55 protein-coding genes and 1 tRNA gene (1 of these 56 cut by a window edge) are annotated in these 55417 nt (G+C 65.7%); 24 read left to right on the top strand and 32 right to left on the bottom strand.

The window, feature by feature from the left end:
- The 7 genes from LDN95_RS17715 to LDN95_RS17685 form a co-directional block, all read right to left on the bottom strand.
- Nucleotides 1-269, bottom strand: partial view of an integrase arm-type DNA-binding domain-containing protein gene (locus tag LDN95_RS17715; protein WP_226018892.1) — the 5' end (the start) only. It extends 970 nt beyond the left edge of the window; 269 of the gene's 1239 nt are visible here — the first part of the coding sequence; it begins with the start codon at nt 267-269; the stop codon falls past the left edge of the window.
- A gap of 182 nt (nt 270-451) precedes the next feature.
- Nucleotides 452-527, bottom strand: a tRNA-Thr gene (locus LDN95_RS17710).
- A 185-nt stretch (nt 528-712) separates the two neighbouring features.
- Entirely contained in the window at nt 713-2365 is a 1653-nt protein-coding gene (locus tag LDN95_RS17705; protein WP_226018891.1) for a M20/M25/M40 family metallo-hydrolase, read from the bottom strand.
- A 104-nt stretch (nt 2366-2469) separates the two neighbouring features.
- Nucleotides 2470-2796, bottom strand: coding sequence for a hypothetical protein (locus LDN95_RS17700; RefSeq protein ID WP_226018890.1), 327 nt, complete (start codon nt 2794-2796; stop codon nt 2470-2472).
- Between the two features lie 18 nt (nt 2797-2814).
- Entirely contained in the window at nt 2815-3234 is a 420-nt protein-coding gene (locus tag LDN95_RS17695; protein ID WP_226018889.1) for an OsmC family protein, read from the bottom strand.
- 13 nt (nt 3235-3247) lie between these two features.
- Entirely contained in the window at nt 3248-4165 is a 918-nt protein-coding gene (locus LDN95_RS17690; protein WP_226018888.1) for a pirin family protein, read from the bottom strand.
- Between the two features lie 65 nt (nt 4166-4230).
- Nucleotides 4231-4929, bottom strand: a complete 699-nt coding sequence (locus LDN95_RS17685; RefSeq protein WP_226018887.1) for a pirin family protein — start codon at nt 4927-4929, stop codon at nt 4231-4233.
- A 123-nt stretch (nt 4930-5052) separates the two neighbouring features.
- On the opposite strand from LDN95_RS17685, the gene LDN95_RS17680 reads away from it, so the two are divergent.
- The 3 genes from LDN95_RS17680 to LDN95_RS17670 all read left to right on the top strand — a co-directional run bounded on the left by LDN95_RS17680 (nt 5053) and on the right by LDN95_RS17670 (nt 10573).
- A complete protein-coding gene (locus LDN95_RS17680; RefSeq protein ID WP_226018886.1) occupies nt 5053-5982 on the top strand; it encodes a LysR family transcriptional regulator in 930 nt (309 codons plus the stop codon).
- A gap of 117 nt (nt 5983-6099) precedes the next feature.
- Nucleotides 6100-8616, top strand: coding sequence for a TonB-dependent receptor (locus tag LDN95_RS17675; RefSeq protein WP_226018885.1), 2517 nt, complete (start codon nt 6100-6102; stop codon nt 8614-8616).
- 40 nt (nt 8617-8656) lie between these two features.
- Nucleotides 8657-10573 (top strand): methyl-accepting chemotaxis protein, encoded by a 1917-nt coding sequence (locus tag LDN95_RS17670; protein WP_226018884.1) that lies wholly within the window; start codon nt 8657-8659, stop codon nt 10571-10573.
- 123 nt (nt 10574-10696) lie between these two features.
- Here LDN95_RS17670 and LDN95_RS17665 read toward each other — a convergent pair whose 3' ends face one another.
- From LDN95_RS17665 to LDN95_RS17655, 3 genes are all read right to left on the bottom strand, one after another.
- A complete protein-coding gene (locus LDN95_RS17665) occupies nt 10697-11791 on the bottom strand; it encodes a DUF2332 domain-containing protein (protein WP_226018883.1) in 1095 nt (364 codons plus the stop codon).
- Nucleotides 11792-11989: 198 nt separating this feature from the next.
- Nucleotides 11990-12766: a class II aldolase/adducin family protein gene (locus LDN95_RS17660; RefSeq protein WP_226018882.1), complete on the bottom strand. Its 777-nt coding sequence runs from the start codon at nt 12764-12766 to the stop codon at nt 11990-11992.
- Nucleotides 12763-13911 carry a TauD/TfdA family dioxygenase gene (locus LDN95_RS17655; RefSeq protein WP_226018881.1) on the bottom strand — a complete coding sequence of 383 codons (1149 nt, stop codon included), beginning with the start codon at nt 13909-13911 and terminating at the stop codon, nt 12763-12765. Before LDN95_RS17655 ends, LDN95_RS17660 begins: the two co-directional genes overlap by 4 nt.
- 99 nt (nt 13912-14010) lie before the next feature.
- Here LDN95_RS17655 and LDN95_RS17650 point away from each other — a divergent pair, with 99 nt between their 5' ends.
- Nucleotides 14011-14919 carry a LysR substrate-binding domain-containing protein gene (locus LDN95_RS17650; protein WP_226018880.1) on the top strand — a complete coding sequence of 303 codons (909 nt, stop codon included), beginning with the start codon at nt 14011-14013 and terminating at the stop codon, nt 14917-14919.
- A gap of 7 nt (nt 14920-14926) precedes the next feature.
- Here the strand turns inward: LDN95_RS17650 and LDN95_RS17645 are convergent, their stop codons facing one another.
- From LDN95_RS17645 to LDN95_RS17635, 3 genes are read right to left on the bottom strand one after another with little or no spacing between them, the layout of a single operon-like run.
- The gene (locus LDN95_RS17645; RefSeq protein WP_226018879.1) at nt 14927-15835 is read right to left on the bottom strand and encodes an alpha/beta fold hydrolase; all 909 of its coding nucleotides are present in this window, start codon (nt 15833-15835) and stop codon (nt 14927-14929) included.
- Nucleotides 15832-17124: an MFS transporter gene (locus LDN95_RS17640; RefSeq protein ID WP_226018878.1), complete on the bottom strand. Its 1293-nt coding sequence runs from the start codon at nt 17122-17124 to the stop codon at nt 15832-15834. Before LDN95_RS17640 ends, LDN95_RS17645 begins: the two co-directional genes overlap by 4 nt.
- The gene (locus LDN95_RS17635; protein WP_226018877.1) at nt 17121-17258 is read right to left on the bottom strand and encodes a hypothetical protein; all 138 of its coding nucleotides are present in this window, start codon (nt 17256-17258) and stop codon (nt 17121-17123) included. The genes LDN95_RS17640 and LDN95_RS17635 overlap by 4 nt, the downstream gene beginning before the upstream one ends.
- A gap of 123 nt (nt 17259-17381) precedes the next feature.
- On the opposite strand from LDN95_RS17635, the gene LDN95_RS17630 reads away from it, so the two are divergent.
- The 6 genes from LDN95_RS17630 to LDN95_RS17605 all read left to right on the top strand — a co-directional run bounded on the left by LDN95_RS17630 (nt 17382) and on the right by LDN95_RS17605 (nt 22955).
- Nucleotides 17382-18290 (top strand): LysR family transcriptional regulator, encoded by a 909-nt coding sequence (locus tag LDN95_RS17630; RefSeq protein WP_226018876.1) that lies wholly within the window; start codon nt 17382-17384, stop codon nt 18288-18290.
- A gap of 112 nt (nt 18291-18402) precedes the next feature.
- Entirely contained in the window at nt 18403-19530 is a 1128-nt protein-coding gene (locus LDN95_RS17625; protein WP_370631711.1) for an FAD-dependent oxidoreductase, read from the top strand.
- Nucleotides 19531-19594: 64 nt separating this feature from the next.
- Complete coding sequence (locus LDN95_RS17620) at nt 19595-20497, top strand: VOC family protein (RefSeq protein WP_226018875.1); 903 nt, start codon at nt 19595-19597, stop codon at nt 20495-20497.
- Entirely contained in the window at nt 20494-20991 is a 498-nt protein-coding gene (locus tag LDN95_RS17615; RefSeq protein ID WP_226018874.1) for a nuclear transport factor 2 family protein, read from the top strand. Before LDN95_RS17620 ends, LDN95_RS17615 begins: the two co-directional genes overlap by 4 nt.
- A 15-nt stretch (nt 20992-21006) precedes the next feature.
- A complete protein-coding gene (locus LDN95_RS17610; protein ID WP_226018873.1) occupies nt 21007-22164 on the top strand; it encodes an alpha/beta hydrolase in 1158 nt (385 codons plus the stop codon).
- An 11-nt stretch (nt 22165-22175) separates the two neighbouring features.
- A complete protein-coding gene (locus LDN95_RS17605; protein WP_226018872.1) occupies nt 22176-22955 on the top strand; it encodes a cyclase family protein in 780 nt (259 codons plus the stop codon).
- A gap of 11 nt (nt 22956-22966) precedes the next feature.
- Here LDN95_RS17605 and LDN95_RS17600 read toward each other — a convergent pair whose 3' ends face one another.
- The 6 genes from LDN95_RS17600 to LDN95_RS17575 all read right to left on the bottom strand — a co-directional run bounded on the left by LDN95_RS17600 (nt 22967) and on the right by LDN95_RS17575 (nt 28882).
- Nucleotides 22967-23338 carry a 4Fe-4S dicluster domain-containing protein gene (locus LDN95_RS17600; RefSeq protein ID WP_226018871.1) on the bottom strand — a complete coding sequence of 124 codons (372 nt, stop codon included), beginning with the start codon at nt 23336-23338 and terminating at the stop codon, nt 22967-22969.
- Nucleotides 23335-24954, bottom strand: a complete 1620-nt coding sequence (locus LDN95_RS17595; RefSeq protein ID WP_226018870.1) for an FAD-binding protein — start codon at nt 24952-24954, stop codon at nt 23335-23337. The genes LDN95_RS17600 and LDN95_RS17595 overlap by 4 nt, the downstream gene beginning before the upstream one ends.
- On the bottom strand, nt 24951-26336 hold the full coding sequence (locus tag LDN95_RS17590; protein ID WP_226018869.1) for an LLM class flavin-dependent oxidoreductase: 1386 nt from the start codon (nt 26334-26336) through the stop codon (nt 24951-24953). The genes LDN95_RS17595 and LDN95_RS17590 overlap by 4 nt, the downstream gene beginning before the upstream one ends.
- A gap of 95 nt (nt 26337-26431) precedes the next feature.
- Nucleotides 26432-27028 (bottom strand): glutathione S-transferase N-terminal domain-containing protein, encoded by a 597-nt coding sequence (locus tag LDN95_RS17585; RefSeq protein WP_226018868.1) that lies wholly within the window; start codon nt 27026-27028, stop codon nt 26432-26434.
- A 98-nt stretch (nt 27029-27126) separates the two neighbouring features.
- Nucleotides 27127-28155, bottom strand: a complete 1029-nt coding sequence (locus tag LDN95_RS17580; RefSeq protein ID WP_226018867.1) for an MBL fold metallo-hydrolase — start codon at nt 28153-28155, stop codon at nt 27127-27129.
- A gap of 25 nt (nt 28156-28180) precedes the next feature.
- Nucleotides 28181-28882, bottom strand: a complete 702-nt coding sequence (locus LDN95_RS17575) for an SDR family NAD(P)-dependent oxidoreductase (RefSeq protein WP_226018866.1) — start codon at nt 28880-28882, stop codon at nt 28181-28183.
- A 259-nt stretch (nt 28883-29141) separates the two neighbouring features.
- Here LDN95_RS17575 and LDN95_RS17570 point away from each other — a divergent pair, with 259 nt between their 5' ends.
- Nucleotides 29142-30155: an ABC transporter substrate-binding protein gene (locus tag LDN95_RS17570; RefSeq protein ID WP_226018865.1), complete on the top strand. Its 1014-nt coding sequence runs from the start codon at nt 29142-29144 to the stop codon at nt 30153-30155.
- 18 nt (nt 30156-30173) lie between these two features.
- On the opposite strand, the gene LDN95_RS17565 is transcribed toward LDN95_RS17570, so the two are convergent.
- Complete coding sequence (locus tag LDN95_RS17565; protein ID WP_226018864.1) at nt 30174-32213, bottom strand: TonB-dependent receptor; 2040 nt, start codon at nt 32211-32213, stop codon at nt 30174-30176.
- Between the two features lie 339 nt (nt 32214-32552).
- Here LDN95_RS17565 and LDN95_RS17560 point away from each other — a divergent pair, with 339 nt between their 5' ends.
- The 4 genes from LDN95_RS17560 (at nt 32553) to LDN95_RS17545 (ending at nt 37492) form a co-directional block, all read left to right on the top strand.
- Nucleotides 32553-34085 (top strand): amidohydrolase family protein, encoded by a 1533-nt coding sequence (locus LDN95_RS17560; protein WP_226018863.1) that lies wholly within the window; start codon nt 32553-32555, stop codon nt 34083-34085.
- Nucleotides 34085-35383: an alanine racemase gene (gene alr / locus LDN95_RS17555; RefSeq protein ID WP_226018862.1), complete on the top strand. Its 1299-nt coding sequence runs from the start codon at nt 34085-34087 to the stop codon at nt 35381-35383. Before LDN95_RS17560 ends, alr begins: the two co-directional genes overlap by 1 nt.
- 209 nt (nt 35384-35592) lie before the next feature.
- Nucleotides 35593-36786 carry an MFS transporter gene (locus tag LDN95_RS17550; RefSeq protein ID WP_226018861.1) on the top strand — a complete coding sequence of 398 codons (1194 nt, stop codon included), beginning with the start codon at nt 35593-35595 and terminating at the stop codon, nt 36784-36786.
- Entirely contained in the window at nt 36779-37492 is a 714-nt protein-coding gene (locus LDN95_RS17545) for an SDR family NAD(P)-dependent oxidoreductase (protein WP_226018860.1), read from the top strand. The genes LDN95_RS17550 and LDN95_RS17545 overlap by 8 nt, the downstream gene beginning before the upstream one ends.
- A gap of 10 nt (nt 37493-37502) precedes the next feature.
- Here LDN95_RS17545 and LDN95_RS17540 read toward each other — a convergent pair whose 3' ends face one another.
- Nucleotides 37503-37946 (bottom strand): helix-turn-helix domain-containing protein, encoded by a 444-nt coding sequence (locus LDN95_RS17540; RefSeq protein WP_226018859.1) that lies wholly within the window; start codon nt 37944-37946, stop codon nt 37503-37505.
- A 103-nt stretch (nt 37947-38049) separates the two neighbouring features.
- On the opposite strand from LDN95_RS17540, the gene LDN95_RS17535 reads away from it, so the two are divergent.
- From LDN95_RS17535 to LDN95_RS17520, 4 genes are all read left to right on the top strand, one after another.
- Entirely contained in the window at nt 38050-38862 is an 813-nt protein-coding gene (locus LDN95_RS17535; protein WP_226018858.1) for an SDR family NAD(P)-dependent oxidoreductase, read from the top strand.
- Entirely contained in the window at nt 38859-40445 is a 1587-nt protein-coding gene (locus tag LDN95_RS17530; RefSeq protein ID WP_255630977.1) for an NAD(P)/FAD-dependent oxidoreductase, read from the top strand. The genes LDN95_RS17535 and LDN95_RS17530 overlap by 4 nt, the downstream gene beginning before the upstream one ends.
- A complete protein-coding gene (locus tag LDN95_RS17525) occupies nt 40445-40675 on the top strand; it encodes a hypothetical protein (RefSeq protein WP_226018857.1) in 231 nt (76 codons plus the stop codon). Before LDN95_RS17530 ends, LDN95_RS17525 begins: the two co-directional genes overlap by 1 nt.
- A 109-nt stretch (nt 40676-40784) precedes the next feature.
- Nucleotides 40785-41855 (top strand): VOC family protein, encoded by a 1071-nt coding sequence (locus LDN95_RS17520; RefSeq protein ID WP_226018856.1) that lies wholly within the window; start codon nt 40785-40787, stop codon nt 41853-41855.
- A 133-nt stretch (nt 41856-41988) separates the two neighbouring features.
- Here LDN95_RS17520 and LDN95_RS17515 read toward each other — a convergent pair whose 3' ends face one another.
- From LDN95_RS17515 to hisD, 4 genes are read right to left on the bottom strand one after another with little or no spacing between them, the layout of a single operon-like run.
- Entirely contained in the window at nt 41989-42396 is a 408-nt protein-coding gene (locus LDN95_RS17515) for a VOC family protein (RefSeq protein ID WP_226018855.1), read from the bottom strand.
- Between the two features lie 6 nt (nt 42397-42402).
- On the bottom strand, nt 42403-43554 hold the full coding sequence (locus LDN95_RS17510) for an alpha/beta hydrolase (RefSeq protein ID WP_226018854.1): 1152 nt from the start codon (nt 43552-43554) through the stop codon (nt 42403-42405).
- Nucleotides 43555-43566: 12 nt separating this feature from the next.
- Entirely contained in the window at nt 43567-44331 is a 765-nt protein-coding gene (locus tag LDN95_RS17505) for an SDR family NAD(P)-dependent oxidoreductase (protein WP_226018853.1), read from the bottom strand.
- Between the two features lie 10 nt (nt 44332-44341).
- Complete coding sequence (gene hisD, locus LDN95_RS17500) at nt 44342-45673, bottom strand: histidinol dehydrogenase (protein WP_226018852.1); 1332 nt, start codon at nt 45671-45673, stop codon at nt 44342-44344.
- A 166-nt stretch (nt 45674-45839) separates the two neighbouring features.
- On the opposite strand from hisD, the gene LDN95_RS17495 reads away from it, so the two are divergent.
- The 4 genes from LDN95_RS17495 to LDN95_RS17480 all read left to right on the top strand — a co-directional run bounded on the left by LDN95_RS17495 (nt 45840) and on the right by LDN95_RS17480 (nt 48877).
- The gene (locus LDN95_RS17495; protein WP_226018851.1) at nt 45840-46784 is read left to right on the top strand and encodes a fumarylacetoacetate hydrolase family protein; all 945 of its coding nucleotides are present in this window, start codon (nt 45840-45842) and stop codon (nt 46782-46784) included.
- The gene (locus LDN95_RS17490) at nt 46781-47296 is read left to right on the top strand and encodes a cupin domain-containing protein (RefSeq protein ID WP_226018850.1); all 516 of its coding nucleotides are present in this window, start codon (nt 46781-46783) and stop codon (nt 47294-47296) included. Before LDN95_RS17495 ends, LDN95_RS17490 begins: the two co-directional genes overlap by 4 nt.
- On the top strand, nt 47293-48048 hold the full coding sequence (locus LDN95_RS17485) for an SDR family NAD(P)-dependent oxidoreductase (protein ID WP_226018849.1): 756 nt from the start codon (nt 47293-47295) through the stop codon (nt 48046-48048). Before LDN95_RS17490 ends, LDN95_RS17485 begins: the two co-directional genes overlap by 4 nt.
- Nucleotides 48049-48211: 163 nt before the next feature.
- Nucleotides 48212-48877 (top strand): GntR family transcriptional regulator, encoded by a 666-nt coding sequence (locus LDN95_RS17480; RefSeq protein ID WP_226018848.1) that lies wholly within the window; start codon nt 48212-48214, stop codon nt 48875-48877.
- A gap of 162 nt (nt 48878-49039) precedes the next feature.
- Here LDN95_RS17480 and LDN95_RS17475 read toward each other — a convergent pair whose 3' ends face one another.
- The 7 genes from LDN95_RS17475 to LDN95_RS17445 form a co-directional block, all read right to left on the bottom strand.
- On the bottom strand, nt 49040-49504 hold the full coding sequence (locus tag LDN95_RS17475) for a hypothetical protein (protein WP_226018847.1): 465 nt from the start codon (nt 49502-49504) through the stop codon (nt 49040-49042).
- Entirely contained in the window at nt 49504-49749 is a 246-nt protein-coding gene (locus LDN95_RS17470) for a hypothetical protein (RefSeq protein ID WP_226018846.1), read from the bottom strand. Before LDN95_RS17470 ends, LDN95_RS17475 begins: the two co-directional genes overlap by 1 nt.
- A gap of 227 nt (nt 49750-49976) precedes the next feature.
- Entirely contained in the window at nt 49977-51437 is a 1461-nt protein-coding gene (locus tag LDN95_RS17465) for a hypothetical protein (protein WP_226018845.1), read from the bottom strand.
- 95 nt (nt 51438-51532) lie between these two features.
- Nucleotides 51533-52084 carry a hypothetical protein gene (locus LDN95_RS17460; protein ID WP_226018844.1) on the bottom strand — a complete coding sequence of 184 codons (552 nt, stop codon included), beginning with the start codon at nt 52082-52084 and terminating at the stop codon, nt 51533-51535.
- Nucleotides 52077-52529 (bottom strand): hypothetical protein, encoded by a 453-nt coding sequence (locus LDN95_RS17455; RefSeq protein ID WP_226018843.1) that lies wholly within the window; start codon nt 52527-52529, stop codon nt 52077-52079. The genes LDN95_RS17460 and LDN95_RS17455 overlap by 8 nt, the downstream gene beginning before the upstream one ends.
- Nucleotides 52526-52726 carry a hypothetical protein gene (locus tag LDN95_RS17450; protein WP_226018842.1) on the bottom strand — a complete coding sequence of 67 codons (201 nt, stop codon included), beginning with the start codon at nt 52724-52726 and terminating at the stop codon, nt 52526-52528. Before LDN95_RS17450 ends, LDN95_RS17455 begins: the two co-directional genes overlap by 4 nt.
- On the bottom strand, nt 52723-53289 hold the full coding sequence (locus tag LDN95_RS17445; protein ID WP_226018841.1) for a recombinase family protein: 567 nt from the start codon (nt 53287-53289) through the stop codon (nt 52723-52725). Before LDN95_RS17445 ends, LDN95_RS17450 begins: the two co-directional genes overlap by 4 nt.
- Nucleotides 53290-53748: 459 nt before the next feature.
- Between LDN95_RS17445 and LDN95_RS17440 the strand changes: the two genes are divergently transcribed.
- Nucleotides 53749-55101: a DNA cytosine methyltransferase gene (locus tag LDN95_RS17440; protein WP_226018840.1), complete on the top strand. Its 1353-nt coding sequence runs from the start codon at nt 53749-53751 to the stop codon at nt 55099-55101.
- Nucleotides 55102-55417 lie beyond the last annotated feature (316 nt).

The following is a 55417-nucleotide window of genomic DNA, read 5'->3' as shown; positions in this document are numbered from 1 at the left end:
CTGACCTTCGCAGCGATCTTGTCCATCTTGCGCAGATGTAGAGGATCGCTGCCGTCTTGGGCCGTTTTGCGGGCCGCGTCGCGGCGTTCGCGTGCCTCGGCGAGCGACACATCGGGCCATGCGCCAAGTCCGATTCGCTTCTCGGCGCCCTGATGGCGGTATTTGAAAAACCACAGCTTGGACCCGTTTGGGCGGACCTCAAGATAGAGGCCCTTTTCATCGGTTTTGCGGTAGGTCTTTTTGAGGAGAGGAAAAGCCTTAACTTCCATGGCCTTGAGGGGAATTTGGGGGCACCTTGCTGATCGCTGGGCGACCAGTGCCCCCATCAGTGCCCCCAAATCATACGGATTGTGGGGACACGATCTGAGACATCGAGCGCCATGTGGACATAGCAAGCCCTAGCAAATCCTAGGCTTTTTGGAATGTGTGGGAATTTCCTGATACAAGGAAATGGTGCCGCTTAGGTGATTCGAACACCTGACCCCATCATTACGAATGATGTGCTCTACCGACTGAGCTAAAGCGGCGTGTTGCCGAGGCAGGGGTGGCCTCTAGCGGCGGGGCGGGGGGTTGGCAATCCCATATTGCCGGGTTCGATCCAAGTTTACGGGCTTCGGCTCCACATCTCGGTTGCGGGGGGGGGGGGTGGGGGGTGTGGTGGGCGGGCCGGCCTCTGTCCCCCGCCCCCCGGCCCCCCCCCCCACGACACTGCTTATTGAGCCGGGTCGCGGACCTTGAACGGGTCGGTCGGCGTTGGCTGGGTGGGCAGCACGGCGCGCGGCAGTTCCTTGTCGCTGTTGGCAGCCTGCCACAGCATCCCGGCCATGATCACCGCCGCCTGACGCATGTCATCGGCGCGCATGTGGTCGAGAGTGTCGAGATTGCTGTGGTGGACGCGCGTCTCATAATCGAGCGGATCCTGGATGAACTGGTAGCCGGGCAGGCCGATGGCTTGCAGGAACACGTGGTCGGTGCCGCCGGTCTTGCTGGCCACCAGCTTGTTGGCGCCCAGCATGGCAAACGGCGCGAGCCATTCGCCCAGCAGCTTGCCCGCGCCAAGGTTGCCTTCGGTATAAATGCCGCGGAACCGGCCCGAACCGTTGTCCATGTTGAAGTAGGCCTTCAACTGGTTGTATTCGGGCTTGGGTGCGATCGGGAAGGCGTTGCGCCATGCCGCATACGCGTCGATGCCCTTGAGCGCAGGGTCGATCGGGCGGCTGGCAAGGTGTTGTTCGATATAGGCGCGGCTACCCAGCAGGCCCTGTTCCTCGCCGCTCCACAGCGCGAAACGGATGGTGCGCTTCGGCTTGATCCCCAGCTTTGCCAGCAGGCGCGCGGCCTCGATCACGGTGACGCTGCCTGCGCCGTTGTCGTTGGCACCGTCGCCCGCGATCCAGCTGTCGAAGTGCGCCCCGGCCATCACGTAGCCGGCGCCCGGATCGCTGCCGGGGATCTCGGCAATGACGTTTTCGGCGCGCAAGTTGGTGCTGTCGAACCGGGCGGCGATGGAGATCGCCAATTCGGGCGCAGCGCCCGTCCTGGCCAGCCGGACAAGCCGCCGGTAATCTTCCTGCGCGAGTTCGACGGCGGGCACCGCAAGCGTCTGCCCCGGTTGGAAATCATAGCCTTCGCCGTGGATCAGCTTGCCGTCGCGGTAGCTGATCTTGACCAGCGCCAGCGCGCCTTCGGCCTTGAGGAAGGCGGCCAGCTTGCGCTGGAAGCTGCGATTGCGCACCATCAAACCCGGCGCTTCGGGATCGAATGCGGGTTTGGTATAGCTGTCGAGCTCGGCGATCTGGGCATCGCTATAGCGTTCGAATACGCCGTCCTTGCTCTCGCTGGTCTGGCCGGGGAGCGAGACGAGCACGATCTTGCCCGCCAGCTTGCCCTTCCATTCGGCGAAGTGTTCCTCGCGGCTCATCGGTGCGATCACCACCTGCCCGCGCAACTCGCTCGCGGTCGGCGGCGACCATGCGACCGGGATCGCGGTAAGCGCCAGCGGACGCGGCGCGGTCATCGTCACCGCATAGCCATCGAGGTTCCAGCCGAGCCCGAAATCGAACGGTTCGGCGTGGACGTTGACCAGGCCCTGCTTGCGCAACTGCTCCATCGCCCAGCTTTCCGCCTTGCGGTGGTTTTCCGAATTGGTGAGGCGCGGCCCGATGCGATCCATCAGCGCCGAGGCGGTGGTCATCGCCTCGCTGCGGTTCATGCCTTCATCGATGATCCGGGCGATGGCGACGTCGGTCGAGCCGGTGGCTGCGGGCGGGGCGGCGAGCGCAGGTGCAGCGGCAAGCAGGGGAATGGCGGCAAACAGGCAGGTTGAAAGACGCAAGGCAGCGCGAGGCGCAGGTTTGAACGGCATGAAGGGAAGGCTCCTGAAACGAATGCGGTCACAGTTGCAACGGAATGGCCGCTTGCCAAGAGCCTATCTGCGCCTTGTTGGACCGATGTCAGGCCGTTCCCGGGTCAGGTCAGCAGACTGGCCAGTTCCGCCAAACGTTGTGGCTGCACTCCGCGGGTCTGCAACTGGCTGATCAGCACGGTGCCCGGCTGATGGCCGGCGCGGGTGGCACACACGAAGCGGCGGATCGCTTCCAGCCGGGGATTGGCAAGCGCAAGCGGGCGATCGCGCGGCTCGCCGAACAGCCACAGCAGTGTGCGCGCCGAGCGGCTCAATTCGTGGCGCGGCGCAGCCGGTTCGCGGCAATCGCAGGAGCGCGCGTCGTCGGCGCTGATCCGGGCGGCAACGTGATCAAGCGCGGAAAGGTCGGAGAAGGGGGTGGGCGTGGTCATGGCATACCTCTGATGGTTTCAGGCCCCGGCCAGTGCGGTGGCGACATTGCTTCCGGCGACCAGCGTGTTGTGCACCGGGCAGCGGTTGGCGATGCCCAGCAAGGCTTCGCGGGTGGCTTGATCGAGCGTCGGGGACAGCGTGACCGTGCGTTCGAAGCGGTCGGCCGGTGAAAGCGCGGGATCGCGGTGATGGGTGACATGGGTGCTGACCTCACCGATGTCCCACCCCTTGCGATTGGCATAGAACCGCAACGTCATGGTGGTGCAGGTGGCCAGCGCAGCGCACAGCAGGTCATAGGGGTTGGGGCCGGTGTCGAGCCCGCCCAGCGCAAGCGGTTCATCGGCGATCAGCGGGGTACCCGCGATGTCGAGCGCGCTTTGGAACAGGCCTTCGCCAGTGGTGGTGGCGGTGGCGTTAGGGGTGTGCTGGCTGGCCATGGCGGGCGCTTTCCTACTTGAGCTTCACGCCCGGCACGTCGGCGGGCAGGGGGATGAATTCGGACTCGGCGGGAACGTGGGGGAAGCGGTCGGCCCGCCAGTCGTCCTTGGCCTGTTCGATGCGGTCGGCACGGCTGGAAACGAAGTTCCAGTAGATCAGGCGCTTTTCGGGCAGCGGTTCGCCGCCAACCAGCATCAGGCGGGTGGCCTCGTCGCTGGTCAGCACGATTTGCGCGCCCGGCTTGAGCACGACCAGTTGCGACGGACCGAAGGCGCCCTCCTGCCCGACCACCCGCAAGCTGCCGGAAACGACATAGACCGCGCGCTCCACGTGCTCTGCGGCAAAGGCGTAACGCGCGCCCGGTGCGAGCACGAGGTCGCCGTAGATCATGTCCGAGAACGTCTGCACCGGCGAAGTCAGGCCGTCGGCGCTGCCCGCGATCAGCGTCAGTCGCACGCCGGCATCTTCGGCCACGGGGATGGCGTCGGCCTTGTAATGGCTGAACGAGGGGGCGGTTTCCTCGTGCGCGGTAGGCAGCGCCACCCAGGTCTGCAGCCCCGCCAGCCGGTCGCCGATGCCGCGCCTTGCGGTGGGCGTCCGTTCGGAATGGACGATGCCTTCGCCAGCGGTCATCCAGTTGACCTCACCCGGCAGGATCGACTGCACGCTGCCGAGCGAATCGCGGTGCATGATCTCGCCTTCGAGCAGATAAGTCACCGTGGCGAGGCCGATGTGCGGGTGCGGCCGTACGTCGAGCGCCTGATCGCCGGTGAAAGCGGCGGGGCCCATCTGGTCGAAGAAGATGAACGGGCCGACCATCCGGCGCTGCGCGCTGGGCAGGGCGCGGCGGACGGAGAAGCCATCGCCCAGATCGCGCACCGGGGGCAGGATGACGGATTCGACAGGCGTTTCGGCAGATGACTGGGTCATGGCATGGTCCTTTTCAGGAAAGCCGGAGCGGGTGGCCGGATCGACTCGCCCGCCCCGGCAAAGTATCACAGCGTATCGACGAGAACGATTTCGGCGTCTTCCAGCGCGGTTACCGTGATGGTGTCCACATCGGCAATGGCCAGTCCGTCGCGGGCATTGGCGACAACGCCGTTGACCTCGATCCGGCCGGTAGCGGGCACGAGGTAGCCCTTGCGTTCGGCGCCCAGCTGGTAGTCGACGCTTTCGCCGGCGCGGATCGTTCCGCCGACCAGCCGTGCCTCGGTGCGGATCGGCAGCGCGTCCTTGTCCTCGGCATAGCCGCTGGCAAGCACGACGAGCTGGCCCGAACGGTCACCCTTGGGAAACTGCTTGGCGCCCCAGCTTGGCTGCTCGCCGGTGCGGCTCGGCACGATCCAGATCTGGAACAGCGTGGTCGTCTCGTCCTCAAGATTGTATTCGGCGTGGGTCACGCCGGTGCCCGCGCTCATCACCTGTACGTCGCCCGCTTCGGTGCGGCCCTGATTGCCAAGGCTGTCGCGGTGCGTGATCGCGCCGGTGCGGACATACGTGATGATTTCCATGTCGCGGTGCGGGTGCGGCGGAAACCCGTTCTTGGCGGCGATGGTATCATCGTTCCACACGCGCAGGTTGCCCCAGTGCATGCGGGCCGGGTCGTAGTAGTCGGCGAAAGAGAAGTGGTGCGCGGCGTCAAGCCAGCCGTGGTTGGCGCGGCCGATACCGGCAAAGGGGCGAAGTTCGATCATGGCGATTTCTCCGGGGGGATCAGGCGGCGGGATTGGTCCGCCTGTCCGTTGCCGCCAATCTAGGTTTTCTTGGCGCCAAGAAAATGGCAATGATGGAAAAGCATCGGTGAAGGAATTTGATTGATGGCGCTGCCAGACCTTGAGGCATGGGCGATCTTTGCCAAAGTCGTCGATACCGGATCGTTCGCCGCGGCGGCAGACGCACTGGGCTTGTCCAAACCCACCGTGTCCAAGGCGCTGACCCGGCTGGAGGCGCGGCTGGGGGTGCCGTTGCTGCACCGGACATCGCGCAGGCTGGCGCTGACGGAAAGCGGGCGCGGGGTGCTTGAACGGGCGCGCCGCATCCTTGCCGATGGCGAGGCGGCCGAAGCGCAGGCGGGGGCTGAGGGCGATGTCCCGCGCGGGCTGGTCCGGCTGGCCGTGCCGATGAGCTTCGGCCTGCGTCATGTCGCGCCGCTGCTGCCCGATTTCCTGAGGCACTACCCGCAAGTCGGCCTCGATCTCGACCTGTCGGACGCGCTGGTCGATGTGGTCGGCGGCGGGCACGATGTGGTGCTGCGGATCGCCGGGCTTGAGGACAGCAGCCTGCGGGCGCGGCGGTTGTGCACGGTCCGGCGGCCACTGGTGGCGAGCCCGGACTACCTTGCGGCGCACGGCATGCCGCTGCACCCGCGTGACCTTTCGGGCCATGCCGCGCTGCTCTACACCAATCTCGATTCGCCGGGTGTCTGGCGGTTCAGCCATGCGCAGCAGGGCGATTACATCGTTACCGTGACCGGACGGCTGGGGGCCAACAATGCCGACGCGCTGACCCCGGCGCTGCTGGCGGGGCAAGGACTGGCGCTGCAGCCCGACTTCATGGTGTGGGAGCATCTGGCCAGTGGCGCGCTGGTGGAAGTGATGCCCGACTGGCGGCTGCCCGATATCGCGCTGCATCTGGTCACACCGCCCGGATCGCAGCGCCCGGCGCGGGTGCGCGCGCTGATCGATTTTCTGGCCAAGCGGTTGAGCGCGGTGCCATGGGCGCAACAGAATGCGCCCGATCCGGGTTGATGTCATCAGCCAGAACGCCGCGAAGAACACTTACGCAAGACTACGCAAGGCTCGTTCGGTCCTCCCCTAACCGTGATTGGCTAATCAGGCCGTCGTGAATTCACGAAAGGGCCATCAATGTCTCTGCGTACCGTGCTTCTTGCTACCGCTGCCTGCCTCGTCTCCGCTCCGGCATTGGCTGACTCGGCCGAAACCGCAACCAGCGAGAAGCATTCGGCGGCGAAATCCACCCCTGCCGCCAAGCCTGCCGCGTTCAACACCGGTGTCGCCAAGGGCCGCGACCTGCTGGATACCGCGATTTCGGCAAGCACGCTGGACGAGGCCGATCTGGCCAAGCTGGGCACCACCGCGGTCGCCGGCATCATCGGCAACCTGCCGGGCATTCGCGCCGAAACCTCGGGGATCGACGGATTTTCGTCGCTGACCGTGCGCGGGCTGCCGCTGGCCGCCGACGGCTCCAAGTTCATGCAGATCGAGGAAGATGGCCTGCCGGTCATGGAATTCGGCGACATCCACTTCACATCCGCCGATCAGTTCGTGCGTGCCGATATCGGCCTTTCCCAGGTGCAGGCGATCCGGGGCGGTTCGGCCTCGACGTTTGCCTCGAACTCGCCGGGCGGGGTGATCAACCTGATCTCCAAGACCGGCGAAGAGGAAGGTGGCGCGATCCAGCTTGCCGCCGGGCTCGACCACGATCTCAAGCGCGTCGACTTCGAATACGGCGCACCGCTGGGCGGTGGCTGGCGCTTTCATGTCGGCGGGTTCTATCGCGATGGCGAAGGCCCGCGTCATGTCGGCTACAGCGCGTTTCGCGGCGGCCAGTTGAAGTTCAACGTCACCCGCCAGTTCGCCAACGGCTTCGTCCGGATCTATGGCAAGTATCTGGACGACCGCCAGCCGAACTATTCGTTCTTCCCGGTCGCGATCGGCGGCACCAACGCTTCCCCCACCTTTGCCAGCGTGCCGGGTACCGATGTGCTCAAGGATGGCGCGCAGTCGCAATATACCTCGTCCTACCCCGGCGTGGATCAGGCCAACCGTCCCGACCTGGTGAACGGGCGCGAGGGCATTCGCGGTATCGTGAAGTCGATCGGCGTCGAAGCGCAGTTCGATGTGGGTGAGTGGACGATCAGCGACAAGTTCCGCTTTTCCTCGATTGGCGGCGGGTACAACGAGGCCATCCCCTTCATCACGGCTCCGGCTGGCGCCCTGTCGGTCATGATCGGTGGGCCCGGTGCCGTCCTGCGTTATGCCAGCGGCCCCAACACCGGACAGGTCATCACCAGCCCTTCGACCCTGAGCGGAAACGGCCTGCTCAACGTCGGCCTGCACATCAACACCACCGTGAACAACGCCGACAATGTCACCAACGATGCCCGTGCAAGCCGGGTCTGGCCGCTGGGCAATGGCAAGCTGACGACGACCGCCGGTATCTATACCTCGTCGCAGAATCTGGACACGTTCTGGCGCTTCACTCAGGATCTCGAGACGGTGGCCAGCGGCGGTTCGGCCACGCGGGTCGACCTCATCACCGCAGGCGGTGTGCCGGTGACCGACGGCGGGCTGCTGGCCTATGGCTTCGGGATCGCGGTGCCGCTGACCTCGTACCATCGCCGTTATGATCTCCAATACCGGGTCACGGCGCCCTATGCTTCTGCCAACTATCAGGTGGGCAAGCTTTCGATCGGTGGCAGCCTGCGGTTCGATCATGGCAACGTGAAAGGTCAGTTGTTCGGCGTCGATCTGGACGGAGGCCGGGTCGGCACCGGTACGCTTGATCTGAACGGCAACGGGGCGATCAGCCTTGCCGAAACCAAGGTTGCGCTGCTGCCGCTCTCGCAGCCGGGCAACGTCGATTACAGCTACAACTACACCTCGTACTCGGTGGGCGCCAACTATCGCGTGGCCGAACCCTTCTCGGTGTTCGCGCGCTATAGCCGTGGCGGCCGGGCCGGGGCCGAGCGACTGCTGTTCGGACCGGCGCTCAACTCGTCCAGCGGCAAGCTGAATGACCCGTCGGTGGCGTACAGCCCGGTCAAGCAGGCCGAAGTGGGCCTCAAGTTCCGGAGCAACGGTCTGACCGCCTATGTCACCGGGTTCTGGGCCTCGACCAAGGACAAGAACTTCCAGATCGGCGCGGACGCCACCGGACAAGTGATCGTCATCAACGTCGACCGCACTTACAGCGCCAAGGGTGTGGAACTGGAAGCCGACTATCAGCACGGCCCGTTCAGCCTCGCGCTCGGCGCGACTTATGCCAAGTCGAAGATCGACAAGGACACCAACGACCCCACGCTGGACGGCAACACCCCGCGCCACCAGCCGTCGTTGTTCTTCACCGCGCGCCCGCAATACGAACAGGATCTGTTCACGGTTGGCGCCACGATCAACGGCACGACCAGCACTTATGCGCAGGACAGCGATATCCTCAAGCAGCCGGGCTACGTGCTGGTCAGCCCGTACTTGTTCGTGCGGCCGGTGCCGCGTGTGCAGCTTGGGCTCACCGCCTTCAACGTGTTCAACAAGCTGGCGTTCGTGAACCTTTCGTCAGCGGCCATTCCGGCCAGCGGCATCATCAACGCGCAGACGCTGAATGGGCGGACCATCTCCGCCTCGCTGCGCTTCACGTTCTGATGCGCATGGCTTGCGGATTGAAAAACAAGGGTATTGCGTGATGCTTGAACGCTACAGTCTGCCGCGCAAGCTCGGCTTTTCGTTCATGGCTGTGACGTTGTCGGCGGCCGCGATGATGCTGGTTTTCGGGTACAATATCATCGAGATCAGCGCATCGACCGCCAACAACGACTTCAGCCAGTCGATCCATTCCGATGCCCTGGAACTGGAAACCGCGCTGTTGCGGCAGAACAGCCAGATGCGCGGCTATCTGGTCACCAACGATGAATCCTACCTCAAGTCCTATTACGAAGGACGCGATGCCTACGACAAGACTTCGGCAAAGCTGGAAGGCAAGCTGACCGATCCGGCGCTCAAGGATCTGGTGGTCAAGTCGCGCGAGGAAACGCTCGACTGGCGGCGCGACTGGGGTGACAAGGCCATCGCGATGGTCAAGCAGGGGCAGCGCGATGCCGCCCTGACGACGGTGCGCGATGCCGGCAAGGCCGTGCTGGTGACCGATGCGGTTCTGCCGCTGCGCAAGCTGCGCGATGCCGAAAAGGCCCAAATGGCGCGCTTTTCGGCCAATCAGGCGCAGGCCATCCTGATCGCGTGGATCACGCTGGTGCTTGGAGGCGCTGGGTTGATCACGCTGTCGGTGCGGCTGGCGCGCATCCTCAGCCGCTTGATCGCCACCCCGGTGGTCGATCTGACCCGGATCATGAGCCAGCTCGCTGCGGGCAACAACGACGTTACCATCCCCGATGTCGAACGGACCGACGAACTGGGCGACATGGCACGCGCGGTCGAGGTGTTCCGCGATGCGGCGCGGGCGCGGGTGGTGGCGGTGCAGGATCGCGAACGGGCCATGGCCGAAATCGGCGAGGGCTTGCACGCCATCGCGCAGGCCGACCTGTCGGTGCGGCTGCACGATCTTCCGGACGCATTTGCCGGCGTTGCCGAGGACTACAACGTCGCGCTGGAGCGGTTGTGCACGGCGATGAACTCGGTTCAGGGCAGCATCACCGCGATCAACAACACCTCGGTGGAAATTCGCCAGGCCACGCTCGATCTGTCCAAGCGCAGCGAGCATCAGGCCGCCAATCTGCAGTCGTCGGCCAACGCCATGTCGGACATGACCACCAAGGTCGTGGAATATGCCGAAATCGCATCGGGCGCCAACCGCTCGATGGATGAAGCGCGCGAGGAAGCCGAAAAGGGCGGCGCGGTGGTAAGCCGTGCAATCGCCGCGATGCAGGGCGTCGATCAGGCCAGCAGCGAGATCGCCGACATCGTCAGCCTGATCGATGGCATCGCCTTCCAGACCAACCTGCTGGCGCTCAACGCCGGGGTAGAGGCCGCGCGCGCGGGTGAATCGGGCAAGGGCTTTGCGGTCGTCGCCAACGAAGTGCGCGCGCTTGCCCAGCGCGCTGCCGATGCCGCGCGCGATATCCGCACAAGGGTCGATGCGGTCACCACCCACGTGCGCTCTGGCGCCGGGCTGGTCAACGATACCGGCGTGGCGCTGCAGCGGATCATCGAGCGCGTCACCAAAGTCGGCGACGCGGTTGCCAGCATTGCCGAAACGGCATCGCAGCAGTCCATCGGGCTTGGTCAGGTCAACAGCTCGATCGGCGAGATGGACCGGATGACCCAGCAGAACACCGCGATGGTCGAGGAAACCACGGCCGCAACGCAAAGCCTTGCGCGCGAAGTCGAACAATTGGCCAAGGCGTTCTCCAGCTTCAGGATCTCGCAAGGTCAGGGTCAGGGCCAGGGTCACGCCAGCCACCAAAGCCAGGCCAGTTATGCGCCGCAGTCCGCAGCGCCGATCAGGCAGGCATCCCGCCCCGCTCCCATGGCCGCTTCGGCGCCTGCTCCGCTGACCGCTTCGGCTCCGGCCCGGACCGCGGCGCCCCAGCGCGTCGCCAGCGGTGGTCAGGCCGCCGCGGCGCACGATGACTGGAGCGAGTTCTGACCGCCCCTTTGGGGGCGCAACGACTGGTCACCACCACAAGACAGGGCAATTGCCCAAACCAACAGAAAAAGGCCGACAGCAATGTCGGCCTTTTCGCAGGGATGGAACGGTGCGGAAAGGGCTTCAGCCGAGCCAGTCGATCCACTTGCCGTAAGGGTGCGTCTTGGCGAGCACGCGGGGCCGCCCTTGATCGTGGCCATCCCATTGCGTCAGGCGCAGCAATACGTCGCTGCGCTGGGGGTTCCATTCGAACGAGACCCACGCCAGCGGCCGGTTGCGGCTTGCCCCCGCGCCCGCCAGACGCATCAGGGCGCTGATCGCGCGCCGTTCTTCGGCACCGACGTACTGCATGACCATGGAATGCATGATGACCCGGCGCACGCCGTTTGGCTGGGGTTCGCTCAGGCGTTCGGCCAGCCAGATGCCGGCCGCGCCGCGGTCGACCTGCGGCGGGTGATCGTGCGCGATGGCGATGGCCTTTGCCAGCAGCCGCGCGCGCCGGGTTTCCCCGCGCCAGGCATAGGCCATCAGCCGCTCGCATTCGGCAGGGTTGGTCAGCACCACCGGTGCCAGATCGACTCCGCGCGCCGCAATGACGCTGACCGGGACCAGTGGCGGCGCGCCGCCAAGCCAGCGCGGAACGATGCTCAGGCTTGAATCGGACGCGCCGTATTCCTGCCCGCACAAGCGGTAGCGATAGCGGTGCAGGTTGAGGTTCAACCCGGCACTGGCGCCCAGTTCCAGTAGCTCGACCGGCATGTTCTGCCCCGCGCCAAGGTGCGCCAGCGCCGCCATGAAGGCGGCAGCACGGCTGACCTCGTTGGTCTGTGTGGGACGATCGAGCCAGCCGAGCAGGATCGGCTCGCAAAGTGACAAGGCTTCGTGCACCGCCCCGTCGAAATCGCCTTCTCCGGCTTCGTAAAGCGCGCTCAGGCGCGGGCAAGTGCCGCTGCGGGCCAGCGCGTGAAGCCCGGCATTCAGCCGCAGTGCCAGCGCGGACTGGCCCGGATCAAGCGCCCAGCCATCGATCCTTGCGGCCAGCACGGGGGCAGCATCAAGCTGGCGCCACGCCGCTTCGAGCATCTGTTCGACAAAGGCCGAGCCGAGCTGGCGGGCCTTGGCGGCCTGCACCAGCAACGCATCGCGAGGCTTGCCCGAGGTGGGTGAGCCATGCGCACCTTGCGCCGACAGCGCTGCAGCGGCGCCATCGTTCGCCATCGGGAAGCCATGGGTGCGCACTGTCGAGCTGGCCAGCAAGGGAGGCTTTCCAAACGTCCGGAGTTCGTGTCGGCAAACCATTGCACCGACCAGCGGACTCTAGGCCGCGCACCCTTAGCGTGGCATCGCAAGGGCCTATGGAGTTTCCCTTATCTTGCGGGTGAATGCGCGGTTGTGCGCTCGGGCACCGATGCCGGCTCAGTCGCGGTACGAAGGATCGCTGCGGTCGAGTTCGGACTTCAGGTAGGCGAAGTGCTCTTGCGCCATGCCACGATACGGCTCCCAGCCGCGCGCGGTGTTTTCGGCCACTTCGTCGCTCAGCACCGCGATCGGCTTGCCCGACGCATACGCCAGCAACAGCGTCTGCGCCGCCTTTTCGAGGAAGTAGAGATCCTCGAACGCCTCGGCCACCGTGGCCCCGGTGCAGGTGACGCCGTGGTTGCCCATGATCAGCGTCTTGTGTGTGCCCAGCGCAGCGGCCAGCCGACTGCCTTCGGTATCGTTGTCGGAAATGCCGCCAAAGCCGGAGTCCACGCCATAGCGGTTGAAGAAGCGCGCGGTGTTGTTGTCGATCGGCAGCAGGCGCGGGTCGGCAAGGCACGCCAGCGCGGTGGCGTGGATCGGGTGGCAATGCAGCATAACCCGCGCGTGCGGGCAGGCGCGATGGATGCCGCCGTGCACCGCCCAGGCCGAGGCATCGGGCGCATCGGGGCGCTCCATCACGCCCGGATCGTCGGCGTCGAGCAGCAGCAGGTCGCTCGCCCGGATCGAGCCGAAATGCCGCCAGCGCGGGTTCAGCAGGAACCGCTTGCCATCGGCCGAGACGGCGGCGCTGAAATGGTTGCCCACCGATTCATGCCAGCCGAACCGCACCGCCAGCCGAAACGCGGCGGCAAGATCGATGCGCAGCGCGTCGATATCGACCACATCGTTTTCGAGCACATCGCTTTCGGCCACAGCGTTCAGGCCGCTCACTTGAAGCGGCTTTCGCTGACCAGCGCGCGATAGCGGCTGCGCATTTCGCCCCGGTCGGCATAGCAGCCGTGCAAGTGCCGCGCGCCGCTCGCCGCGTCATAGGCGGCGCGGCCGTGCACGACGCGATGGTTGTCGAACACCAGACACTCGCCCGCGTTCATGCGGAACCGCATCACGTACTTGGGGTCTTGCAGCAGTCTGCCGAACGCGCAGAACGCCGGGTAATAGGCATCGAGGAATTGCTGCGGCAGGTCGAACACGTCGGCCATGTGCTGGCTGATGGTCAGCCCGGCCACTTCGCCATGCGCATCCAGTTCGATCACCGTCTGGCGCGAGCGCATGTCGTAATCGTCATGCTCGCAATAGAACGGGATCGCGGTTTCGCTCAGCAGGCGGAACTGTTCGGGGTTGCTGACGCGGAAGTCGTTGGCCACCGCCACGCCGTCGAGGAACAGGCTTTCGCCCCCGGTGGTCGTATTGGCGCGGCAGTGCAGGAACTGGATGCCCGGCGCCAGATCTTCGGCGGGGGTGTCGGTGTGCAGTTCCAGCGCCTTGGCGGTATAGGCAAGGTTGGTCGGCACCGCGTGGGTCAGCACGTCGAAGTACTGGCCGAAGAAGGTCGGCCGCACGTGTCCCATCTTGGCGACGAGTTGCACCAGCGCGTCGTCGTTGTCGGGCATGTCGGTGACGATCGCCATGCCCTCGACGATCAGCGCGCGCAGCCACGCGGCAACCCGTGCGGGATCGTTCATCAGATCGGCGAAGGCGAACCGGCCCAGATCGGCAAAGTGATCGGCGTACCAGGCGTGGCGCGGCAGATCGGCGGGGTCGTGGCGCGGCTTTGGCGCGGCATAGCTGGCCAGCCAGTCCAGCGGATAGCGGCTGGTGTGGTTCTCGCCCGCCCATACCACTTCCAACGCGCCGTCGTGGACATGGGCGCTGGCGGCACGCGGCGCGGCGCTGGCGTGGAAGATGTCGAACACCCGCTCGCGCGTCTGCCGGTCGAACGAGGTCGGGCAATTGTCGCGCAGCCAATAGGCGTTGAAGTAGGCCTCGCGCCCATCGGGCAGGGGCACACAGACGCCTGTCGGGGTTATCCTGGCGGAGTTTGCAGGCACTGGGGTGGCAAGCGCGGCGCTGGTCATGCTGTATCGTCCCGGAAAGTCCTGTGCCAGCATAAGCAATGGCCGCCGGTGCGGAAGGCTGGAAATGCTGCGGTTTGTATAATACCAGCTTATCTTGATATGGACCGCTCGCTGCCCCCCTTGCGCCTTCTGGCGGTGTTCGAAGCCTTTGTGCGGACCGGCAGCGTACAGCGTGCCGCTGCTGACCTGAACGTCACCCAGCCCGCCATCAGTCAGTCGCTGCGGCTGCTTGAAGCGCATCTTGGCACCGTGCTGCTCGATCGCCGCTCGCGCCCGGCCGGGCTGACCGCGGCGGGTGAGATCCTGCGCGGCGGGGTGGATGAAGGGATGGGGCGCATCGCCCGCGCGCTGGCCGATGTGCGCGAGGCTGGCAGGCGGCGCGACAACGCGGTGACGATCGCCTGCACGCTGGGCACCGCGACGTATTGGCTGATGCCGCGCCTTGCCGCCTTCTACGAGGCGCATCCCGCCATCGCGGTCAACGTACAGACCACGGCGGGCCTGCCTGGCTTTCAGCACGGGGTCGATCTGGTGATCCGCTATGGCCACGGTCGCTGGCCCGACGGGATCAGCACGCGCCTGTTTGCCGACTGGGTGCGTCCGGTGTGCAGCCCGGCGGCGCGGGCGCGGCTGCTGGCGGCTGGCGATCTTGCCGCCACGCTGGCCACCACTCTGGCAAGCGCACCGCTGCTGCATGTCGAGAGCGAGGATTCCTCGTGGCTCACCTGGCCGCAATATCTGGGGCAGCATGGCTTTGCGCGCGCCGGAAACGCGCCCGAGCGTCGCTTCCCGAACTATGTGCTGGCAACGCAGGCAGCGCTGGCGGGGCAGGGCCTGCTGCTCGGCTGGGAATCGAACGCGGGCGATCTGATCCGCGAAGGACGGCTTGAAGAACTGGGCGCGCCGCCCTGTCACCCGGCCGAAGCGTTCTTCCTGACGCTGCCGGTCGGCGGTCTGTCCCCGGCGGGCGAGGCGTTCCGCGACTGGCTGGTGGGGCAATTCGGCTGAGGTTGCCTCAGCCCAACCACTCGCCCACTTTCGCCTGCAGCAGCGCCACGGCGCGCTGGCCGTGCTCCATCGGGGCGAAGTGGCTGGCGTCGGCCCAATCCTCGAACACGACGTCTGGCGGGATGACCGGCGGCGGAGTGGTCATGCTGCCCAGCGTGCCGCGCACCGCATGGACCGGGCAGGGGACGCGGGCCAGTTCGTCCCAGTGATCCTGCCCTCCCGCGCACTGGAAGTTCGATGCCTCCCACGCGGGGGCGCAGGTCAGGCGCACGGAGCCGTCGGGATCGTCGGCAAAGCCGTCGTGAACGTAGTCCTCGACCACCGCGCGCGGCCAAGTGGTGAAGGCGCCGCGCCCGAGATAGGCGGCCACCGCATCGGCGCGGGTGGCAAAGGTCGCGCGGCGTCGCTTGGCCCCTTCGACCATCGGCGAAGGTTCTCCTCCGGCGCGGGCCATCAGCGCGGGGCTGAACATGACAGGATCGAACAGCACCAGCCCGGCCAACATCGGCGCGCCCGATGCGGCGGCGATGATCGCGCTCGCCCCGCCCAGCGAATGACCGGCCAGTACCAGCGGACGGGTCGCGACCCGCGTTACCAGCGCGCGCAAGTCGGCGGCATGGTCCCGCCAGTCGCTCCGTCCGTCCGGGTCGGCGGGCAAAGCGGTCAGCCCATGCCCGCGCAGATCGGGCGCGATGACGTGCAGCGTTTCGCCAAGCGCGCTCAGGATCAGGCGATAAGTATGCGCGTTGAAGCCGTTGGCATGGGCGAACACCACGTCGACCGGGCGCGCGGGATCGCCCGCCGCGATTACCGCCATGCCCTTGCCCGAAGGATCGCCGATGTCGATCACCGCCCGGCGCAAAGGCGCCTGTTGCGGGGCCTGTTGCGGGGCCTGCAGGGGGAGTGGAACGGTCAAGCGAAGCCTCCGGAAACAGGGCGTCCGGCCGAGCGGGCCAGCCACAGTTGCAGAACAGCGGCGCAGACCACCGCCATGGCGCCGGCAATGACGAAGGCTGGCAGGTAGCTGCCGCTTTGCTGGCGGACAAGTCCTGCGCCGAAGGCGGCGACGGCGGCGCCTAACTGGTGCCCGGTCTGGACCCAGCCGAACACGATCGGCGCCTCCCGCTCGCCGAACGCGCGCGACGCCAGCTTGACCGTCGGCGGCACCGTGGCGATCCAGTCGAGGCCATAGAACACCGCGAAAATGGCCAGACTGGTGCCCTCGAACGGGATGAACGGCAGCGCCAGCAGCGACAGCCCGCGCAACCCGTAATAGATCACCAGCAGCCGCCTTGGATCATGACGGTCGGTCAGCCAGCCCGAAGCGGTGGTGCCGACCAGATCGAACAGGCCCATCATCGACAGCAGGCCCGCCGCAGCGACCGGGGCCACGCCGTGATCGCCGCAGAACGCGATCATGTGCGTGCCGACAAGGCCGTTGGTGGTCAGCCCGCAGACGAAGAAGCTGCCGAACAGCACCCAGAACACCGGGCGGCGGCTGGCGCGCAGCAGCACTTCGATGGCAAGGCCGATGGTCGCGGCCTGCTTCAGCGGCGGCGCGGGCGGGGTGTCGGGGTTTTCGCCAAAGCGGCGGGTGCCGATGTCCTCGGGCCGTTCGGGCACGAACAGCGCGACCAGCGGCACCAGCGCCAGACAGGCAAGGCTGACCGTCAGCACCACCGGGCGCCACGCACCCTGACTGGAAAGCCATGCAAGGAAGGGCAGGAAGATCAGCGATCCGGTGGCGGTGCTGGCGCTGAGCAGACCCATGACCAGCCCTTGCCGGGTGGCAAACCAGCGGTTGACCACCGCAGCGCCCAGCACCGATGCCACCGCGCCGCTGCCCAGTCCCGACAGCACGCCCCAAGTGAGCACGTATTCCCATGGCGCGCGCATCCACAGGCTGGCGAAAGTGGCCAGCGCCATCAACGCAAGCCCGCCCATCATCGTGCGCCGGATGCCGATCGACAGCATCAGCGCCGCCGCAAATGGTCCGACCAATCCGTACAAGAAAATACCTATCGCAGCCGCGAGCGAGATCGTTGCGCGGTCCCAGCCGAAGTTCATCTGCAACGGCTGCATCAGCACACCCGGCGTCGCCCGCAAGCCCGCCGACACCAGCAGCGCCACGAACGTCACCGCCACCACCAGCAGGACATGGATGCGCGGGGCGATCAACCCGGTGCGGTGGAGCAGGCGGCTCATGCAGTGGTCTCCTTGTTTGGTGCCGCTTGGGTCGCTGCGCCGACCAGCCGGGCCAGCGATGCCTCGATCACAGCCCGGTCGGTGGCCGATGTCGCGCGAACAGGATCGTGGTGCATCGGCATCATCTTACGCATGCGGCCCTGATCGGCAACGCGCTTGTGCGGGGAGCGTGCCCGGCGGGCGGTTCAGCCTTGCCGATCATCATAACCTGTGATGTTTGATGGTCGGCATGATCATAAACCGGACAGGGGTACGCGATGCGGTTCAAGCAGCTTGATCTGAACCTGCTGGTGGTGTTTGCGGCGCTGATGGAGACGCGCAGCGTCACGCGCAGCGCCGAGCGGCTGGGGCTTACCCAGCCCGCCGCCAGTGCGGCCTTGCGCCGGTTGCGCGCCTATTTCGGCGATGAAATGCTGGTGCAGGTGGGCAAGCGGATGCACCCCACGCCCTTTGCCGAGGCGCTCTATCCGCAGATCCAGCGCTCGCTGCAAAGCGTCGAGCAGGCGATCGCGACCCCGGCCGGGTTCGATCCCGCCACCTCGACCCGGCGCTTTCGCATCAATGCGTCGGACTATGTGATGGTCGCGGTGCTGGTCGAACTGGCGCGGCGCGTGGCGGCGGCTGCCCCGCAGATCCAGTTGGAGGTGCAACTGCCGACCGAGCGCAATACCGAGGATCTTGAGGCCGGCCGGATCGACCTGTTGATCACGCCCGAGCAATTGCTGGCGCCCTGGCAACCGTCGGAATTCCTGTACGAGGAAGAGCAGGTCGTGGTCGGCTGGGCAGGCAATCCGCTGTTCGCGCGGGCGCTGACCGCAGACGATTTCTTTGCCGCGGGCCATGTCGGCGTGGCGATGGGCACGCACCGCGCGGCAACCTTTGCCGACACCCAGTTGACCCGGCTCGGGCGCCCCCGCCGGATCGAGATCGAGGTCGCCTCGTTCGCCAGCGTACCGTGGTTCCTGCAAGGCACGGGGCGGCTGGCGGTGCTGCACAAGCGTCTGGTCCGCGCGATGATCCCGCAGTTCGATCTGGCGTTCGCGCCGATGCCGTTCCCGTTTCCGCGCCTGCGCGAGATGGCGCAGTTCCATGAAGCCCGGCGCGATGACGCGGCGCTGCTGTGGCTGCGTGAACAGTTGCGCCTGGCGGCGCAGGACGTTGCATAGATCGTATGAATGCATCTTCATCAGAAGAATGACTTTTACACATCGCGCCCTACCCACCTAAACAGCCGCAAAATTGACCGCTGCCGACCATGGCGGACCCAAGGAGACCGGAATGCCTGCGCCCCTGAACGAACTTGGCATTCTGGTGATCGGCGGCGGCATCGGCGGCCTGACCAGTGCGATCGCCCTGCGCAAGGCCGGGCACACGGTCACCGTGATCGAGCGCGATCCGACCTGGTCGGTCTATGGCGTGGGCATCATCCAGCAATCCAACGTGCTGCGCGCGGCGCAGGAACTGGGCCTTCTGGATGGCTATCTGGCTGCCGGTGTGGGCTTCGACGCGGTCGAGATCTTCCTGCCCTCGGGCCAGAAGGTCGCCCGCATTCCGGGACATCCGGTGGCCGAGGGGCTTCCCGCCAATCTGGGCATCGGACGGCGCGCGCTGCACAAGCTGCTGGGCGATGCCGCGCTGGCCGCGGGAGCCGAAATCCGTCTGGGCGTGACGGCGACGGCGATCGAGGACACTGGCGCTGCGGTTGACGTGACGTTCTCTGATGGCAGCGCGGGCACCTTCGATATCGCGATCGGTGCCGATGGCGTCTATTCGCAGACCCGCGCGATGGTCATGCCCGACGCTGAAAAGCCCGAGTTCACCGGTCAGGCGGTGTGGCGCTACAACTTTCCCCGTCCGGCCGATCTCGATGCCTTGCAGGTCTATAACGGCCCGACCGGCGTGGGGCTGGTGCCGATCAGCGCCGATCTGATGTACATGTACGTGACCACGCCCGAGCCGGACAATCCGCGCTATCCTGTGGCAGGGATCGCGGCGGTCATGCGCGGAAAGCTGGCGGGCACTTCGGCTGCGATCCGCGCGCTGGCCGAGCAGATCACCGACGACGAAGGTGTGGTCTATCGCCCGCTCGAAGGGATGATGCTCTACGGCGACTGGCACAAGGGCCGCGTGGTGCTGCTGGGCGATGCGGTGCACGCCACCACACCGCATCTGGGGCAGGGCGCGGGCATGGCGTTCGAGGACAGCATCGTGCTGGCCGACGAACTGGGCAAGGCCGCCACGCCCGAGGAAGCCTTCGTCGCCTATCGCGCGCGTCGGTTCGAACGCTGCCGTTACATCGTCGAGAAGAGCCTGGCGATCTGCCACGGCCAGATTGGCAAGGGCCCGCCGGTCGACAACGCACAGGCCACTGCCGAGATGTTCGCGGTCGTCTCCCAGCCTATCTGAACCGGGCCAATCTGAACCGGGCCTATCTGACCTCCCCCATCCGATAATCCAAGGACACCCCCCGATGAGCCGAGTGACCGAAATCCGCTATGTGGGCTATGGCGTCGTCGATTATGACGCTGAAGTCGCGTTCTATACCGATACCTGGGGGCTTGTGCGCGTACCCTCGGACGATGGGCTGGCATGGTTCAAGACGCAGGGCCACGATGAGCACCATGTCGTGCGGTTGCGCAAGGCGGAGGAGAACCGCATCGACGTGATCGCACTGGCCGCCGACAGCCGCGCCGATGTCGACGCGCTGGCCGCCAAGGTCGAGGCTGCAGGAGCCCGGATCGTGAATGCACCGCACGATCTGACCACGCCGGGCGGCGGCTATGGCTTCCGCTTCTTCAGCCCCGATGGTCTGGAGTTCGAGATTTCGAGCGATGTGGCGCGCGGCGAAAAGCGCGAACTGGCGCGCTGGGAAGGTGTGCCGGTCAAGATCAGCCACATCGTGCTGCATTCGCCCGACCACAAGGCGCTGGTGGCGTGGTTCACCGACGTGCTGGGCTTCAAGGTTTCGGACTGGCTGGGCGATTTCATGGGCTTCCTGCGCTGCAACAGCGCGCACCATCGCTTTGCCATCCTGCCCGGGCCGCCGTGCCTCAACCACGTCGCCTATGACATGCTGGGTGTCGATGACATGATGCGCGGGATCCACCGGCTCAAGCAGCAGGGCGTCGATATCGGCTGGGGTCCGGGGCGCCACACCGCGGGCAACAACACCTTCAGCTATTTCGTCACGCCGTCGGGCTTTGTCACCGAATATACCAGCGAGCTTGAGGAAGTGGACTTCGCCAGCCACCAGCCGACCGTCCATGTCCCCGCGCCGCTGGTGATGGACCAGTGGGGCATCGGCGTGGGCGGGCCGCAGACGCTGCCGCATCCGCACGTCAATGCCGGTCTGTTCGTGGCGGTCGAGGCATGATGCGCCGGGGCCGGTCAGCCAGCAGGCTGTTTGCAGGCGGCCTGATCGCGCTGGCCTTGCTGGCGGGCGCGGCGCCACTGGCGCAGGCGCGCGCCGCGCCCTCGCAGACCGCGCGCAACCGGGCGATCATCGCCGACTTCGCGCATCGGTTCTATGACTTGCGCGATGTGCGCGGTGCGTTCGAGCGCTATGTCGCCAAGGATTACGTCCAGCACAACCCCGACATCGCCGACGGGCGCGACGCGGCCATCGCGGCGCTCGAACCGCTGTTCAGCCAGCCGGGATCGCGCTTCGTGGTCAAGCGCATTCTGGTCGATGGCGATCAGGCGGTGATCCACCTGCACGGGCGGACCGGCGCTTCGGGCGACGTCGCCAGCGGCAATGGCGGTGCGGTCGCCGATTTCTATCGCCTCAAGAACGGGCGGATCGTCGAGCACTGGGACGTGCTGCAACCGATCGCGTCCAAAACCGCCAATCCCCATCCCTATTTCTGAACACGGACATCCAGCGTGGCGCTCTATTCCCCTTTTCCGAACTATATCTGGAACCTGTCGGTCGCCATCGCGATGGAAAGCGGGGGGCAGATCGGCGAGATCGTCGACATGTGCCAGCCAATCATCGATGCGGCCGCAGGCGGTGGCGACGCCGGCACGCCCGCGTTCATGCGGCAGTGGTCGAACTATGGCGACAAGCTGATCGCGCTCGCCGCCGAGGATGAGGCCGCCGGCCACGGCTTTTCCGCCAGCAACAAGCTTGAGCGGGCATCGCTCTACCTTCTTGTGGCCGAGCGGATGCAGGGCCACGGCGCGCCGGGCCGCAAGGAAACCTATGCCAAGGCGCTCGATGCCTTCGCAAAGTCGGCCAAGCTGGGCCAGATCAACCGCGAACGGGTGGAAATCCCGCTCGAAACCGGGACGATGGCCGCGCTTTACACCCGCGCCACGGGTCCGGGGCCGCACCCGGTGGTGGTCTATTGCAACGGTCTGGATAGCTGCAAGGAGCTGCTGTACTGGAGCCGCCTTCCCGAAGCGCTGGCGCGGCGCGGCATCTCGACCTTGTGCGTCGATCAGCCGGGCAGCGGCGAAGTCTTGCGGCTGCAGGACTTGCCCGTCGATCCGCATAGCGAAAACTGGGCGGGCAAAGCGGTGGACTGGCTGGAAACGCAGCCCGACGTGGACCCCAAGCGGATCGGCATGACCGGCATTTCGCTGGGCGGACATTTTGCCCCGCGCGCCGTCGCCTATGAGCCGCGTTTCGCCAGCGGCGCCTGCTGGGGCGCCAACCACAACTGGCGCGAAGTGCAGGACAAGCGGCTGAAGCGCGAAGGCGAAAACCCCGTGCCGCATTACTGGGCGCACGTGATGTGGGCGTTCGGCGCGACGGACATGGACGAATTCCTCGCCAAGTCCGAAGCGATGAACCTCAACGGCCACATGGGCGGGGTGAAGGTGCCGTTTCTGGTCACCCACGGCGCCAACGACCGCCAGATCAGCGTCGATTATGCCCACGATTGCTATGACCAACTCGTCAACAGCCCGCGCCGCGAACTGAAGATCTTTACCGCGCGCGAAGGCGGGGTCGAGCACGTCGGCGCCGACAACATGGCCTTTGGCCGCGACTATATCGCCGACTGGTTTGCCGACACGCTCGGTGGCCGGGCGGCCTGAGGGAGAGCATCATGGCGCGCCGTTTCATCGACCTGTCGATCACCTTGTGCAACGAGGTGGTCAGCGATCCGCCGTTCATGCGGCCGCACATCACCTATCAGACGCACGGCGAGACCGTGGCCGAGGCGGCGCATTTCTTTCCCGGCCTGACCGCCGAGGCCATCCCCGGCGGCGAAGGATTTGCTGCGGCCGAGACGATCACGCTGACCACGCACAATGGCACGCATCTGGATGCACCCTGGCACTTCCACCCGACGATGGACGGCGGCGAACGCGCCATCACCATCGACGAAGTGCCGCTGGAATGGTGCTTCCAGCGCGGTGTGAAGCTGGACTTCCGCCATTTCCCCGATGGCTATGTCGTGACCGCGCAAGACGTCGAGGATGAACTGGCGCGGATCGGGCACGACTTGCAGCCGCTCGACATCGTGCTGGTCAACACCGCTGCGGGCATGGCGCTGGGGCGGCCCGATTTCGTCAACGTGGGTTGCGGCATGGGCTATGACGCGACCATCTACCTGACCAGCCGGGGCGTGCGGGTGACCGGCACCGATGCGTGGAGCTGGGACGCACCGTTCAGCTATACCGCGCAGAAGGTTGCCGAAACCGGCGATACATCGCTGATCTGGGAAGGCCACAAGGCCGGGCGCGACATCGGCTACTGCCACCTTGAAAAGCTGCACAACCTGGAAAGCCTGCCGCCGCACGGCTTCACCGTCTCGTGCTTCCCGCACAAGATCAAGGGCGCGTCGGCGGGCTGGACCCGCGCGGTGGCGATTATCGAGGACTGAAACCTGCCGGGTCAGCCGCCGTGCTTTTGCGCATAGCGGCGCCCGGCGATCTCGACCCCTTCGTTGAGCAGGGGGCCGAGCAGGCGGTAGTCGTCGAGCTGTCCCGCATCGGCGGGCTCGTTCCAGCCCGAATCCAGCCGGATGCGGCCCAGTTGCCCGGATTCGAGCAAGTGGCGGTGCGGGGGCGCCCAACTGCTTGCCGCATCGGGATTGACCCACAAGGCATCGGCCTCGCACGCCAGTTCGCACAGATAGCAGGTCTGGCAGTCCGCAACGCGCGCCAGCACCGGCGTCTGCTCGCCCGGATCGAACACCAGCGCCGGGCAGGCCTTTACGCAAGCGTTGCAATTGGTGCAGCGCTCGGCAATCAGCGCCCCGATCATGCCGCCAACTCTGCCGAGGCTGCGGCGGTGGCTGCGGCGGTGGCTGTGGCTGTGGCGGTGGCGCGGTCGGGCCGGGTCCACACCGTATCGAGCCCGCCGACCAGCAGCCGGTGCGCCAGCGCCGGGTCGAGCGCTTGCGCATCGTCGCGGAACTGGATGCCGCGCGTTTCGGCACGAACTTGAGCGGCGGCGGTGACCCAGCGCGCGCTGGCGGTCATGGCGGCAACCGCGCGCAGTTCGACCAGATCACGGCCTTGCGCGCGGCCATGGTCGGCCAGCGCCTGCCAGTGGCCTTCCAGCACCGTGGCGGACTGCGCCAGACTGTCGGCGCGGCGCCAGAACGCCTTTTTGTAATCGTGGATTTCGTGCCCGACGCTGGCGGTGATGGTGGCCGTATCGAGCGCCTGCGCAGCCCGTTGCGGGTGCAGCCCGATGCGGCCGAGGCCGGTTCCGGTCTGGCGAGCGAGGGTGGCACGTGCCTGCTGCGCGGCGGCGGCTCCGGCAATCCGACCCGATGACAGCGCCCATGCCGAATTGACCGCGCCGCCGCCGCTGCTGGCGCCGGTGACCAGTTCGCGCGTGGCGGCATCGCCCGCCGCGAACAAGCCCGGCACGCTGGTGCGGCAGTCGGCATCGATGATGCGCAGGCCGCCGACGCCCCGGATCGTGCCTTCGCCGAACAGCTTGACCGGGAAGCGGTCGCGCCACAAGTCGATGCCGCGCCGTTCGAACGCGGCGGCGGTCAGCGGCTGGATGCGCCGCAGCACGCCATGCAGCGCAGGCGGCGCGTCGGACAGGTCGGCCAGCACCGGCCCCTCGCTCATCGCCTTGCCCAGCGCCTGATCGTGCGCGTGCCCTGCGCGCGGCGGCGGAATGTCGAGTTCGCGCCCCCCGCCATCATAGAAGCGCGCGGCGGTATAGGGCAGCGTGCGCGTCGAGGCCCATTCGGGCGAGAGCGAGTAGCTGATCGAGAATTCCATGCCCGACAGGTCGGCCCCGGCTTCTGCCGCCATCAGCAGCCCGTCGCCGGTGTTGGTATGGCTGCCGATCAGGCCAGAGCGGAAGGCGCAACCGCCGGTCGCCACGATCGTTGCACCGGCGCGAACCTCCCATGTCTCTTCGCTGATCAGCGCCACGCCGCGCGCGCCGATGATGGTGCCGTCGGCGTTGGCCAGCAGTTCGACCGCCGGATGGTGATCGAGCACCGTCACCCCGCGCGCCAGGGCAAGCTGGCGCAGCGCGCGCATGTATTCGGGCCCGCGCACACCATTGATGAAGCGGCCGCCCCGGCCATCGCTGCCGAACGGATAGTAGGACGCGATCTGCGGCAGGTAGCGCCAGGTCAGATCGATGATCCGCGCCATCCATTCGGGATCGCCCAGCCCTTGTGCCTTGGCGGTCTGCCGCTCCACCGCGTCGCGGCGCAGCGCGGCATCGTCGGGCACCCACCAGTGGCCGGGCCCGCCGGTCGCGGTGACACCGCTGGTGCCCATCGCGCCCTTGTCGACAACGATCACGCTCGCCCCGGCCTCGGCAGCAGCGATGGCAGCCCACGCGGCTGCCATGCCGCCACCAAGGATCAGGACATCGGCACTCAGGATGACCGAAGCGATCATTCGGCGGGTTCGGCCAGCTCGGCTTCGGCGGAAGCGACGGTTGCCGCATGGCGGTGCGGGGGCACCGGCACGCCCAGATGGCCGCGCAGCGTGTCGGCGGTGTATTCGGTGCGGAACAGCCCGCGCTGTTGCAGGATCGGCACCACGCGTTCGCGGAACAGGGCGAAGTCGGCCGGGCGCGTCACCCGCAGGATGAAGCCATCGGCCGCGCGACCCGTGAACCAGCGCTCGATCTCGTTGGCGATCGTCTCGGGCGAGCCGATGAACGAGGTCCGCCACTGGCCAAGCTGGTACGCCGCCTCGCGCAGGGTGTAGCCCTTTTCCTTGGCGGTGGCGATGATCCGTTCGGCATGGCCCTTGTAGCTGTTGAGCGTGACCCCGGTCAGATCGGGGAACGGCGCGTCAAGGTCGTACTGGCGGAAGTCGTGGTAGTTGAACGCGCGGCCAAGCTGGACCAGCAGCTTGTCTATATCGAGCGCTTCGTGCTGCACCCGCGCGATCCGCTGGGCTTCCTCGTCGGTTTCGGCCAGGATCGGGAACAGGCCGGGCAACACCTTGATGTGATCGGGGTTGCGGCCCAGCGCCGCCGCGCGCGCCTTGAGGTCGGCGTAATAGGCAACGCCGCTGTCGAAATCCTGCGCCGAGGCAAACGTGCCGTCGGCGATCGCGGCGCCCAGATCGCGCCCTTCGGTGCTGTCGCCTGCCTGAAAGATCACCGGCTGGCCCTGCTTCGACCGGGTCAGCGCCAGCGGGCCGCGCACCGAGAAGTGGGTGCCCTTGTGATCGAGACGGTGCTGCTTGGCCTTGTTCAGGAACACGCCGCTCTGCTTGTCGCGCACGAAGGCGTCGTCCTCGTAGCTGTCCCACAGCCCTTGCACCACGCTGACGAATTCGTGGGCGCGTTCATAGCGGTCGGCATGGCGGAAGTGCTCTTCGCGGCCATAGTTCTGCGCTGCGCCTTCAAGGCCGGTGGTCACCACGTTCCAGCCGGCGCGGCCCCGGCTGATGTGGTCGAGCGAGCCGAACTGGCGCGCCACATTGTAGGGCTCCCAGTACGAGGTGGTCAGCGTGCCGACCAGTCCGATGCGGCTGGTGTGGGTCGCCACCGCCGAGAGCAGCGTCAGCGGCTCCAGCCGGTTGAGGAAATGGGGCGCGGTGTCGGGCGTGATGAACGGCGAATCGACGATGAACACCAGATCGAACTTCGCATCCTCGGCCAGCTTGGCGTTGGCGATGTACCAGTCGATATCGACGCTGGCATCGCCGGGCAGATCGGGATCGCGCCACGATTGCTGATCGGTGCCGACGCCTTCGAGAATGGCGCCCAAATGGAGCTGGCGGGCCTGAAGCTGGTGGGCCAGTGGCTGTTGGCTCTGCGTCATGCGGAAATCTCCTTGATTGTCCAATCCGCTAGACCCGCTGAAGGCCGGAAATAAGCGAGGCTTGCTGATAGGCCTATTGAACCTTCTGATGCGGCTCAGGCCGCGACCAGTTCGCGCGCGGGGTGGGTGCGCTCAAGGCTGTTGCGCCCGCCAAGGTGAAGCCGCCATGCAGCCAGCGGCGAGATGTCGAGATCGGGAAAGCGGAACGCGACGTAATCGGCGACGGCGGCAGCGGTGATCCCGGCAAGGCCGAAGTCGCCGGGTGCAAGGTCTGCTGCCAGCGCGGCGGCGCCGCTGGTGATCGCCTCTTTCCAGCGCGCGATCCATGTGGCCGACTGTTGCTCTGCCGGACGGCGCGATTCAAAGGCGATGCTGACCGCGGCATCGAGGATGCCATCGCCCAGCGCATGACGGCGCAACTCGCCGACGCGCGCGAAGCCGTCTGCCGGAATCAGCTTGTTGCGCCCGTCGAGCGTGTTCAGGTAGTCGACGATCACCCCGCTGTCATACAGCACCGACCCATCGTCGAGCACCAGCGCGGGGATCTTGGCCAGCGGGTTGACCGCGCGAAAGTCATCGCTTTCCAGCGGGTTCGTCGGCACCAGCTCCACTTGTTCGGCAAGGCCGAGTTCGATCAACGCAATGCGGACCTTGCGGGCAAATGGCGACGTGGCGCTGGCATAAAGCTTCATGGCTGCGGGGTACTCCGGGTTTGCGTCATCACCTGTGTCTAGCGCGCTGTCGTCGTGCGGAAACTTGAGACGACAGCGCGCCTTATGAGTTTTTGCAATCAGTGGGCGTGCGGCGCGGCACTTGTCGCCTTTGCCCGGATGCGGCCTTCGGCGGCCTGCATGCAGTGGTCCATCAGGCCATAGAACGCGCCGATCCGCTGCGGCCCGATGACGAAGCTGTTGCCGCGCACTGCCGGGTTGCGGGTGGCACGGGCCTTGTCCAGTCGCTCCACCCCGCCGAACGCGAACAAGTGGGTGTTGAGCAGGATGTCGGCCTTGGCCGCGCGGCTCAGCTTGGCAAAGCGGTCGATCGAATCGCGATAGCGCTCAAGCCCCCCGGTGATCGCGGTCGGCTCGACCGTATCGGGCAGCGCGGTGCTGCCGAGCAGCGAGACGATATGCTGGCGGCCGCCCTGCCGGATCGGAAAGATCGCCGACACGGTGCCCGGCGTGTGCCCCGGCGTGATGTACAGCGACACGCTGGTGCTGCCGACCTTGAGCACTTGCCCGTCGGTGATCACGCGGTCGCGCTTGGGGATCGGCCGTCCGTTGAGGACCGGCGTGCCCTCCTGCCGCTCGATCATCTGCCAGTCGTTCTCGCTCAGCCCCACGGGCGTGCCGTATTGCTGCTGGAACCACAGCGCGCCGCCAAAGTGGTCCCAGTGGCCATGCGTGACGACGATGTAGCGGATATCCTTGGGATCGATCCCCAGCTTGCGCAGGCCCGGCGCGATGTGGTTCTCGGCCTCGTCCACCGAAGTGCCCGAATCGAACAGGATCACCCCGCCATCGGTCTCCAGCGCGTAGACCCCGACGAACTGGTTGCCGACATAGGACAAATTGTCGAAGATCCGGGTCGGTTCGATCCATTCGCCGATCCGCTTGAGCGAGGCGAGCACTTTGGCGCGCGGATCGGCCTCGCAGAAGAACAGCGACTGGGCCAGATCCTTGCGCGCCAGCCGGGTGGCGGCATCGACGTGCGCGTCGACCTCGGGCGGGTCGAGCGGATTGTGGGCGAGCGCTCCGCCCGCCATCGCGAACGTCAGCGGAGCGGAAAGGGCGGCCAGCAGGGCAAGGCGCAGTTTCATGGGGTGGAGCCTTTCGTCAAACGGGTCAGAAGTTTTCGACGTGGGGGCGCAGTTCGACCTCCCAGGTCCAGGCGCTGCGGGGCTGGGCGAGCACCGCCAGATACGTCTGCGCGATGGCATCGGGATCGAGCGTGCTGTCGGGCGCGTGCGCGGGATCGGGCCGCGCGGCGCTGCGGACCGCGCCGTCGATGACGAAGTGGGCCACATGGATACCCTTCGGCGCCAGTTCGCGCGCGGCGCTTTGGGCCAGCCCGCGCAACCCGAACTTGCCGATCGCAAAGGCCGACGAGTTGGCGAAGCCTTTGACGCTGGCGGTTGCGCCGGTCAGCAGGATCGCGCCGCGTCCCAGCGGGACCAGCCGCCTGGCCGCCTGCTGCACCACCAGAAAGCCGCCATAGGCCGACACCTCGATCGCGCGCCGCACCAGCACGGGGTCGAGCGATTCGAGCGGGCCGCGCACCCGTCCGGCAGCGTTGAACAGCACCATTTCGGGCACGCCGATGGCGGCTTCCACATCGACGAACAGGCGCGCCACGGCGGCTTCGTCGGTCGCGTCGACCGCGAACGAATGCGCGCCGATGTCGGTGGCAAGGCCCTTGAACTTGTCGGGATTGCGCGCCGCCAGCGCCACCTTGTAGCCCTGCGCCGCCAGCGCGCGGGCGACCGAGGCGCTGATCCCCGGACCGGTGCCGACGATCAGCGCCGACTTGTTGACAATATCGCCCATGGCGCTCTCCCGAATGGTGTCTGTGGGCCACGATGTACGCCGAGCGCGCCGCTTCGGGTTATGACGAGTTCCAATCGGTGCATGATGAAGTCTGCACGAAGCCCGCGCGAACCCTTCACCAAGTTTGCCCATCCGCGGCCAAACCCCAGATTTTCTCAGATGCACTTGAACAATCCTGACTGGACCGCGCAGGCCCATTCGGTGCCTTGTCAGCGCAAATGCCCGACGATCCCGGTCGGGCGGATGGAGATCTTGCGCAATGAGCACCGACGAAGGCAGCCCGGCAGCAGCAGGCCGATCATGGCGCAAGGTAGCGATCGCGGCGGTGGCGGCGGTGGCGCTCGTCGCGGTCGGCGGGCTGGTCTGGCGCGCGCGGGCCCCGGTCGCGTCCGGCCCCGCCGCGCTGGTGGTGGGCGATCAGCGCGGCGGGGCGCAGGCGCTGCTGAAGGCGGCGGGCGAGCTGGACCATGTGCCTTACCGCATCGACTGGGCGATCTTCCCGGCGGCCTCGCCTTTGCTTGAGGCGCTGGCGTCTGGCGCCATCGACACCGGCGGCATCGGCGGCCAGCCCTTTGCCTTTGCCTATGCCAGCGGGGCGAAGATCAAGGTGATCTACGCCGGTCGCTTGCCCGCCGGTCATGGCGGACGGACTTCGGCCATCGTCGTTGCGGGGGACTCCGCGCTCAAGCGGGTGGAGGACTTGCGCGGCAAGAAGATCGCCACGGTGCGCGGCTCGGCCGGTCAGGATCTGGCGCTGCAATTGCTCGAACGCCATGGGCTGGGGGCCAAGGACGTGACCTGGATCTATCTCAACAACAGCGAGGCCAAGGCCGCGCTGGCCGCAGGGTCGATCGACGCATGGTCCACCTGGGGCGCTTACGTCGGCGTGGCGCTGCTCAAGGACAAGGACCGCACCATCGGCGATGCGCGCGAACTGCCCTCGCAAGCCGGTTTCTATGCCGCCAACGAACCGGCCATCGCCACCAAGCGCGCGCAGTTGCAGGATTTCGTCGCGCGGCTGTCGCGGGCGCGGATCTGGCTGCAGAGCCATCCGCACGAATATGCCCGCGTCCTGTCGCGTGAGACCGGGCTTCCCGAAGATGTGGCGCTGCTGACGGTCGAGGATCTGCTGACCACCCCGATCCCGGTCGATGACAACTTGCGCGTCGAGCAGGAGGCGATCCTTGAACGCTATCGCAAGGCCGGGATCATCACCAAGGTTCCCGACCTGAACGGTGCGTTCGACCCAAGCTTCAACAAGCCGGCGGGCTGACCGAACGCCGCGTGGGGATCAGAACGTGTATTTGATCCCCACGCGCAAGGTGCGCGGCTCGATCACCCGGCTCATCCGGCCTTCCGTAGGCGCGCTGTCGAAGCCGGGCAGATAGGATTCGTAGGAATACGTGATGTCCTTGTCGCGGCTGTTCGCGGCGTTGAGCAGTTCGGCGTAAAGTTCCACATGCGGCGGCTTCCATGCCGCGCGGACGTTGATCACGGTGCTGCCCTTGGCGCGTTCCAGCCCGTCTTCGGCCAGCGGGTAGGGGCCAAGATGGCGCAGCCGGACATTGGCCACCCAGCGATCGAACACCACCGAGGCGCCGCCCGAAAACGCGTTCTCGAAGGCGTTGGGGATGCGTGTCCCGTCGTCGTAGCGTGAATGGGTGGCGGTGTAGTTGGCATCGAGCGCCAGCCACGGTGCCGGGCGCCAGAAGCCGACCAGTTCATAACCGCGCCGCCTGCTTGCACCGGTAGGCTCGACCGCGTTGGAATCGCCGACGAAGCGCAACTCGCTGCCGACATCCAGCCAGAAGTACGTTGCGGTCAGGCTCAACGGGCCGCGCTGCCAGCGCGCGCCCAGTTCCTTGCCGGTGCCGCGCACCAGCACCGGTACGGGCGTGTCGCGATTGACCGCGCCGCGCACGTCGTTGGAATGGAACCCGCGCCCCCAGTTGGCATAGAATTCCAGCGCCGCCGACGGGGCATAGGCCAGCGCCAGCTTGGGCGAGACGATGCCGTCCTTGCCGGTGCCTTCGCCCAGCGCGGCCGCCGCTGCATCGCGGGCGCGCACGGCGTACCAGTAATGATCCGCCCGCAACCCCGCGATCACGCGCAAGCCGGGCAGGGGGCGCAACGTCGCCTCGCCATAGCCCGCCACCGAGCCTTCGGCGACGCGATAGGTGCCCAGCGCCGACACGAACTGGCCCGCATCGGTATGGTTGATGCCGACCGTTCCGATCGCGTCATAGCGCCCTTCGCCGCCCAGCGTGATCTCGGCCCGGTCGGACAGGGTCCAGCGGCGGTGCAGGTTGCCGGTGAACACGCCGCGCCGGTCGAACTGTTCGATCTGCGCGCTGCTGCCATCGGCATTGGCGTATGTCGGGTTCGAACTCATCCGCCAGTCATAGAACTGCGCGCCCAGCGTGGCCTTCCAGTCGGTGCCGTCAAGCGTGGCGGCGGCGACCAGCCGGGTGGTACGGCCGCGCGCGGTGGGATCGGGCGAGCAGAACACATCGGGGCACACCGCCGAGCCGATGGCGCGCTCGGGGATCTGCTCGGTCGGATTCCAGGTGGCGTGGTAGGCGTGGAGCGACAGCGTGATATCGCCAAGGCCGCTGGTCGCGCCATACTTGGCAAAGCCCGCATAGTGCCGCAGCCGTTCGGGGCTTTGCCATGGCCCGTCATAAGTCTTGATCTGGCCGATCAGCGTCAGATGGCCATTGTCGCCGGGCGCGGCCACGGTGCCCCCGGCGGCGATGCGGCGCGATCCCCACGATCCGGCTTCCACCGCGGCCCACGGCGCGTCGAACCGGTCGACCGTGCGGAAATAGGCAGCACCCGCCAGCGCGAAGTCGCCACCATCGGCGCGATAGGGGCCCTTGCGATAGTCCTCGCGGTCGACCGCTTCGGGGATCAGCCCGTTGAGGTCGAGGTAGCCTTGCCCGTGGCCGTGGCTGCGAAAATTCATCTGCACGCCATCGACATACGTCGTGAAGTCGCTGCCGTGATCGAGGTTGAAGCCGCGCAGGAAGTACTGGTTGGCCTTGCCGCTGCCCGAATGCTGCGCCGCGATCATGCCGGGCACCGCTTCCAGAAGTTCGGCCACGCGCAGCAGCGGTCGCACCAGCAGGTCGGCGCCCGCAACGCTGCCTTCGCTCGCGGCCCCGGCGATGCCGATCCGCGCTTCGCCCCGGCCGAACACGACGATCTGTTCGGGTGCGGCCTGTTGGGGCGCGTTCGGTTCGGGAGCGTCGGCTGCGGGTGGAGCCGCCAATGCCACGCACGGGACCGCGCCGGAGGCCAGGCAACCAAGCAGAAACGAACGAGCGCGCATCGTGAACCGGCATTCTTTTCGGCAGGCCTGACTGAGCATGGCCCGGCCCGTGGCGACACACAATGTCGATCACCGCCCGGCAAAGGGAACGGACGGTGATCGACGGTTTGCCATGGCAGGAGGGACAACCATTGAGGCCCGCCAGCCATAGCCCAGATCTCTACTGGATGAATTGAGAATAACTCAAGAACGCGTGATCTGCGCTGCTTTGTCAATTGGCGATCATCGCCTTTGTCGCTGCTTTGCGCGCAAGGGTGGCTGAATTGGCGTGACAGCACAGGTCGGCGGGTCATAGGATCGGGGCTTGAGCAAATCGGGGGCAGGGTCTTGCGCAAGGTCATGAAAAAGCGGTTCATCTCGGGTCTGCTGGCGGTGACGGCAGCGCTGCCGCTTGCGGCGACGCCAGCGGCGCAAGCCTCGACGCTGATCGCCGGGGCGGTGGTCTATGACGGCTCGGGCGCGGCGGCGCGCAAGGTGGCGGTGCGCGTCGATGGCGACCGGATCGTCGCCGTCGGCAAGCTGGCGCCGCGCAAGGGTGAAGCGGTGGTGCAAGCCCATGGGCTGGCGCTGGCCCCCGGCTTTATCGACAGCCACAGCCACCACGATCGCGGCGACTATGCCGACCGCACGATGCGCCCGCTGCTGGCCCAAGGGGTGACCACGATCGTGATCGGGCAGGATGGCGAAAGCGACGCCGCCTTTGCCGATGTTGCGGCCAGGTACACCGCCCGGCCAGCCTCGATCAACGTCGCCAGCTATACCGGCCACGGCTGGTTGCGCGACACCGTGCTGGGCAAGGATTTCAAGCGCACCGCCACGCCCGCCGAAGTCAGCGCCATGCAAGGGCTGTTGGCCGCCGACCTGAAGGCGGGCTCGCTCGGGCTGTCGACGGGCCTTGAATACGACCCCGGCATCTATTCCGACCACGGCGAACTGCTTTCGCTGGCGCGGACCACGGCGGCGGGCGGTGGGCGCTACATCAGCCATATCCGCAGCGAAGACGTGGCGTTCGACGCGGCGCTCGACGAACTGCTTGACCTTGGCAAGCAGACCGGCGTGCCGGTGCAAGTGTCGCACATCAAGCTGGGGATCGTCGACCGCTGGGGGCAGGCCAAGGCGGTACTGGCCAAGCTCGACGCCGCCCGCGCGGCTGGCATCAAGGTAACGGCCGACGTCTATCCTTATGAATACTGGCATTCGACGCTGACCGTGCTGTTCCCCAAGCGCGACTTCACCGACATCAACGCCGCGCGCTTTGCCTTGACGCATCTGACCACACCGGCGGGCATGCTGCTGAGCGTCTATGCGCCCGAGCCGCGCTTTGCCGGCAAGACCATCGCCGATATCGCTGCCGAACGGCACGAGGAACCTGCCGCCACGTATCTCTGGCTGATCCAGATGGCCGAAAGCTGGAAGGCCGCGCACCCCGATGGCGGACGCGCCGAGGCGGTGATCGGCACGGCGATGAGCGCGCCGGATGTGGCCGATTTCGTGGCGTGGCCGAACAGCAACTTGTGTTCGGACGGGATGATCGGTTCGCGCCACCCGCGCGGCAGCGGCGCCTTTGCCAAGATGCTGCGTCTGTATGTGCGCGAGCAGCATCGCCTGACGCTGAGCGAGGCGGTGCGCAAGATGACCTCGCTGTCGGCCGAGCATGTCGGAATTGTCGGGCGCGGCCTGATCAAGCCGGGCTATCGCGCCGACCTCGTGCTGTTCGATCCGGCGCGGATCACCGACAAGGCGACGGTCGAAGACCCGGCGGCGCTGGCCGAGGGCGTGTCCGACGTGTGGGTGAACGGCGTGGCGGTGCTGCGCGATGGCCAGCCGACCGCGGCCACGCCGGGCCGCTTCCTCAAGCGCGGGGAATCGTGATGCTGCGGCGCGATTTCCTTGGTGGCGGGGCTGCTGCGCTGGCCGGTCTTGCAGCGACGCAGGCCATGGCCGCGCCGGTGCTGTCGGCCAGCAACGACGGGCTGACGCTGGCCAGCGCGCGCCGCCGCAACGGCTGGATCGAGATCGACGCGCGCGCGTTCGAGGCCAATATCGACACCGTGCGCGGCGTGATCGGCACCGCGCGGTTGTGCGCGGTGATGAAGGCGGACGCCTATGGCAACGGCATCGCGCTGCTGATCCCCTCGATCCTGCGCAAGGGCGTGCGCGATGTGGCGATCACCTCGAACGACGAGGCGCGGGTGGCGCGGGCGCTGGGCTATCGCGGCCGGTTGATGCGCATCCGCACCGCCACGCCCGAGGAGATGGAGGACGGCTTTGCCTATGGGATCGAGGAACTGATCGGCAATCCGGCGGCGGCGGCGCGGTTGCAGCAATTGTGGGGCAAGCGTTTGGGCAAGGGGGCAGGCAAGGGCGCGGCGAAACCGCTGCCGGTGCACATCGCGCTCAACGCCGGGGGCATGTCGCGCAACGGGGTGGAACTGTCGAGCGCCTATGGCAAGGCCGATGCCCGCGCGCTGCTCGCGCTCAAAGGGTTGCACATTCGCGGCGCGATGACCCACTACCCCAGCGAAGAGGCCGACGATATCCTTGGCCAACTGGCGCACTTTCAGGCCGATCTGGCGTGGCTGGCGGGCGAGGGGCTCGACCCGGCGGGGCTGGTCAAGCACACCGCCAACAGCTTTGCCACGCTGATGCACCCGCAGACCCGGCTCGACATGGTGCGCACCGGCGGGCTGCTTTATGGCGATCCCGGCTCGGTCAAGACCGACCGCTATGCGCCGACGATGGCGATCAAGTCGCGCGTGGCGGCGATCAATCACTATCCGGCGGGGCAGACGGTCAACTATGACCGCACCTTCCGGCTCGACCGTGAAAGCTGGCTGGCGAACATTCCGCTGGGCTATTCCGACGGGTTCCGCCGCAGCCTGAGCCATGCGAACCGCCCCGAATTTCCGGCAGAGGCCAAGAACGCCACGCAAGTCCTGATCGGGGGCAAGCGCTATCCGCTGGTCGGGCGGGTGACGATGAACACGCTGATGGTCGACGTGACCGGCGCGCAGGACGCCATCGCGCTCGATGACGAGGTCGTGCTTTATGGCGCGCAAGGTGCCGAGCGGATCACGCAGGCCGAATTCGAAGGCAACAGCAGCGCCTATGCGCCTGAAATGCTGGCGGTACTGGGCACCGGCCTGCCCCGCGTGCTGAAGGCGGGTTAAGCGGGCCCCAGCTATTGCTCTGGCCCCAGCTATTGCTCTGGCCCCAGTTATTGCTCCGGCCCGACTCATTGCTCTGGCCGATAGGTGCCCATCCACCGTTTGGCATGGCCGCTGCGATCCTCGTGGATTAGGGCTGAGCCTGAGAGACCGCGACCACCGCGGCCCATTCGGGAGATCAGGCTTTGCACGGCCAACCGCAGCCCGGTTTCATGACGGGCGTTTCGCTGCTGATCCCGATCACCTTGTCGACGATGGCGATCGTGCTGCTGGCGCCGATCCTGCCCGCGCTGCTGCAGGATTATGCCGCCGTCCCCGGCCATGAATACTGGGTGCCGATGATCCTGACGGTCCCCGCGCTGTGCGTTGCGCTGCTATCGCCGGTGGCGGGCGTGCTGGGCGACCGGTTCGGGCGGCGCAAGCTCTTGCTGTGGGCCTTTGTCGGCTATGCCATTGTCGGCGTGGCGCCGGTGTTCCTGACCGATCTCGTCGCGATCCTGATCAGCCGCGTGGGCGTGGGCGTGGCCGAAGCGCTGATCATGGTGCTGACGACGACGATGATCGGCGACTATTTTCACGGCCCCGCGCGCGACAAGTGGCTGGCCGGACAGACCGCGGCGGCCTCGCTTTCGGCGCTGGTGTTCTTCAACCTTGGCGGGCAGTTGGGCCGGTTCGGATGGCGCGCGCCGTTCTGGGTCTATGGCTCGGCGCTGATCATGCTGGCGCTGGTGCTGCTGTTTACGTGGGAGCCGACTGCCGCCGATGGCCAGGAGCGTTCCGGCGAGGCGGAGCAAGCGGGCGAGCGCGCTGCCTTTCCGTGGGCGCGGCTGCTGGGGATCATGGCGATCACCATCTATGGTTCGGTGCTGTTCTACACCGTGCAGATTCAGGCCGGACGCGGACTGGCCGGGCTGGGCTTGCGCGATCCGGGGCAGATCGGCTTCCTCACCTCGCTCGCCAGCATCGGCGTGCCGCTGGGCACGTTCCTTTATTCGCGGGTCGGTCATGCGCAGGTGGCGCGGCTGTTGCTGGGCGAATTCGCGCTGCTGATGCTGGGCTTTGCGCTGATGAGCGGCGCCGTCACGGCCACGCCGTTCCTGATCGGCTGCTTCATCAACCAGACCGGCGCGGGGCTGCTGCTGCCGACGCTGCTAGTCTGGGCGATGGATGGACTGCCCTTCGGCATCCGCGCGCGTGCTGCGGGCATGTGGACCGGCGCGTTCTCGGTCGGGCAGTTCCTGTGTCCGGTGGTGGTGACGTTTGCCGGTGACCTTACCGGAGGTCTGACCGGCGCGTTCGGGGTGCTGTCGGTTGCGGCGGGCTTGGGCGCGGTGGCGGCCTTGGCTGTCGCCTTGCGCGGGCGTGGCGGGCGCACGCACCTTGTCGGGGCGAAAATGCATGGCTGATCGGCTGGCGGGCAAGATCGCGGTCGTCACCGGCGCGGCCAACGGCATCGGGCAGGGCTGCGCCGCGCACTTCCGCGCGCAGGGGGCGACCGTCATCGGGGTGGACCTGAACGGCGCCGACCGCGCCTGCGACCTGACCGACGAGGCCGAGGTGGCGCGGCTGTTCGCCGCAATTGGCGCCGAGCATGGCCGGATCGACGTGCTGGTCAACGCCGCCGCCTTTGCCACGTTCGCGTGGATCGAGGACTTGAGCCTTGCCGCATGGCGGCGCACGCTGATCGGTGAGCTGGATATCGTGTTCCTGCCCACCCGCGCGGCATGGCGCTTGCTCAAAGCCAGCGGCAGCGCCGCGATCATCAACTTCGCAAGCGCCAATGCGGTGCATGCCTTGGCAGGCTCGCCCGCGCTGGCGCATTGCGCGGGCAAGGGCGGGGTGCTGGCGATGACCCGGCAACTGGCGATGGAGGGCGCGCCCCACGGCATCCGCGCCAATACCATCGCGCCCGGCTTCATCCGCACCGCCGCCACGCAGGCGCACTTGTCCGCCGACCCCGCGTTCGAGGCGCAAGTGCTCGCCAGGAACATGCTCAAGCGGCTGGGCGAGCCATCCGACATTGCCCATGCGGCGGTGTGGCTGGCGAGCGACGAGGCGCGCTATGTCACCGGGGCGAACATCCCCATCGATGCCGGGGCGACAGCCTGGTGAGGGGTCAGGCTCAATCGCCCGCGCGGCTGTCGAAATGCTGGCGGGCGCTGGCGATGTCGGCGGCGCGGGCATTGACCCAATCGATCAGCCCGCGCCCTTCGCGCGCCAGCTCGCGCCCCAGATCGGTGAGGCAATAGGACACGCGCGGCGGCACGTCCGCAGTGGCGTGGCGGGCGACGAAGCCGTCACGCTCCAGCGCGCGCAGTTTCAGCGTCAGCACCCGTTGCGAGATCGTCTGTTCGACCGACAGGCGTGACAGCGCGCGCTTCAGTTCGGCGTGGCGCCATTGTCCGATCACCAGCACTTGCAGGATCAGCGCGGTCCAGCGGTCGCCCAGCATGCCCATCACCGCGCGCGCCGGATCGTCGCGGCGGGTGCCGTGCGCGGCCATGTCCTGCGCCAGCGCGCGCACCCCTTCGCGCAAGTCGGGCGGAAAGTCGCCGAAATCGATCACCACCGCTCCCCGAACCCGAGGGCACAAAAAAGTGCCGTCTTCTGCTTTGTCGCGCGCCGATTATGACCACCGATGACAACACGAAACAAGGGAGAGCATGGCCATGACCAGCGATGCCATCAGGCTCGACGGCAAAGTGGCGATCGTCACCGGCGGCGCGGGCGGCATCGGCGCGGCGACCGCGCGGCTGATGAGCGCGCGCGGCGCAAAGGTGGCAATCGCCGACATCGCCTTCGACCGTGCGCAGGCGCTGGCGGCGCAATTGCCCGAGGCGCTGGCCATCGCGCTGAACCTTGAGGACGAGGCGAGCATCGCGGCGATGGTCGCGCAGACGCTCGATCACTTCGGCCGGGTGGATGTGCTGCACAACAATGCTGCACTGCTCGGCCCCGATATTGCGCAAAATGACGGCGATATCGAGCATATGGACACCGCGCTGTGGGACCGGACGTATGCCGTCAACGTGCGCGGCACGATGGTGGCCTGCCGCGCCGCGCTGCCGCACTTGCGGGCCAGCGGCGGCAATATCGTCAACACCGTCAGCAATCTGGCGCTGCAGGGCCACATGATCCAGGCGGCCTATGGCTCGTCCAAGGCGGCGATCATCCAGATGACCCGCGCCATCGCCGCCAGCCATGGCCCTTCAGGCGTGCGCTGCAACGCGGTGGCGCCGGGCATGACCGCAACCCCGGCGCTGCTGGCGGCCTTCCCCCCGGTGCTGCGGCAGGCGGTGGAGGATGAAACCCTGCGCGACCGGTTGGGCGAGGCCGACGACATTGCCGAGGCGGTTGCCTTCCTTGCCAGCCCGGCGGCGCGCAACATCACCGGGCAAGTGCTGGTCAGCGACGGCGGCTGTTCCAGCCATGTGCCGGGCATCGCGCGGTTTCGCGCCTTTTTCAGCGGAGAGCAGGCATGAGCCAGTATGACATCGTGGTGATGGGCGCGGGGCACAACGGCCTGACCGCCGCCGCCTATATGGCCAAGGCGGGCAAGAAAGTGCTCGTGCTCGAAGCCAAGGGCCACGTCGGCGGCGGGGTTTCGACGCGCGAGCTGATCCGGCCGGGCTTCTGGCACGACGAGCATTCGAACGTGCACATCATGATCCAGGGCAACCCCTTGCTGCGCGAGGATGAGCTGGGGCTGCTCGGCAAGTTCGGGCTGGAATACATCTATCCCGATCTGGTCCACGTCAGCATCTGGGAGGATGGCACCGTCATCCGCAGCTACAAGGATCTCGACCGCACGTGCGAGGAACTGGCCCGCGTCACCTCGGAAAAGGACGCGCAGGCCTATCGCAAGTTCGTGCAGATGAGCCAGACCGCGCTGCCCATGCTGATGAGCGGGATGTACGCCCCGCCGTTTCCGCTGGGCGCGTTCGTGGCGATGATGGACCAGTCGGACGAAGGGCGCTTCCTGCTCGACCTGATGCAGCGCACCGCGCTGGATATCGTCGATGCCTATTTCGACAGCGACCTGCTGAAAGTGCACATCGTGCGCATGGTCACCGAGAACCTGCAGATGCCCGATGAACTGGGCACCGGCATGGGCGCCTTCGTGATGCCGGGCATCATCCACACCTTCGGCTGCTCGATGCCCAGGGGCGGGTCGGGGCAGTTGAGCCACGCGCTGGTCCGCGCGCTCGAACACTTTGGCGGCGAAGTGCGGCTGAACAGTCCGGTCGCGCGGGTGCTGGTGGCATCGGGCAAGGCGGTGGGGGTGGAGCTTGAGGATGGCGAGCGGATTGCCGCGCGCGATGGCGTGATCGGCCAGATCCACCCGCACAAGCTGCGTCAGTTCGTGGGCGAAACGCCCGAGCCTGTGCTGCAACGCGCCGAGCGGGTCACGCAGTCGACGTTCTCGATCAACCTGACGCACCTTGCGCTCAAGGAGCGGCTGCAACTGCGCGTCGGCAACGATTGCAACGCGATGATGACCGAACTGATGGACTTCTACACCGTGCGCGACATGTGCCTTGAATACGACAAGCTGCGCCGGGGCGAAGTCTCTGCGCGGCTGATCGCGGGCGGCGACAACACCATCTTCGACCCCAGCCGCGCGCCTGCGGGAGCGGGCGTGTTCTATGGCGTCAACTTCGGGCCCTATCGCCTGTTCGATGGCGGCGCCGCCGCGTGGGATGCGCAAAAGGAGGAACACGCCGACCGCGCGCTGGCGCAGTTCCGCAAGTTCTACCGGAATCTGGGCGACGACAACATCCTTGGCCGCAAGGTCTGCTCACCGCTCGACCACGAACGCGGCAGTCCCAACAGCATGGTGGAAGGCGATGCGCACGGCTGCGCGCCGTTCTTCTACCAGTCGGCGGGGCACCGTCCGACGCCCGATCTCGGCTCGTTCCGGGTGCCGGGGGTGGAGGGGCTCTATCTTGCCGGGCCGTTCATGCATCCGGGCGGCGGGGTGTTCGGCGCCGGGCGCGCCACCGCGATCCAGATGATGGACGACATGGGGCTCGATTACGACAAAGTCTGCGGGAGGGCGGTGTGATGAACAAGACGGGCAAGCCGGTGGTCGCCAGAATCCTCGACGCCAACGACAAGGAACTGATGGCGATCCGCAAGCTGGAGCGCGACGGCAACACGCTGGTCATCCGGGGCAAGATCTTCGGCGCGATGCCGATGGTCGCCAAGCTGACCCCGGCCGAGGCGCGCGCCGCGCTGAGGCTGCTCGATTGGCGCACCGTGCTGTTCCTGCTGACCATCCTGTTCAGGAAATAGGCGCGTCGATCCGGCTTTCGCCAAACCGATAGCAACGAACCCATGCTTTGCGTTTTTGCCCGACCCTTTGGTCCGCCATAACCGGCGGCCAAGAGGTTGGGAGAATTCCATGACAATTCTGGGTGTCGAAAGCGTCCTGTTCGGCGTCGATGATCTGGCCGAGCACGCGCGGTTCTGGACCGATTTCGGCCTGCCGGTGGAAAGCGTCTCTTCCACCGAAGCGGTGTTCCGCCTCGCTTCGGGCAGCCGCGTGATCGTGGTGGCGCATGGCGACGCCCGTTTGCCCTCGCCCGATCCGTTCGCCGGCAATGGCGTGAAGGAAACCGTGTGGGGCGTCGACACGGCCCGGAACCTTGACCGCATCGCCGCCAGTCTGGCCAGCGAAGTGGCCGTCACCCGCGACGCCGACGGCACCGTGCATTGCGTCTGTCCCGATGGCCAGCCGATCGCCTTGCGCGTGTGGGACAAGCGCCCCGTGGTCAGCGAGGCCAGCCCGGTCAACACCCCCGGCAACCAGCCGCGCTTCAACCAGCACCGCATCTGGCGGCACAAGGCGATCCCCAAGACGATCAACCACGTCGTGTTCTTCTCGCCCGATTACGTCGGCAGTTTCGAGTTCTACGAACGGCACCTGGGCTTCCGCTATGCCGACCATTCCAAGGGCGTGGGCATCTTCGCGCGCGCCGGGGGCACGTTCGAGCACCATTCGATCTTCTGGGTGAACTGCGACCTGCCGTTCGCGCCCGATCACTTCAAGTTCATGCACATCGCCTTTGGCATGGACGATATCGACGAGGTGATGCTCGGCGCCAACCTGATGGAGGCGCGCGGCTGGAAGAACACGAGCATGAACAGTTCGGGCGGCATCTCGCGCCACCGCATTTCCAGCGCGATCTATTACTACTGCGACATTCCGGGCAAGGGCGGCGAGGCCGAGTATCATGCCGACACCGATTACCTTGACGACAACTGGGTGCCGCGCGCGTGGGATTTCCGCTTCGGATCATTGCTGTGGGCCAACAACGCCCCGCCGATCTTCCGCGGCGAAAACATCCCCTGGGACATGACCTTCGACGCCGACCGCAAGAGCTTCGCCGCCTACCGCAAGTCCGCGCCGGGCAAGCAGCCGGTCGCAGGCAAACTCGCCGAAATCACCGAAGAGGACGAACACGCCATCTGAGCGTGAGGCTGGCGAGAGCAGCGTCTCCAACCGTCGCCGCGTGCTTGACACGGGGCGACGGGGGTTTGGAAGAGGAAATGTCCGTTCCCCACCCCGTCCCGCCGTACCACCTGTTGTCGGCTGTCCGCGCGGCCTAGCCTTCGGGTTCCTCGACGAATTCGATCAGGTTGCCCGCGCAGTCGCGGATGAAGCAGCCTTTGCCGAAGGCCTCGCGCACGACGAAGGCCACGTCCGCGCCTTTGTCGGCCATTTCGACAAGGAACGCCTCAAGGTCGGCGACGCGGAAGGCGACGTGCTTGTTGCCGTGGGTTTTCACATCGCGCGGGGGGTGGCGGCGATCTTCGGGCAGGGGGGCGGCGCCTGCGACCTCGAACACCTCGAAGCGCAGCGGCCCTTTGCGCAGCATCGCGGTGTGGCTGCGCGCCGCCTCGATATAGAAGCGCTTTTCCACCGCGAAGCCCAGCACGTGCCCGTACCACGCGATCGCCTCGTCAAGGCTGGGCACCGACACCCCGCCGTGATGGAAGGTGAACTCAGCCACCGCGCCTCAGCCCATTTCGGCAAAGGTTTCGGCGCACCAGTCGGCGATGTAGTCGCGCATGCCGGTGCCATTGTCTGCACCGCAATGCTCGACCTCGAAGTCGGCCTTGGTGAACATGCGCAGCGCGCGCTTGGGGCTGTTGACCGCCTGATCGTACGACAGTTGCGCGTTGAAGGCGGGGATCTGGCGGTCGTTCTCGCCATGGGTGATCAGGAACGGCACGCGGATCTTTTCCACCTGCCCGTCCAGCGTGATCTGGTCGGCATAAGTCAGGAACGCATCGCGGTCTTCGAAGCCGAACACCCACAGCACGTGGTCCCAGTAGTGCGGCACCGGGTTCTCGCCCTCGTTCGTCACCCGCTCGCGCTGGCGCTGGCCCCACACGTGGTTGGCGCCCATCACCGCGCACAGGGCATAGCGCGGATCGTTGGCGGCGATGCGCGGCGCGTGATAGCCGCCGAACGACAGGCCGAAGATGCCGATCTTGGAATGGATCACGTCGCTGCGGGTCAGCAGGTAGTCGAACGCCGGGCTGCCCCAGCGCTCGGCGTCATAGATCGCGGGCAGGTTGCGCAGGCGGATCGCCTCGCCGGTGCCGGGCTGGTCGACGAACAGCGTGTTGATCCCGCGCTCAAGGTTGGCAAGGCCGTGGCCCGCCATGTTGACCTGCTCCTTCATCGAATCGAGCCCGTTGACCGAGACGAGCGTGGGGCGCGGCGTGCCCGATCCGTCGTGGACGAAGATCGCGGTATAGCTGCTGCCCTCATAGGGGATCTCTACTGTGTCGACGTTGAGCCCGCGCAAGGCCGAACCCTTGTGGTACAGCTCCAGCCCGCGCGCATAGGCGGCCCAGCGCGGGGCGTAGTCGCGGCTCTGCATCCGTTCGGCGGCAAGGTAGTATCCGCTGGCGCGCAAGTACTTCGACCCGGCCGACAGCGTGTAACCGGCGGCAAGGTCGGCATCGGCGTTGGCCGCTACCTGATCGGCCACCCTGACCCAGCTGTCGAACAGCACCGCCGACCCGGCGTCGGCTCCGGCCTTGGCGGCTTCGCGCACCGGGCGGCAGGCCTCGTCGATCTCGCCATGGTTGCCACCGGCGACCAGCGCCAGATTGGTGGCAAGGTTCCACACATAGTTTCCGGGAAAGGGTTCGAACATCGCATGTATCCTTTAGTCGGCCGTCCAGCCGCCATCGACGACGAGGCTGGTTCCGGTCATGAGGGCGGAGGCATCGCTGGCGAGGAACAGCACCGCGCCCATCAGGTCTTCCACTTGCCCCAGCCGCCCCAGCTTGATCTTGGCCAGCACGCTGGCCTTGAACGCCGCATCCTCGAAAAAGGGTCTGGTCAGCGGGGTTTCGATGAAGGTGGGGGCGATCGTGTTGCTGCGGATGCCGTGTGGCGCCAGATCGAGCGCGAAGGCCTTGTTCAGCCCCTCGATCGCCCACTTGCTGGCGCAATAAAGGCTGCGGTTGGGTCCGCCGACGTGGCCCATCTGGCTGCCCATGTGGATCAGGCTGCCCGTGATCCCGCCCGCCAGCATCGCCCTGACCGCGTGCTGCGCCACGAAGAACGCCGCTTTGACGTTGAGGTCGAGCACCGCGTCGTAATCGTCGGGGGTCACCTCCCACAAGGGCTTGGGGCGGTTGGTGCCGGCGTTGTTGACCAGCACGTGGAAGGCCGGGCGCGCGGCGAAGAACGCCTCCACCGCCGCCAGATCGCCGACATCGAGCACGGCGGCAGTTGCCATGCCCCCGGCGTCGCGGATGGCCTGCGCGCCCTGCTCGATCTCGCTGGCGGTGCGTGCGGCCAAGGTCACTTCGGCCCCGGCCTGCGCCAGCGCTGCTGCCGCCGCCAGCCCGATGCCGCGCCCCGCGCCGGTCACCAGCGCGCGACGGCCATCGAGCCGGAAGCTGGGGGTCTTGGGCAGGGTCATGCGATCCCCCTCATGCCCGCGTCAGTGCGCTGGGCTCGGCCTGTCCGGCATAGGCCACGTTGCGGCCGCCATAGCGGCGCACGCGGATATTGGCCTGCTCGCCATGCCCGGCAAAGCCTTCGAGCGCGCACAGGCGGCTGCAGTATTCGCCGACCAGTGTGCTCGCCTCGTCGGTCAGGACTTTCTGATAAGTGCAGGTTTTCAGGAACTTGCCCACCCACAGCCCACCGGTATAGCGCGCCGCCTTTTTCGTGGGCAGTGTGTGGTTGGTGCCGATCACTTTGTCCCCGAACGAAACATTGGTGCGCGGCCCGAGGAACAGCGCGCCATAGTTGGTCATGTTCTGCAGGAAGTAATCGGGATCGGCGGTCATCACCTGCACGTGTTCGCTGGCGATCTCGTCGGCGATGCGCACCATTTCTGCGCAGCTTTCGGCCACGATCACTTCGCCGAAGGTCTCCCACGCCTTGCGCGCGTGGTCGGCGGTGGGCAGGATCTGCAACAGGCGCTCGATTTCGGCCATCGTCGCGCGGGCCAGCTTTTCGCTGGTGGTCAGCAGCACGCCGGGGCTGTCCGGCCCGTGCTCGACCTGCCCGAGAATGTCGGTGGCGGCCAGTTCGGGATCGCAGCCGATCTCGTCGGCGATGATCAGCGTTTCGGTCGGCCCGGCGAACAAGTCGATGCCGACCCGGCCGAACAACTGGCGCTTGGCTTCGGCGACAAAGGCGTTGCCCGGCCCGACCAGAATATCGACCGGATCGATCGTCTGCGTGCCGATCGCCATCGCGCCGATCGCCTGAATGCCACCCAGCGCATAGATCGCGTCGGCCCCGGCCATCGCCTGCGCCGCCACGATGGCGCGCGCGGGCTTGCCCTGAAACGGCGGGGCGCAGGTGATCACGCGCGAAACGCCCGCAACCTTGGCGGTGATGACGCTCATGTGCGCGCTGGCCAGCAGCGGGTACTTGCCGCCGGGCACATAGCAACCCGCCGCGTTGATCGGCACGTGCTTGTGGCCAAGGATCACGCCGGGCAGCGTTTCGACTTCGACATCGTGCAGCGAGGCGCGCTGGATCTGCGCGAAGTTGCGCACCTGGGTCTGTGCGAACTCGATGTCCTTGCGCTCTTGCGGGGTCAGGCTGTCGACCGCCTGCTCGATCTCGGACTGGCTCAGGCGATAGTCCTCGCGGTCCCAGCCGTCGAAGGTGTTGCTCATTTCGCGCAGGGCCACGTCGCCGCGCGCCTCGATATCGGCCAGCGCCGCCTCGACGGTATCGCGCACTTTGCGGTCGGTGGCGGCTTTCACGTCCGCTGCGGCACCGCGCTTGAGCCAAATGGCCATCGCCGGAAATCTCCCCATCAAAGGTCTGTTTTGCCGCTGTCTGGCATGTCGTGCCGCGCGCGACCATCGCATGCTATCGATGCAAGCCTATCGACCGTATGCCGTTGCCGGGATGTGCGCGCGCAGGTTAGTTGGGCGCAATTGGATAGTCTGGGAGATTTCTGCGATGCGTCTGGCCACGTTGGATAACGGCAGCAAGGACGGGCGGCTGATCATCGTATCACCGCAAGCCACGCACTATGCGCTGGCGCCGGTCGAGACACTGCAGGCAGCGCTTGAGGATTGGGACGCGGTTGCGCCGCAACTGGCCGCGATCACCGCGTTTCCCGAAAGCCTCGACAGCGCCAGCCTGCTCGCGCCCTTGCCGCGCGCGTGGCAGTGGCTCGACGGGTCGGTCTATCCCAGCCACGGCGCGCTGATGGACAAGGCGCTGGGCCACGAACCGCTCAAGGCCGACTTCCCGCTGATGTATCAGGGGGTGTCGGACACGTTCTATGCCCCCACCGCCAAAGTGCCGATGGCGGACGAGGCGCTGGGCATCGACTTCGAGGGCGAGTTCGGGATCATCGTCAGCGCCGTGCCGCTGGGCACCCCCGCCGCCGAGGCGCACCGCTATATCCGCCTGATCGTGCAGATCAACGACTGGTCGCTGCGCAAGCTGGCCGGTCCCGAGATGAAAACCGGCTTCGGCTGGATTCAGGCCAAGCCGCCGTGCGGAATGGCACCGTTCGCGGTCACGCCCGATGAACTGGGCGATGCCTGGCGCAACTTCCGCCCCGCGCTGAAGCTGGAAGTGCAGTGGAACGGGCAAGTGTTCGGCAACGCCGATGGCGAGCCGATGGCCTATGGCTTCGACGAACTGGTTGCGCACGCCGCGCGCACCCGCGCCTTGGTGGCGGGCACGGTGATCGGATCGGGCACCGTTTCCAACGAGAGCTACCGCGAAGTCGGATCGTCGTGCATCGCCGAGCGGCGCGGGATCGAGATCGTCGACCATGGCGAGGCGCGCACCGGGTTCATGCGGTTCGGCGATACCGTCCGGATGGAGGCGCACTTGCCCGATGGCCGCGCGCCGTTCGGCACGATCGACCAGACGGTGGTGCAGGCATGAGCGAAATCCTGTCCGACAGCGGCTTGCCGCCGGTCCAGCGGGTCGTCACCGGGCATGACGAAAATGGCCGCGCGGTGTTCCGGTCCGAGGATGTCACGCCCACCCGGATGATCCCGTCGGGCGATGCCAGCTTCCTGCTGATCTGGACCACCGAGACGGTCCCGGCCGACAACAACGACGAAACCGACGGGCGGCTGCGCGAGGCCGGGCTGACGCTCAATCAGGGCTCGGTGATCCGCGTGGTCGACATGCTGCCGGGCAAGGAAAGCCCGATGCACCGCACCAACAGCATCGATTACGGCATCGTCCTGAAGGGCGAGATCGAGCTGGAACTGGAGGACGGGCACAAGCGCACCGTGCGCGAAGGCGGCATCATCATCCAGCGCGGCACCAACCACTTGTGGCGCAACACCACCGACCAGCCGACCCGCATCGCCTTCATCCTGATCGAGGCACCGGCCTATCTGCACAACGGACAGCCGCTGCCCGAGGACAAGCCCGACCACAAATGAGCGGCCTGTTCAGCCTGACCGGGCGGCGCGGACTGGTCACCGGATCGACCCGCGGGATCGGTCGCGCCATTGCCGAAGCGATGATCGCGGCAGGCGCGCAAGTGGTCATCTCCAGCGAGGATGCCGCCGATACCGAGCGCGTGGCCCGCGAACTGGGGCAAGTCGGCATCGCCTGCGACGTATCGGACGACGCGGCGCTGGGCGCGCTGGTCACCGGCACGGTAGCGGCGCTCGGCGGGCTGGACATCGTGGTCGGCAATGCCGGGATCACCGGCAGGCCGGGGCCGTTCGCCAGCCTTGACCTTGCCGACTATGCCCGCGTCATGGCGATCAACTTGCGCAGCCAGGTGGTGCTGGCCAACCTTGCGCGGCAGCATCTGGCCAAGCGCGCGGGCAGCGCCATCTTTATCGCCAGCCTGTCGGGCCTGCGCGGCAATGGCGCGATCAACGCCTATGCGCTGGCCAAGGCCGGGGTGGCGCAACTGGCGCGCAACCTTGCGGTCGAATGGGGGCCGCAGGGTGTGCGCGCCAATGCCATCTCGCCCGGCTTCATCGCCACCGAACTGTCGCAACCCTTGCTGGACAACCCGGACTTCATGGCGCGGCGCATGCAGATGACCCCGCTGCGCCGTCCGGGCACCCCTGCCGAAGTCGCGGGCGCGGCGGTGTTCCTTGCCAGCGCGGCGGGCGGCTTTGTCACCGGGCACAATCTGGTGGTCGACGGCGGCACCCTGATCACCGACGCAAGCTGATCCCGGACCGGGCCCCGGACGGACTGTATACAAGTCCCTTTGGCCAAGCGCGTGGCCCTCATGAGCCATTTGGGATTTCCCGATTGATTTCGCCGCGCATCTGTCGGATTCGGAAGCAGCGTCCGATCCGGGGCGGGACCATTCAGGCGGGAAACGGGATACGATGTCGAAAGCTTCGGATCGAGCCTATGCACAGATCCGCAGCCGGATCCTGTCCGGCGAACTCGCACCGGGCGAACAGCTTGCCGAAGAGGCGCTGGCCGAGCTGTGCGGCGTCTCGCGTACGCCGGTGCGCGATGCGCTGCGGCGGCTCGAAGCCGAACTGCTGGTCGCGCGCAACGACACCCAGCGCACCTTCGTGGCCGACTGGTCGCTTGACGACGTGGCCGACGCGTTCGACTTGCGCGCCAGTCTGGAAGGGCGCGCCGCGCGGCTGGCGGCGGCGCGGATGACGCCCGAGGTGATCGCGCGGCTGCGCGCGGCCAACGCGCTGGTCGGACAGGCCATCCAGCAGCCTGTGGCCGATGTCGCCGCGTTTCTCGAAGGCAATCGCCAGTTCCACGCGATCCTGCTGGAAACCGCCAATTCGCGCCGCCTGACCGCGCTGCTCAACACGCTGGTCGAACAGCCGGTGGTCTGGCGCACCGCGCACTTCTACGATCAGGCCTCGCTCGTCCGCAGCCACGGCGAGCACACCGAACTGGTCGCCGCGTTCGAGCGCCGGGATGGCGACTGGGCCGAAGCGATCATGAACAGCCACATCCGCCGCGCCTATTACGCCTATTCCGACGCGCACCGCAGACTGACGATCGCCCCGCCCGGCGCCTGAAGTTGGCGCCTGATCCCGGTTCAAAATGCGCAAGGGGGGTGGTGGGCCCGGCAGGAAGGCCCACTACACGTTTTAGGATCATGTTTTTCAATATGTTATCAATGCAACGGGTTGCACGATAGGACCATGTTTAGGACCGCGCAAGCAGAGCCGTCGTAACCATTATCGCCGCCAAACCTCCACTGCGATGCTTTTGAACTTCGCGACGGCCAACGAGCCGCGTTCGTTCCGGCTCTTGCTGCCGGGTGCTTCCAATGCTGCCAACACAGGAGCGCGCTGCGCCTCCCAAATGACCCACGGCTGGTAGTTGTTGTCCATCATCAAGAGCATCACCGTGTCGAAAACGCTGTTCGCTTTGATTGACCCCATTCGCTGACCAGCGAGCGGCTTTTCCTCGGGATACATCCGAGCCTTAATCTGTATGCGGCGTCCGTCAGGGCCAACGGCATCGTAACCGGGCGTGCGGGCAGAGACCAACGTCAAGCCCAGCAGTTTGGCCGCTTCATATTCGCCGATCTCGCCGGTAATACCGAGCGGCTTGCTTGTAAGCCGGTAATAGGCAGTCGCGGCTTCCCTCGCAGCATCGAGCAGCGGCGCGATCTCCGCAAGGGAAGCGGGCTGGACCATTATCGCTGCCCGGCAAACAGGAGCCGACAGACGTAATCTATCTCGGCCAGACGTGCCGCCCGCCAATCCAGCCGAACTTGCAAAATACGGGCATCCAATGCTGCCGCGCCCTTGTCAGCGTTGCGAGAAGACTTGGCCTTCCCTTCTTCGGTGCGCGGGCCGGTGGACTTACTCCACGGCTGCCATTGCCTTATCGCTTCCGCTTGCTTTGCCCGGCGTTCGGGCGTCCAGCCTGACTTGCGCATGATTGCCTCATTCAATAGTTCGTTTCCACCGTTACAACCTGATTGCGGTGCGCGCCAGAGTGACCTGTTGGCGACGACAAATGCGTCAGAAGGCACAAGGGCGCGCAATCAGGTTCTGTGGCCCCACGGGGCGCATACGGACGAAATGGCCGGGATCGTGGGGAAATTAGCAGTGGATCATTGATCGCTATCAGATGGGCACACAAAGACTGGCGACATGATGCGGGTCATCGCCCCCTGCTTTCGTTGTCAATAAAATCGGTCGGCTGTGCTTCGGCAGTGGCACTCGCACTATGTAGCGCCAGACCAGCCATGACCGCATCCATGAGATGCCGGTATTGAGGAACGAGGGCATAGCGTTTTACGGGGTGCTGGTGATCTCGACGACCTATCACGAACCGGTGCAGGATGCCGACCTTGCACAAATCGTCCAGGAGGGCTTCTGGCAATTCGTCGTGGCCATTTCGGCTAATTCCGCCGTCTTCGAACAGCCGGGCCATGACGCCTTGCACGCCGACCAGATGCGCAGCGCAGAGTTGGGCGATCATTCCGCATAGCCGGGTCAGATCGGTGATCTGCGGCGCAGGCCGCTCGTCGAACATCTCACCAAACCGTGACCAGCGCACAGCGGTCAATAGGTTCAGCCGTTCCATTTCCAAGATCGCGAGCAAGCGGTCTTGCGGTCGCGCCGGGCGGTCAAGCGCCGAGTAATCGCCCTTCTTCAACCGGCGCACTTCAAATCGAAAGCGCGACGGTGATTTTGCATAGACGCCTAGTCGATACTTGTCGGTGAGCGTGAAGCCAATAGACAGGCAGTCATCCTGCCGCTCAACCCAATCGCTGGTTGGCCGGGTGTAGCGATGCACATTCGTCATGTCGGTTTCTGCAAGCGCAACTGCCGCAGCAGCCCGCACGCTTCCTACCGCGCCGCCATGATGACGCTCGAAGTAACATTCGATCTGCGGCACACGAACTTCACCCCACTTGATGCGGATGGTCGCGCCTTGATCCTCCACCACCGCATCTGCCCCTTCTGCCCGGACACGATGGGAAGTGTGGGGCGCTAACAGATGGGCTATCAATCGTTGAAGCTGCAACACGTAGATCGGCAGAAACACGGCATACGGATCGCTTCCGAGGCATCTCAACGTCAGGGCCGGTTCAAAAAGCCAGTTGTCGGCGTCCTTGCCGATTGCGCGAGGGATGGGCGTGTTGGCGATGGCAAAGAACTGATAGGAGCTAAGTTCCGAGATGGTGGCAAGAAAGTCGTCCTCGTCGCCCCATTCGGCGAGAAGGTGGGCAAGCGTCCTTGTCGGATTTGCTCCGGCCAGTTCGGCCTTGAACCAACTCTGCGTAGCGTTCCGGCCATTGACGTTGATCACCAGCGGGCCAAGCGTTGTCGGTGCCTGCGACCTCGTCTCGATGCGCAATCCATTGGTGCGGCGCGCTGGTAGCCGAAACCAACTTACCTCGTCAGAGGCGGTCGCCAGCAAGTCAAAATATTCTTCCGTTGTCAGGGTATCAGGATGCTGCCGCGAAGAGACCCGCCACTCCCCGGCGACCGTCATCTGAAAACGATCAACCCCAACTTCGCCGATAGCCGGGATCAGGTTCCGACTGAACGCCCGCAGGGCGGTGCGGCTTCGTTGCCGCGCTCGCAGGAACACCCTTGGCTGATCCACTCCCATGATGCTGCTATTACGTCCATGTCCATTGGCTTACCTACCCTCTGTAGAGGCGAAGGGTTTCCATCTCGGAAACGAGCAATCGAACAGGGCGGCAATCAAACGACCGGGTGGGGCAGCATGTTACCGGGTAACATCACGGCGATGGCATCGGGCAAAGGCGCAATCGGCGATCTCTCGATGTCGGCAGCACACCAGCCCCATGTGTCGCGCAGGTGTCCGGCGATGTCGATGCTGTGCTGGGGCATCAGCGCAAACCACTCCTGACCCGTGATGGCTGACGCATCGACGATCCTGCGCCACGCATCCCACTGCCAAAACCGAAGATGCAGCGCACGATGACAGGCGCGGCACAGCGCCGGATCGCTGGGCACGTCGTAGTAATTTTCCCCGTGCATCTGCGTTGAGCCCGGACTGGCGCAAATTTCACACCGCTCCGGCAAGGTCAGGCACCCCGCCGCAAGAAGCCAATTCCCAAGCTGACTGGCACGCCTGCGCTCTGTCCCGGTGAAGCCCTGATAATCTTTCAACAGGGCGTAATTCCAAACCCTATAACGTGTCGCTGCATTGGGCCGGGGTGCCGAAAGAGCGCGCCGGGGAAGCGCGGCGATATAGGCGTCAATGTCGAACCGTGCGGCGCAATCAGTCATGCTGATCGCCAAAATCGAACAGGCTGGGTTGAGCTTCTGGCCTCGGTATCGTCGTCGGCGGCGGCAGGCCATTCGGATAGGTTTCGGCGAATGGTCGGAACTGCGACGCCGGGTCGAGGGACAACAACGTGGCCCAATCGCCCGGTCTGCCATGCCGCGCCAGCAAACGCTGCCACCGTTCAGGGTCACGGAAGCGGGCGTGCAAGGCAGCATGACATGCCTTACAGCACGGGTGGATCACAAGCGGGCGCGAATAGTCCTCAAGGTGGAGGAAGCGATAGTCCCGACCCTGCGGCTGCTCGCTGCGGCCATCTCGGCAGATGCTACACACAGTAGGGCGAATGAGCGTGCCATTCCGTAGAGCGGCGTTCTGAATGGGGATCACCGAGTAACCCGCCTCGAAGCGGAAGCCGTTATAGCCGATCTCCGATCCCTGATCTTTCATTGGGCACCTCCGTCCAGAACCTTCGCCACGCCGCGCACGGTGCCGTCGAGCGCGGCAAGGCCAGCGCGCAGGTGGAGCGCCAGCACGGCCTGCATGTCGGGCGCGTTGTCGGCGCGCTGGCCCTCCACGGCGATACTGTGGAGGTCTTCAAGCCGGGCAGTGATTTCGGCGAACAGGTGCGGGATTGTCTTTTTCATGCCGCCTTCACCTCGGCCAACACGCGATAGACGCTTGAGCGCGCCATCCCCAGCCGGGAAGCGATCTCCGAGGCAGCAAAGCCGGACTGGTGAAGTTCTTGCACCTGCGGAGCCTTGCGGCGGGCTGTTGGAGCGCGGCCCTTGTAACGGCCTTCCTGTTTCGCCTTGGCAATGCCGATCTTCTGGCGTTCGAGCATCATGGTGCGTTCTGCTTCCGAGACAGCCGCAAGGACGGTAACGAGCAATCGGCCCGACGCTGATTTGGTATCCAGTTCGCCACCGCCAAAATCGAGCACTTTTACGCCGACATTTTTGGCTTCCAGTTTGGCGACGATATTCAGCAGTTCGACCGTTGACCGAGCGAGGCGGCACATTCGCTTCACTATCAGGGTGTCTCCGTCCCTCGCAAAGTCGATGGCGTTTTGCAGTTCGGGCCGATGGGCCAATGCGGAAACTTGTTCGACGAATAGCCGTTCAGCACCGACTGCCTTCAAATCTGCAATCTGACCGTCAAGACCGGCACGCTGGGAAATTTGGCTTGTTCTCGCATATCCAATGAGCACGAATGTTCTCCCTCGACCCAAGAACAATGACAGAACATCAGCAATTAGTCACGCAAACAATGCCGGAAAAGCCCAGAAAACCGCCATTCCGGGAGCGCGCCCATTCCTTTTTGCTACTGCGTCTAATGTGCAACCAGTTGCAACGACACACAGGCACAGCGCGGATCGCATCGCCCAATTGCGGTCAACGTCGTGTCGTCATGGCTCGCGTGTCGCTAGGGTCCAAACCCTGCGCGACAACGTCCCACATAGATTTTGGCAACGTGTATGGGACGGGTTCAGGCCATTTTCCGAACGGCTGATCATTCTCGCAGAGGCAGGGCCATGTAAGAAAGCTATGGCGCTCCGATGATCGTAAACGAACGGTGGGAAAGCTCCGAGTTGTCCTGCTGTGAGGGTCGATCTGATGCTCTTCATGAGGTAGCGTGTCCGTGCCTTTGGAAGGGCTGCAAGGAGCCTATGAAGAAATATACAGCGATCTCCCTATTTTCGGGAGCAATGGGACTTGATGCCGGGATGGACGCGACCGGACGTTTCCGTTTGCTCGCCACCGTTGAAAAAGAACCATCTTTCTGTGCGTCGATTAGAGCCAACCAAGCGAATGGCCTGTTGGATCAAAACATGGTCGTGTTTGAGGGTGACATTCGAGATGTCGATCCGATGGAAGTGCTTGCTGCGGTTGGCCTAAAACCGGGAGAACTTGACGTTCTTGTCGGCGGGCCACCGTGCCAGTCGTTCAGCACTGCCGGGCGGCGTGGAACAACGCAAGATAGCCGTGGCACGCTTCTCTGGGAGTTTTTGCGTTTCGTTGATGTAATGCGCCCGCGCTTCTTTTTGATGGAAAACGTTCGGGGCCTGCTCTCGGCTGCAACGCAACATCGGCCCATTGCAGATCGTCCAGAGCGAGGTGGTAAGCCTCTTAGCGCCGATGAAGCGGCTGGCTCGGTCGTCAGATTGTTTGCCGACGACCTTCAAAAAATCGGGTCGGGCTATCACATGGACTGCTTTGAGGTGAACGCCGTAAACTACGGAGCGCCCCAACTTCGCGAGCGGGCACTGTTTGTAGGCAATCGTTTTCAGGCCCAGGTCGATTTTCCTGATCCTACGCATGGCAACCCAGATCACCTATCGGCACCTTCGGCAGACCTATTTTTCCCGAAGCCAGATTTGAAGCCATGGGCGACACTGGGCGATGCGATTGGCCGGATGAACGATCCGGGAGAGGTCATTATGGACTTTTCGCCCCGGAAAAAGTCATTTCTAGAAAAAATCACACCGGGCTCGAACTGGCGAAGCCTATCGGTCGAGGATCAACAGGCATCTATGGGGAAGGCTTGGTTTGCCAAAGGAGGGCGGTCTGGGTGGTGGCGGCGGCTATCTTTCGATCTACCATGCCCGACCCTTGTCACGATGCCTAACCACGCAAGCACGTCGCTGTGCCATCCAGTAGAAGTTCGGGCGCTAAGTTTGAAAGAGTATGCAGCAATACAGGAGTTTCCGGAAGGCTGGACCTTTTGCGGAACTGCATCACAGCAATATGCCCAAGTTGGTAATGCTGTTCCGGTGCGATTAGGAAAAATTGCTGGCGAAGTGATTAGTCGTGCTCTGGATGATCTGTCGGATCGAAACTTTCGCCCATACTCCCGGTGCTCCGATCATTTCCGCACAGTTTATATCCAGTCGCATGTTCGCACTCGCCAATGGTTCAAAGGTGGAGAAACCTTTGTTTGGAACGATGGAGGGAACAGTCAAAAATCAACCTATCGGGCAGCGGTCACAGTCAGGAATGTAAAGAGGATGGCGGCGAAATAATGGCAAAAGGTCACCCTGATCTACCGAAAACGGAGCAGCCGCTTCTGCTGTCCAAGCAGGCGATCTACGCAGCGCTGACTGCCATTGATGGCGATGCTGCCGCTCGCGGTCGCGTATTGGCTATGGAGACTGGCTTTCGGAGCAAAATTGCGACCCATCTGCAAGGTCTTCCCACAGCAGAGGCCAAGTTGCGGATTCCGACTTAATGCCGCCCGTCATTCCGAGGAATTCCGGCCCGGGATTCCGGACTGATCCCGCCCACCATTCCGCTTAATTTCCGCCCACCTTTGATGTGGTGTTGAGCCTGATCGTTTGA

It is taken from the genome of Novosphingobium sp. FKTRR1, assembly GCF_020404405.1.
GTDB lineage: Bacteria > Pseudomonadota > Alphaproteobacteria > Sphingomonadales > Sphingomonadaceae > Novosphingobium.
Note: the sequence above shows the minus strand (reverse complement) of the source record. Positions and strands in the feature narration are given on the sequence as shown.

Coding starts and splice junctions, on each gene's coding strand:
- LDN95_RS17705 (WP_226018891.1), bottom strand. CDS start 2,365: ATGCCGTTCAAACCTGCGCCTCGCGCTGCCTTGCGTCTTTCAACCTGC.
- LDN95_RS17700 (WP_226018890.1), bottom strand. CDS start 2,796: ATGACCACGCCCACCCCCTTCTCCGACCTTTCCGCGCTTGATCACGTT.
- LDN95_RS17695 (WP_226018889.1), bottom strand. CDS start 3,234: ATGGCCAGCCAGCACACCCCTAACGCCACCGCCACCACCACTGGCGAA.
- LDN95_RS17690 (WP_226018888.1), bottom strand. CDS start 4,165: ATGACCCAGTCATCTGCCGAAACGCCTGTCGAATCCGTCATCCTGCCC.
- LDN95_RS17685 (WP_226018887.1), bottom strand. CDS start 4,929: ATGATCGAACTTCGCCCCTTTGCCGGTATCGGCCGCGCCAACCACGGC.
- LDN95_RS17680 (WP_226018886.1), top strand. CDS start 5,053: ATGGCGCTGCCAGACCTTGAGGCATGGGCGATCTTTGCCAAAGTCGTC.
- LDN95_RS17675 (WP_226018885.1), top strand. CDS start 6,100: ATGTCTCTGCGTACCGTGCTTCTTGCTACCGCTGCCTGCCTCGTCTCC.
- LDN95_RS17670 (WP_226018884.1), top strand. CDS start 8,657: ATGCTTGAACGCTACAGTCTGCCGCGCAAGCTCGGCTTTTCGTTCATG.
- LDN95_RS17665 (WP_226018883.1), bottom strand. CDS start 11,791: ATGGCGAACGATGGCGCCGCTGCAGCGCTGTCGGCGCAAGGTGCGCAT.
- LDN95_RS17655 (WP_226018881.1), bottom strand. CDS start 13,911: ATGACCAGCGCCGCGCTTGCCACCCCAGTGCCTGCAAACTCCGCCAGG.
- LDN95_RS17650 (WP_226018880.1), top strand. CDS start 14,011: ATGGACCGCTCGCTGCCCCCCTTGCGCCTTCTGGCGGTGTTCGAAGCC.
- LDN95_RS17640 (WP_226018878.1), bottom strand. CDS start 17,124: ATGAGCCGCCTGCTCCACCGCACCGGGTTGATCGCCCCGCGCATCCAT.
- LDN95_RS17635 (WP_226018877.1), bottom strand. CDS start 17,258: ATGCGTAAGATGATGCCGATGCACCACGATCCTGTTCGCGCGACATCG.
- LDN95_RS17630 (WP_226018876.1), top strand. CDS start 17,382: ATGCGGTTCAAGCAGCTTGATCTGAACCTGCTGGTGGTGTTTGCGGCG.
- LDN95_RS17625 (WP_370631711.1), top strand. CDS start 18,403: ATGCCTGCGCCCCTGAACGAACTTGGCATTCTGGTGATCGGCGGCGGC.
- LDN95_RS17620 (WP_226018875.1), top strand. CDS start 19,595: ATGAGCCGAGTGACCGAAATCCGCTATGTGGGCTATGGCGTCGTCGAT.
- LDN95_RS17615 (WP_226018874.1), top strand. CDS start 20,494: ATGATGCGCCGGGGCCGGTCAGCCAGCAGGCTGTTTGCAGGCGGCCTG.
- LDN95_RS17605 (WP_226018872.1), top strand. CDS start 22,176: ATGGCGCGCCGTTTCATCGACCTGTCGATCACCTTGTGCAACGAGGTG.
- LDN95_RS17600 (WP_226018871.1), bottom strand. CDS start 23,338: ATGATCGGGGCGCTGATTGCCGAGCGCTGCACCAATTGCAACGCTTGC.
- LDN95_RS17595 (WP_226018870.1), bottom strand. CDS start 24,954: ATGATCGCTTCGGTCATCCTGAGTGCCGATGTCCTGATCCTTGGTGGC.
- LDN95_RS17590 (WP_226018869.1), bottom strand. CDS start 26,336: ATGACGCAGAGCCAACAGCCACTGGCCCACCAGCTTCAGGCCCGCCAG.
- LDN95_RS17585 (WP_226018868.1), bottom strand. CDS start 27,028: ATGAAGCTTTATGCCAGCGCCACGTCGCCATTTGCCCGCAAGGTCCGC.
- LDN95_RS17580 (WP_226018867.1), bottom strand. CDS start 28,155: ATGAAACTGCGCCTTGCCCTGCTGGCCGCCCTTTCCGCTCCGCTGACG.
- LDN95_RS17575 (WP_226018866.1), bottom strand. CDS start 28,882: ATGGGCGATATTGTCAACAAGTCGGCGCTGATCGTCGGCACCGGTCCG.
- LDN95_RS17570 (WP_226018865.1), top strand. CDS start 29,142: ATGAGCACCGACGAAGGCAGCCCGGCAGCAGCAGGCCGATCATGGCGC.
- LDN95_RS17565 (WP_226018864.1), bottom strand. CDS start 32,213: ATGCGCGCTCGTTCGTTTCTGCTTGGTTGCCTGGCCTCCGGCGCGGTC.
- LDN95_RS17560 (WP_226018863.1), top strand. CDS start 32,553: ATGAAAAAGCGGTTCATCTCGGGTCTGCTGGCGGTGACGGCAGCGCTG.
- alr (WP_226018862.1), top strand. CDS start 34,085: ATGCTGCGGCGCGATTTCCTTGGTGGCGGGGCTGCTGCGCTGGCCGGT.
- LDN95_RS17550 (WP_226018861.1), top strand. CDS start 35,593: ATGACGGGCGTTTCGCTGCTGATCCCGATCACCTTGTCGACGATGGCG.
- LDN95_RS17545 (WP_226018860.1), top strand. CDS start 36,779: ATGGCTGATCGGCTGGCGGGCAAGATCGCGGTCGTCACCGGCGCGGCC.
- LDN95_RS17535 (WP_226018858.1), top strand. CDS start 38,050: ATGACCAGCGATGCCATCAGGCTCGACGGCAAAGTGGCGATCGTCACC.
- LDN95_RS17530 (WP_255630977.1), top strand. CDS start 38,859: ATGAGCCAGTATGACATCGTGGTGATGGGCGCGGGGCACAACGGCCTG.
- LDN95_RS17525 (WP_226018857.1), top strand. CDS start 40,445: ATGAACAAGACGGGCAAGCCGGTGGTCGCCAGAATCCTCGACGCCAAC.
- LDN95_RS17520 (WP_226018856.1), top strand. CDS start 40,785: ATGACAATTCTGGGTGTCGAAAGCGTCCTGTTCGGCGTCGATGATCTG.
- LDN95_RS17510 (WP_226018854.1), bottom strand. CDS start 43,554: ATGTTCGAACCCTTTCCCGGAAACTATGTGTGGAACCTTGCCACCAAT.
- LDN95_RS17505 (WP_226018853.1), bottom strand. CDS start 44,331: ATGACCCTGCCCAAGACCCCCAGCTTCCGGCTCGATGGCCGTCGCGCG.
- hisD (WP_226018852.1), bottom strand. CDS start 45,673: ATGGCCATTTGGCTCAAGCGCGGTGCCGCAGCGGACGTGAAAGCCGCC.
- LDN95_RS17495 (WP_226018851.1), top strand. CDS start 45,840: ATGCGTCTGGCCACGTTGGATAACGGCAGCAAGGACGGGCGGCTGATC.
- LDN95_RS17490 (WP_226018850.1), top strand. CDS start 46,781: ATGAGCGAAATCCTGTCCGACAGCGGCTTGCCGCCGGTCCAGCGGGTC.
- LDN95_RS17485 (WP_226018849.1), top strand. CDS start 47,293: ATGAGCGGCCTGTTCAGCCTGACCGGGCGGCGCGGACTGGTCACCGGA.
- LDN95_RS17480 (WP_226018848.1), top strand. CDS start 48,212: ATGTCGAAAGCTTCGGATCGAGCCTATGCACAGATCCGCAGCCGGATC.
- LDN95_RS17475 (WP_226018847.1), bottom strand. CDS start 49,504: ATGGTCCAGCCCGCTTCCCTTGCGGAGATCGCGCCGCTGCTCGATGCT.
- LDN95_RS17470 (WP_226018846.1), bottom strand. CDS start 49,749: ATGCGCAAGTCAGGCTGGACGCCCGAACGCCGGGCAAAGCAAGCGGAA.
- LDN95_RS17465 (WP_226018845.1), bottom strand. CDS start 51,437: ATGGGAGTGGATCAGCCAAGGGTGTTCCTGCGAGCGCGGCAACGAAGC.
- LDN95_RS17460 (WP_226018844.1), bottom strand. CDS start 52,084: ATGACTGATTGCGCCGCACGGTTCGACATTGACGCCTATATCGCCGCG.
- LDN95_RS17455 (WP_226018843.1), bottom strand. CDS start 52,529: ATGAAAGATCAGGGATCGGAGATCGGCTATAACGGCTTCCGCTTCGAG.
- LDN95_RS17450 (WP_226018842.1), bottom strand. CDS start 52,726: ATGAAAAAGACAATCCCGCACCTGTTCGCCGAAATCACTGCCCGGCTT.
- LDN95_RS17440 (WP_226018840.1), top strand. CDS start 53,749: ATGAAGAAATATACAGCGATCTCCCTATTTTCGGGAGCAATGGGACTT.